This is a genomic window from Streptomyces sp. NPDC005483, assembly GCF_040606035.1.
Classification (GTDB): domain Bacteria; phylum Actinomycetota; class Actinomycetes; order Streptomycetales; family Streptomycetaceae; genus Streptomyces.
Genome location: NZ_JBEXEA010000008.1, coordinates 301561 through 357211, shown reverse-complemented (window position 1 = coordinate 357211; position 55651 = coordinate 301561). Strand labels below are relative to the sequence as shown.

General features: G+C 70.9%; 55 protein-coding genes and 1 riboswitch. Of the genes, 31 read left to right on the top strand and 24 right to left on the bottom strand.

Annotated features, from left to right (window positions below):
* Nucleotides 1-47: 47 nt before the first annotated feature.
* The 6 genes from ABZT06_RS18415 to ABZT06_RS18390 all read left to right on the top strand — a co-directional run bounded on the left by ABZT06_RS18415 (nucleotide 48) and on the right by ABZT06_RS18390 (nucleotide 6325).
* Nucleotides 48-1280 carry an Ig-like domain-containing protein gene (locus ABZT06_RS18415; protein ID WP_355741432.1) on the top strand — a complete coding sequence of 411 codons (1233 nt, stop codon included), beginning with the start codon at nucleotides 48-50 and terminating at the stop codon, nucleotides 1278-1280.
* Between the two features lie 188 nt (nucleotides 1281-1468).
* The gene (locus tag ABZT06_RS18410; protein WP_355741430.1) at nucleotides 1469-2707 is read left to right on the top strand and encodes an Ig-like domain-containing protein; all 1239 of its coding nucleotides are present in this window, start codon (nucleotides 1469-1471) and stop codon (nucleotides 2705-2707) included.
* Nucleotides 2708-2788: 81 nt separating this feature from the next.
* Nucleotides 2789-3556 (top strand): enoyl-CoA hydratase-related protein, encoded by a 768-nt coding sequence (locus ABZT06_RS18405; RefSeq protein ID WP_355741428.1) that lies wholly within the window; start codon nucleotides 2789-2791, stop codon nucleotides 3554-3556.
* Nucleotides 3557-3818: 262 nt separating this feature from the next.
* Nucleotides 3819-4322, top strand: coding sequence for an ATP-binding protein (locus tag ABZT06_RS18400; protein WP_355741426.1), 504 nt, complete (start codon nucleotides 3819-3821; stop codon nucleotides 4320-4322).
* Nucleotides 4323-4379: 57 nt separating this feature from the next.
* On the top strand, nucleotides 4380-5126 hold the full coding sequence (locus tag ABZT06_RS18395) for a polysaccharide deacetylase family protein (RefSeq protein WP_355741424.1): 747 nt from the start codon (nucleotides 4380-4382) through the stop codon (nucleotides 5124-5126).
* Complete coding sequence (locus ABZT06_RS18390) at nucleotides 5126-6325, top strand: hypothetical protein (RefSeq protein ID WP_355741422.1); 1200 nt, start codon at nucleotides 5126-5128, stop codon at nucleotides 6323-6325. Before ABZT06_RS18395 ends, ABZT06_RS18390 begins: the two co-directional genes overlap by 1 nt.
* Here the strand turns inward: ABZT06_RS18390 and ABZT06_RS18385 are convergent.
* Nucleotides 6296-6979 (bottom strand): GNAT family N-acetyltransferase, encoded by a 684-nt coding sequence (locus tag ABZT06_RS18385; RefSeq protein ID WP_355741420.1) that lies wholly within the window; start codon nucleotides 6977-6979, stop codon nucleotides 6296-6298. The genes ABZT06_RS18390 and ABZT06_RS18385 overlap by 30 nt on opposite strands.
* A gap of 46 nt (nucleotides 6980-7025) precedes the next feature.
* Between ABZT06_RS18385 and ABZT06_RS18380 the strand changes: the two genes are divergently transcribed.
* A complete protein-coding gene (locus ABZT06_RS18380) occupies nucleotides 7026-7937 on the top strand; it encodes a MerR family transcriptional regulator (protein WP_355741418.1) in 912 nt (303 codons plus the stop codon).
* A 56-nt stretch (nucleotides 7938-7993) separates the two neighbouring features.
* Entirely contained in the window at nucleotides 7994-8212 is a 219-nt protein-coding gene (locus tag ABZT06_RS18375; protein ID WP_355741416.1) for an EF-hand domain-containing protein, read from the top strand.
* 41 nt (nucleotides 8213-8253) lie between these two features.
* Here ABZT06_RS18375 and ABZT06_RS18370 read toward each other — a convergent pair whose 3' ends face one another.
* Nucleotides 8254-9042, bottom strand: coding sequence for an ATP-binding cassette domain-containing protein (locus ABZT06_RS18370; RefSeq protein WP_355741414.1), 789 nt, complete (start codon nucleotides 9040-9042; stop codon nucleotides 8254-8256).
* Complete coding sequence (locus ABZT06_RS18365) at nucleotides 9039-10661, bottom strand: 2-isopropylmalate synthase (RefSeq protein WP_355741487.1); 1623 nt, start codon at nucleotides 10659-10661, stop codon at nucleotides 9039-9041. Before ABZT06_RS18365 ends, ABZT06_RS18370 begins: the two co-directional genes overlap by 4 nt.
* A gap of 238 nt (nucleotides 10662-10899) precedes the next feature.
* On the opposite strand from ABZT06_RS18365, the gene ABZT06_RS18360 reads away from it, so the two are divergent.
* Complete coding sequence (locus ABZT06_RS18360) at nucleotides 10900-11577, top strand: FCD domain-containing protein (protein ID WP_355741412.1); 678 nt, start codon at nucleotides 10900-10902, stop codon at nucleotides 11575-11577.
* Between the two features lie 28 nt (nucleotides 11578-11605).
* On the opposite strand, the gene ABZT06_RS18355 is transcribed toward ABZT06_RS18360, so the two are convergent.
* The 12 genes from ABZT06_RS18355 to ABZT06_RS18300 all read right to left on the bottom strand — a co-directional run bounded on the left by ABZT06_RS18355 (nucleotide 11606) and on the right by ABZT06_RS18300 (nucleotide 22193).
* Complete coding sequence (locus ABZT06_RS18355; RefSeq protein ID WP_355741410.1) at nucleotides 11606-12148, bottom strand: MOSC domain-containing protein; 543 nt, start codon at nucleotides 12146-12148, stop codon at nucleotides 11606-11608.
* A gap of 29 nt (nucleotides 12149-12177) precedes the next feature.
* Nucleotides 12178-12735, bottom strand: coding sequence for a glycoside hydrolase family 25 protein (locus tag ABZT06_RS18350; protein WP_355741408.1), 558 nt, complete (start codon nucleotides 12733-12735; stop codon nucleotides 12178-12180).
* Nucleotides 12736-12999: 264 nt separating this feature from the next.
* Nucleotides 13000-14118: a 1,2-phenylacetyl-CoA epoxidase subunit PaaE gene (gene paaE, locus ABZT06_RS18345; RefSeq protein ID WP_355741406.1), complete on the bottom strand. Its 1119-nt coding sequence runs from the start codon at nucleotides 14116-14118 to the stop codon at nucleotides 13000-13002.
* Entirely contained in the window at nucleotides 14118-14624 is a 507-nt protein-coding gene (paaD, locus tag ABZT06_RS18340) for a 1,2-phenylacetyl-CoA epoxidase subunit PaaD (RefSeq protein ID WP_355741404.1), read from the bottom strand. Before paaD ends, paaE begins: the two co-directional genes overlap by 1 nt.
* 11 nt (nucleotides 14625-14635) lie before the next feature.
* Nucleotides 14636-15469 carry a 1,2-phenylacetyl-CoA epoxidase subunit PaaC gene (paaC, locus tag ABZT06_RS18335; protein ID WP_355741402.1) on the bottom strand — a complete coding sequence of 278 codons (834 nt, stop codon included), beginning with the start codon at nucleotides 15467-15469 and terminating at the stop codon, nucleotides 14636-14638.
* A gap of 10 nt (nucleotides 15470-15479) precedes the next feature.
* Nucleotides 15480-15782, bottom strand: a complete 303-nt coding sequence (paaB, locus tag ABZT06_RS18330; RefSeq protein ID WP_031052834.1) for a 1,2-phenylacetyl-CoA epoxidase subunit PaaB — start codon at nucleotides 15780-15782, stop codon at nucleotides 15480-15482.
* Nucleotides 15779-16777, bottom strand: a complete 999-nt coding sequence (paaA, locus tag ABZT06_RS18325) for a 1,2-phenylacetyl-CoA epoxidase subunit PaaA (RefSeq protein WP_355741399.1) — start codon at nucleotides 16775-16777, stop codon at nucleotides 15779-15781. The genes paaB and paaA overlap by 4 nt, the downstream gene beginning before the upstream one ends.
* 110 nt (nucleotides 16778-16887) lie before the next feature.
* Nucleotides 16888-17742 (bottom strand): 3-hydroxyacyl-CoA dehydrogenase family protein, encoded by an 855-nt coding sequence (locus ABZT06_RS18320; RefSeq protein WP_355741397.1) that lies wholly within the window; start codon nucleotides 17740-17742, stop codon nucleotides 16888-16890.
* Entirely contained in the window at nucleotides 17739-18491 is a 753-nt protein-coding gene (locus ABZT06_RS18315) for an enoyl-CoA hydratase/isomerase family protein (protein ID WP_355741395.1), read from the bottom strand. The genes ABZT06_RS18320 and ABZT06_RS18315 overlap by 4 nt, the downstream gene beginning before the upstream one ends.
* Nucleotides 18488-19669: a thiolase family protein gene (locus tag ABZT06_RS18310; protein ID WP_355741393.1), complete on the bottom strand. Its 1182-nt coding sequence runs from the start codon at nucleotides 19667-19669 to the stop codon at nucleotides 18488-18490. Before ABZT06_RS18310 ends, ABZT06_RS18315 begins: the two co-directional genes overlap by 4 nt.
* Nucleotides 19662-21374 (bottom strand): phenylacetic acid degradation protein PaaN, encoded by a 1713-nt coding sequence (gene paaN, locus ABZT06_RS18305; protein ID WP_355741391.1) that lies wholly within the window; start codon nucleotides 21372-21374, stop codon nucleotides 19662-19664. Before paaN ends, ABZT06_RS18310 begins: the two co-directional genes overlap by 8 nt.
* Nucleotides 21375-21536: 162 nt before the next feature.
* A complete protein-coding gene (locus tag ABZT06_RS18300; RefSeq protein ID WP_355741389.1) occupies nucleotides 21537-22193 on the bottom strand; it encodes a hypothetical protein in 657 nt (218 codons plus the stop codon).
* A gap of 337 nt (nucleotides 22194-22530) precedes the next feature.
* On the opposite strand from ABZT06_RS18300, the gene hisC reads away from it, so the two are divergent.
* Nucleotides 22531-23577: a histidinol-phosphate transaminase gene (gene hisC / locus ABZT06_RS18295; protein ID WP_355741387.1), complete on the top strand. Its 1047-nt coding sequence runs from the start codon at nucleotides 22531-22533 to the stop codon at nucleotides 23575-23577.
* 4 nt (nucleotides 23578-23581) lie between these two features.
* The gene (locus ABZT06_RS18290) at nucleotides 23582-25261 is read left to right on the top strand and encodes an aldehyde dehydrogenase family protein (RefSeq protein ID WP_355741385.1); all 1680 of its coding nucleotides are present in this window, start codon (nucleotides 23582-23584) and stop codon (nucleotides 25259-25261) included.
* 24 nt (nucleotides 25262-25285) lie between these two features.
* Here the strand turns inward: ABZT06_RS18290 and ABZT06_RS18285 are convergent, their stop codons facing one another.
* Complete coding sequence (locus ABZT06_RS18285; RefSeq protein ID WP_355741383.1) at nucleotides 25286-25786, bottom strand: Lrp/AsnC family transcriptional regulator; 501 nt, start codon at nucleotides 25784-25786, stop codon at nucleotides 25286-25288.
* A gap of 120 nt (nucleotides 25787-25906) precedes the next feature.
* On the opposite strand from ABZT06_RS18285, the gene pdhA reads away from it, so the two are divergent.
* From pdhA to ABZT06_RS18270, 3 genes are read left to right on the top strand one after another with little or no spacing between them, the layout of a single operon-like run.
* Nucleotides 25907-27097: a pyruvate dehydrogenase (acetyl-transferring) E1 component subunit alpha gene (pdhA, locus tag ABZT06_RS18280; protein WP_355741381.1), complete on the top strand. Its 1191-nt coding sequence runs from the start codon at nucleotides 25907-25909 to the stop codon at nucleotides 27095-27097.
* 5 nt (nucleotides 27098-27102) lie between these two features.
* Nucleotides 27103-28122 (top strand): alpha-ketoacid dehydrogenase subunit beta, encoded by a 1020-nt coding sequence (locus ABZT06_RS18275; protein WP_355741379.1) that lies wholly within the window; start codon nucleotides 27103-27105, stop codon nucleotides 28120-28122.
* Complete coding sequence (locus tag ABZT06_RS18270) at nucleotides 28119-29423, top strand: dihydrolipoamide acetyltransferase family protein (RefSeq protein ID WP_355741377.1); 1305 nt, start codon at nucleotides 28119-28121, stop codon at nucleotides 29421-29423. Before ABZT06_RS18275 ends, ABZT06_RS18270 begins: the two co-directional genes overlap by 4 nt.
* 42 nt (nucleotides 29424-29465) lie before the next feature.
* Here the strand turns inward: ABZT06_RS18270 and ABZT06_RS18265 are convergent, their stop codons facing one another.
* From ABZT06_RS18265 to gcvT, 4 genes are all read right to left on the bottom strand, one after another.
* A complete protein-coding gene (locus tag ABZT06_RS18265; protein WP_355741375.1) occupies nucleotides 29466-30833 on the bottom strand; it encodes an L-serine ammonia-lyase in 1368 nt (455 codons plus the stop codon).
* A 56-nt stretch (nucleotides 30834-30889) separates the two neighbouring features.
* Nucleotides 30890-32155 (bottom strand): serine hydroxymethyltransferase, encoded by a 1266-nt coding sequence (gene glyA, locus ABZT06_RS18260; RefSeq protein ID WP_355741373.1) that lies wholly within the window; start codon nucleotides 32153-32155, stop codon nucleotides 30890-30892.
* Nucleotides 32156-32170: 15 nt separating this feature from the next.
* The gene (gene gcvH, locus ABZT06_RS18255) at nucleotides 32171-32548 is read right to left on the bottom strand and encodes a glycine cleavage system protein GcvH (protein ID WP_031058756.1); all 378 of its coding nucleotides are present in this window, start codon (nucleotides 32546-32548) and stop codon (nucleotides 32171-32173) included.
* 98 nt (nucleotides 32549-32646) lie between these two features.
* Nucleotides 32647-33765 carry a glycine cleavage system aminomethyltransferase GcvT gene (gene gcvT / locus ABZT06_RS18250; protein WP_355741370.1) on the bottom strand — a complete coding sequence of 373 codons (1119 nt, stop codon included), beginning with the start codon at nucleotides 33763-33765 and terminating at the stop codon, nucleotides 32647-32649.
* A 155-nt stretch (nucleotides 33766-33920) separates the two neighbouring features.
* Nucleotides 33921-34018: riboswitch (glycine riboswitch) on the bottom strand.
* A gap of 181 nt (nucleotides 34019-34199) precedes the next feature.
* On the opposite strand from gcvT, the gene ABZT06_RS18245 reads away from it, so the two are divergent.
* The 10 genes from ABZT06_RS18245 to ABZT06_RS18200 all read left to right on the top strand — a co-directional run bounded on the left by ABZT06_RS18245 (nucleotide 34200) and on the right by ABZT06_RS18200 (nucleotide 45491).
* Nucleotides 34200-34868 (top strand): AAA family ATPase, encoded by a 669-nt coding sequence (locus tag ABZT06_RS18245; protein WP_355741368.1) that lies wholly within the window; start codon nucleotides 34200-34202, stop codon nucleotides 34866-34868.
* A gap of 90 nt (nucleotides 34869-34958) precedes the next feature.
* Nucleotides 34959-35756 (top strand): enhanced serine sensitivity protein SseB, encoded by a 798-nt coding sequence (locus ABZT06_RS18240; protein WP_355741366.1) that lies wholly within the window; start codon nucleotides 34959-34961, stop codon nucleotides 35754-35756.
* A gap of 166 nt (nucleotides 35757-35922) precedes the next feature.
* Nucleotides 35923-36678 carry an enhanced serine sensitivity protein SseB C-terminal domain-containing protein gene (locus ABZT06_RS18235; RefSeq protein WP_355741485.1) on the top strand — a complete coding sequence of 252 codons (756 nt, stop codon included), beginning with the start codon at nucleotides 35923-35925 and terminating at the stop codon, nucleotides 36676-36678.
* A 334-nt stretch (nucleotides 36679-37012) separates the two neighbouring features.
* Nucleotides 37013-38011, top strand: a complete 999-nt coding sequence (locus ABZT06_RS18230) for an ABC transporter permease (RefSeq protein ID WP_355741364.1) — start codon at nucleotides 37013-37015, stop codon at nucleotides 38009-38011.
* A 60-nt stretch (nucleotides 38012-38071) separates the two neighbouring features.
* Nucleotides 38072-39820 (top strand): ABC transporter substrate-binding protein, encoded by a 1749-nt coding sequence (locus ABZT06_RS18225; RefSeq protein WP_355741362.1) that lies wholly within the window; start codon nucleotides 38072-38074, stop codon nucleotides 39818-39820.
* A gap of 69 nt (nucleotides 39821-39889) precedes the next feature.
* A complete protein-coding gene (locus tag ABZT06_RS18220; RefSeq protein ID WP_355741360.1) occupies nucleotides 39890-40897 on the top strand; it encodes an ABC transporter permease in 1008 nt (335 codons plus the stop codon).
* Nucleotides 40894-41985 (top strand): ABC transporter ATP-binding protein, encoded by a 1092-nt coding sequence (locus ABZT06_RS18215; RefSeq protein WP_355741358.1) that lies wholly within the window; start codon nucleotides 40894-40896, stop codon nucleotides 41983-41985. Before ABZT06_RS18220 ends, ABZT06_RS18215 begins: the two co-directional genes overlap by 4 nt.
* On the top strand, nucleotides 41982-43322 hold the full coding sequence (locus ABZT06_RS18210) for a dipeptide ABC transporter ATP-binding protein (RefSeq protein ID WP_355741356.1): 1341 nt from the start codon (nucleotides 41982-41984) through the stop codon (nucleotides 43320-43322). The genes ABZT06_RS18215 and ABZT06_RS18210 overlap by 4 nt, the downstream gene beginning before the upstream one ends.
* 97 nt (nucleotides 43323-43419) lie before the next feature.
* Nucleotides 43420-44811 (top strand): M1 family metallopeptidase, encoded by a 1392-nt coding sequence (locus ABZT06_RS18205; protein ID WP_355741354.1) that lies wholly within the window; start codon nucleotides 43420-43422, stop codon nucleotides 44809-44811.
* A 23-nt stretch (nucleotides 44812-44834) separates the two neighbouring features.
* The gene (locus ABZT06_RS18200) at nucleotides 44835-45491 is read left to right on the top strand and encodes a trimeric intracellular cation channel family protein (protein ID WP_355741352.1); all 657 of its coding nucleotides are present in this window, start codon (nucleotides 44835-44837) and stop codon (nucleotides 45489-45491) included.
* Here ABZT06_RS18200 and ABZT06_RS18195 read toward each other — a convergent pair.
* On the bottom strand, nucleotides 45400-46620 hold the full coding sequence (locus ABZT06_RS18195) for an alpha/beta hydrolase-fold protein (protein ID WP_355741350.1): 1221 nt from the start codon (nucleotides 46618-46620) through the stop codon (nucleotides 45400-45402). The genes ABZT06_RS18200 and ABZT06_RS18195 overlap by 92 nt on opposite strands.
* A gap of 167 nt (nucleotides 46621-46787) precedes the next feature.
* On the opposite strand from ABZT06_RS18195, the gene ABZT06_RS18190 reads away from it, so the two are divergent.
* The 3 genes from ABZT06_RS18190 (at nucleotide 46788) to ABZT06_RS18180 (ending at nucleotide 49160) form a co-directional block, all read left to right on the top strand.
* A complete protein-coding gene (locus ABZT06_RS18190; protein WP_355741348.1) occupies nucleotides 46788-47642 on the top strand; it encodes a thioesterase family protein in 855 nt (284 codons plus the stop codon).
* Between the two features lie 24 nt (nucleotides 47643-47666).
* Nucleotides 47667-48671, top strand: a complete 1005-nt coding sequence (locus tag ABZT06_RS18185) for a YafY family protein (protein ID WP_355741346.1) — start codon at nucleotides 47667-47669, stop codon at nucleotides 48669-48671.
* A gap of 114 nt (nucleotides 48672-48785) precedes the next feature.
* Entirely contained in the window at nucleotides 48786-49160 is a 375-nt protein-coding gene (locus ABZT06_RS18180) for a hypothetical protein (RefSeq protein ID WP_355741344.1), read from the top strand.
* Between the two features lie 86 nt (nucleotides 49161-49246).
* On the opposite strand, the gene ABZT06_RS18175 is transcribed toward ABZT06_RS18180, so the two are convergent.
* Nucleotides 49247-49873 (bottom strand): TetR family transcriptional regulator, encoded by a 627-nt coding sequence (locus ABZT06_RS18175; protein ID WP_355741342.1) that lies wholly within the window; start codon nucleotides 49871-49873, stop codon nucleotides 49247-49249.
* Nucleotides 49874-50006: 133 nt separating this feature from the next.
* On the opposite strand from ABZT06_RS18175, the gene ABZT06_RS18170 reads away from it, so the two are divergent.
* The 3 genes from ABZT06_RS18170 (at nucleotide 50007) to ABZT06_RS18160 (ending at nucleotide 51709) form a co-directional block, all read left to right on the top strand.
* Nucleotides 50007-50171 (top strand): hypothetical protein, encoded by a 165-nt coding sequence (locus ABZT06_RS18170; protein WP_355741340.1) that lies wholly within the window; start codon nucleotides 50007-50009, stop codon nucleotides 50169-50171.
* A gap of 35 nt (nucleotides 50172-50206) precedes the next feature.
* The gene (locus ABZT06_RS18165) at nucleotides 50207-50473 is read left to right on the top strand and encodes a DUF4190 domain-containing protein (protein WP_355741338.1); all 267 of its coding nucleotides are present in this window, start codon (nucleotides 50207-50209) and stop codon (nucleotides 50471-50473) included.
* A gap of 66 nt (nucleotides 50474-50539) precedes the next feature.
* Complete coding sequence (locus ABZT06_RS18160; RefSeq protein WP_355741336.1) at nucleotides 50540-51709, top strand: cysteine desulfurase family protein; 1170 nt, start codon at nucleotides 50540-50542, stop codon at nucleotides 51707-51709.
* A 72-nt stretch (nucleotides 51710-51781) separates the two neighbouring features.
* On the opposite strand, the gene ABZT06_RS18155 is transcribed toward ABZT06_RS18160, so the two are convergent.
* The gene (locus tag ABZT06_RS18155; protein ID WP_355741334.1) at nucleotides 51782-53305 is read right to left on the bottom strand and encodes a multicopper oxidase domain-containing protein; all 1524 of its coding nucleotides are present in this window, start codon (nucleotides 53303-53305) and stop codon (nucleotides 51782-51784) included.
* 181 nt (nucleotides 53306-53486) lie between these two features.
* Complete coding sequence (locus ABZT06_RS18150) at nucleotides 53487-54152, bottom strand: N-acetylmuramoyl-L-alanine amidase (RefSeq protein WP_355741332.1); 666 nt, start codon at nucleotides 54150-54152, stop codon at nucleotides 53487-53489.
* A gap of 59 nt (nucleotides 54153-54211) precedes the next feature.
* On the opposite strand from ABZT06_RS18150, the gene mnmA reads away from it, so the two are divergent.
* The gene (gene mnmA, locus ABZT06_RS18145) at nucleotides 54212-55336 is read left to right on the top strand and encodes a tRNA 2-thiouridine(34) synthase MnmA (RefSeq protein ID WP_355741330.1); all 1125 of its coding nucleotides are present in this window, start codon (nucleotides 54212-54214) and stop codon (nucleotides 55334-55336) included.
* Nucleotides 55337-55651: the final 315 nt, after the last annotated feature.

The following is a 55651-nucleotide window of genomic DNA, read 5'->3' as shown; positions in this document are numbered from 1 at the left end:
TCCAAAGGTCACGTTTCCCCCTGGTGGGGCGCGTCGTTTAGCTCCTCGTGAGGCATGGACATGGGCGCGCTCGGCGCGTGGGGGCCGCTTTGGCCGCCGTACTGACATGGGCAGGACTGCTGGCCGGAGCCGCCGGCTGCACGGCGGACGGGGGTGGCGGGATCGGCGGCGTCGGCGGGTTCGGGAAACCTCCGGCACCCGAGGACGTCATCCGGGTCGCCCCCGACGACGGCACCAAGGGCGTGCCGCCCGAGGAGAGACTGCGGGTCCGGGTGCCCAGCGGGCGCCTGGAGTCGGTCACCGTCGTCAAGTCCCAGGACGCGCAGGAGTTCCCGGTGCCCGGGCACATCTCCGACGACGGCCTGCGCTGGGAACCCGACGAGGCACGGCTGGCACTGGCCGCCAAGTACACCGTCGACGCGGTCGCGCTCGACGCCAGAGGCCGCCGCTCGGCCCGGCACACCACCTTCACCACCCTTGTCCCCGACGAGCGCTTCATCGGGTACGTCACCCCGGAGAACCGCTCCACCGTCGGCACCGGGATGATCGTCTCCCTGGAGTTCAACCGGGAGATCGAGAACCGCGCCGCCGTCGAACGCGCCGTACACGTCACCTCGAAGCCGCCCGTCGAGATCCGCCCGCACTGGTTCGGCGGCGGGCGCCTCGACTTCCGCCCCGAGCACTACTGGACGCCGGGCACCCGCGTGACGGTCGCTCTCCGACTCCGCGACGTGGAGGGGGCGTCCGGGGTCTACGGCCTCCAGTACAGGACCTTCTCCTTCACCGTCGGCCGCAGCCAGGTCTCCCTCGTCGACGCGGCCCAACACACCATGCAGGTCAGACGGGACGGCGAACTGCTGGCCACCGTGCCGATCACCGCCGGCGCACCCAGGACGACCACGTACAACGGCAAGATGGTCGTCACCGAGATGCTGGAAGTGACCCGCATGAACAGCCGCACGGTCGGTTTCGGCGGCGAGTACGACATCCCGGACGTCCCGCACGCCCTGCGGCTGACCGACTCCGGCACCTTCCTGCATGGCAACTACTGGGCGCCGACCGCCCCCGGGAGGGTCAATGTCAGCCACGGCTGTGTGGGCCTCAGGGACGTGAAGGGCGGCGGTTCGGACACGCCCGCGGGCTGGTTCTTCGACCGCAGCCTCGTCGGGGACGTCGTCGAGGTCGTCCACAGCAATGACAAAAAGGTCGCTCCCGACAATGGCCTCGGGGGATGGAACATGGGCTGGAAGGAGTGGAAGGCGGGCAGCGCGGTGAAGTAATCCGTCAGGGGTGGTGGCAAGGGGGGCGGTGACCGGGGGCGGCTTGGCGCAACGTTCCGTTGAAGTTGGGACGGAATGGTGACCTTGGGCTCACACGATGCTCAAAAGTCTGCGGTTAATATTCGCCGACGCGTGCGGAGAAGGCGCGGGGGAGCGGGCCTGACCTGGCCCTTCGAGGGGAGACACACTTGAACGTGCGACCGATATCGGGGGCGTCGGTTGACGCGCGGGGGCGCGGCGGCAAAGGGCTGCTGGCGCTGATACTCGGCGTTCTGCTGCTGGCCGTCACCGCCTGCGGCGGGGGGAATTCCGGTTCCGGTGACGCCAAGGCGGAGAAGGGCGACTCGTCCGCCACCGAGACCAAGCAGTCCGAGGCGGTCGTCGCCATCACCCCCAAGGACGGCGCGAAGTCCGTCGACACCAGTGGCGCCCTCAAGGTCGGCGCCACCAAGGGCAAGTTGACCGAGGTCCAGGTCAAGGACGCCAAGGGCACCGCGATAGCCGGGAAGATAGCCGCGGACGGCGCCTCCTGGACGCCGTCCACCCACCTCGCCTCCGGCACCAGGTACTCGGTGCACGCGGTCGCCAAGGACTCCGAGGGCCGTACGGCGGCCGAGGACTCCAGCTTCACGACCCTGACCCCGAAGAACACCTTCATCGGAACCTTCACGCCCGAGGACGGCTCGACGGTCGGCGTCGGAATGCCGTTCTCCATCCGCTTCACCCGGGGCATCACGAGCCCCGAGGACGTCGAGAAGGCCATCACCATCAAGACCTCGCCGGCCGTCGACGTCGAGGGTCACTGGTTCGGCAACGACCGCCTGGACTTCCGTCCCGAGCAGTACTGGAAGGAAGGCACCAAGGTCACCGTCGACCTCGACCTGAACGGGGTCGAGGGCCGCGACGGCGTCTACGGCAAGCAGGACAAGACCGTCTCCTTCACCGTCGGCCGCAACCAGGTCTCCGTCGTGGACGCCAAGAAGCACACGATGAAGATCACCCAGGACGGCAAGACCGTCAGGACCCTCAAGGTCACCACCGGCAAGCCCGGCTACGACACCTGGAACGGCCAGATGGTCATCAGCGAGAAGCTCGCCGTGACCCGGATGAACGGCGAAACGGTCGGCTACGGCGGCGAGTACGACATCAAGGACGTCCCGCACGCCTCCCGCCTCACCGACTCCGGCACCTTCCTCCACGGCAACTACTGGGGCGGCGACGCCTTCGGCAACTACAACGCCAGCCACGGCTGCGTGGGCCTGCGTGACGTCAAGGGCGGTTACGACAGCGGGGTCCCGGCCGCCTGGTTCTTCAACCACTCGATGATCGGTGACGTGGTCGTGGTCAAGAACTCCGACGACGCGACGGTCGCACCGGACAACGGCCTCAACGGCTGGAACATGTCGTGGGAGAAGTGGAAGGCGTAGGTCATACGACGTTCGGGCGGCCCCGGTGCTGTGACAAACGGCACCGGGGCCGTCGTCGTTAGTCGCCGTTAACCTGCTGGCATGACCGTGAATCTCGAAGTCGCCGAAGGTGTCGGCACCATCCGTCTCGACCGCCCGCCCATGAACGCGCTGGACGTGGCCACCCAGGACCGGCTGAAGGAGCTCGCCGAGGAGGCGACCCGGCGCGAGGACGTGCGTGCCGTGATCCTGTACGGCGGGGAGAAGGTGTTCGCGGCCGGCGCGGACATCAAGGAGATGCAGAACATGGACCACACCGCGATGGTCCTGCGCGCCCGCGCCCTCCAGGACTCGTTCACGGCGGTGGCCCGCATCCCCAAGCCGGTCGTCGCGGCCGTCACCGGCTACGCACTGGGCGGCGGCTGCGAGCTCGCGCTGTGCGCGGACTTCCGGATCGCCGCGGAGAACGCCAAGCTGGGGCAGCCGGAGATCCTGCTCGGCCTGATCCCCGGCGCGGGCGGCACCCAGCGGCTGGCCCGGCTGGTCGGCCCCTCCAAGGCGAAGGACCTGATCTTCACGGGCCGTATGGTCAAGGCCGACGAGGCGCTGACGCTCGGCCTCGTGGACCGGGTCGTGCCCGCCGGCGAGGTGTACACCGAGGCACACGCCTGGGCCGCGAAGCTCGCGCAGGGACCGGCGATCGCGCTGCGCGCCGCGAAGGAGTCGATCGACACGGGGCTGGAGACCGACATCGAGACGGGCCTCGCGGTGGAACGGAACTGGTTCGCGGGTCTGTTCGCCACGGAGGACCGCGAGCGGGGCATGAAGAGCTTCGTCGAGGAGGGCCCCGGCAAGGCGAAATTCCTCTGAACCCCTTGCAATTGACGCGATGTCTGATCCAGGTCCCTCGATGGGGCGGTTTATGGGAGCCTTAACGCAACCTTAAGTCTGCCTTGTCGAGGGAGTCCGTCGATTGCCTCCCAGTGAGCCTCCGCCGCAGGTCGGAAAGGCTCTTGACGGCACCGAAGTGCCTGTGGCATATGCCGATCGACCCCATCGGAGCGACGCGTTCCGGGGGGCGTATTCGTCAGGAACGGCCCCGGCGGGCGCTTTGGGCGGCCATGATGGGGGCATGGCGGGGCTGGAGGGTTTCGAACAGCCGCGGGGAGACGGCCGTGTCACGGCGGCGCGCTGGTCTCCGGCGGTCGAGGACGAGCACGCACTGAAGGCGCTCGAACTGTTCGGAAATCCCACGGAGGCCGAGGTTCCGTTGCCGTCCCGGCCGGAGTCCGCGGCTGCCGCGCGGCGCTTGACCCAGGTGATCGTTCTGCGTCACTGGGGGCTCACCCCGAAGACGGCGGAGGACGCCGTCCTGCTCGTCTCCGAGCTCGTCGGCAACGCGGTCCGGCACACGGGCGCGCGGGTCTTCGGCCTCCGGATGCGGCGTCGGCGGGGGTGGATCCGGATAGAGGTCCGTGACCCCTCGCGCGGACTGCCCTGTCTGATGCCGGTGCAGGAGATGGACCTCAGCGGACGCGGGCTGTTCCTCGTGGACAAGCTGTCGGACCGCTGGGGCGTCGACCTGCTGCCCCGGGGCAAGACGACGTGGTTCGAGATGCGGGTGACGGACAGGTAGCCGGTGGGCCGATCGCCGGTGGGTCGATCAGCACCAATCTCCGACACACCCCCTTAAATGGGGCGGGTGACCGCTACCGATCGTCGGGCAGTGCTCCTCGCTACCGCTGGGCTGGCGTTGGCCACGGGATGTGCGACCAGGAAGGCCGTCGCTCATCCCGCCCATTCCTCCAGCGGCGCCCCCGCCCTGCGCGCCCTGCCCACGCTGCCTGCCCAGCTCACCCACGGCCCCCGCGACCGCCCCCGGGTCGCCCTCACCTTCCACGGCGGCGGCGATCCCACCACCGCCCGCGCCCTGCTCACCGAGGCCGAGAAGCACGGGGCGCGCGTCACCGTGCTCGCCGTGGGCACCTGGCTGGACGCGCACCCCGACATCGCCCGGCGCGTCCTCGACGGCGGGCACGACCTCGGCAACCACACCCTGAACCACCTCGGCATCAACGCGATGTCCGAGGCCGACGCCAGAGCGGAGATCGCCGGCTGCGCCGAACGGATCCGGCGCCTCACCGGTTCGGTCGGGACCTGGTTCCGCCCCTCCCGTACACCCACCGCCTCACCCCTCGTCACGCGGCTGGCCCAGGAGGCCGGCTACCCCCACGTCCTCTCCTACGACGTCGACTCCCTCGACTTCTCCTCGCCCGGTGCCGCCGCCGTCGCCCGCAAGGTACTCGCCGAGATCCGCGAAGGGTCCGTGGTGAGCCTGCACTTCGGGTACGACGACACGGTCGCCGCCCTCCCCGTCGTACTGGAAGAACTCGACCGGCGCGGCCTGGCCGCGGTGACCACCACGGAGCTGTTCAGCTGATGCCTCCCACTCCCCTGAAGCGCAACCTCGTGAAGAGCACCCTGATCGCGGGCGCCGCGTTCGTCGCCCTCGCCGCCTGCGGCACCGGCGCCAAGGACGGGGCGGACGAGGCCCGCCGCACCAAGGCCGCCGTCCCCGCCCCGGTGAAACCGGTACGCAAGCCGGTCCACGGGCTGCCCGGGATGCCGCCCGTCCTCGACCCGCGGGACGTCTACGCGGCGGACCGGCCGAACAAGCTGTCACCGGTGGTCAAGGACTTCCCCTCGCGGATCTACGTGCCCAACACGGAGTCCGACACCGTCTCCGTCATCGACCCGAAGACGTACGAGGTCCTCGAGACGATCCGGGTCGGACGGCAGCCCCAGCACGTCGTGCCCTCCTGGGACATGAAGACCCTCTGGGTCAACAACGACCGCGGGAACACCCTGACGCCGATCGACCCGAGGACCGGGAAGGCGGGCAAGCCCGTCGAGGTGCACGACCCGTACAACCTCTACTTCACGCCGAACGGCAGGTACGCCGTCGTGATGGCCTCCCTCGACCGTGAACTCGTCTTCCGCGACCCGCACACCATGGAGCGGGTCAAGACCGTGCCGGTCAGCTGCTACGGCGTCAACCACGCCGACTTCTCCCTGGACGGGAGGTACTTCATCGTGTCCTGCGAGTTCAGTGGTGAGCTGCTGAAGGTCGACACCGAGAAGATGAAGGTGATCGGGCAGCAGAAGCTCCCCCACGACGGGGCCATGCCGCAGGACATCAAGGTCTCGCCGGACGGGAAGCGGTTCTACGTCGCGGACATGATGGCCGACGGGGTGTGGGTCCTGGACGGCGACACCTTCGGCAAGCCGACCCTGCTGCCCACCGGCAAGGGCGCCCACGGCCTCTACATCAGCCGCGACTCCCGCGAGATGTACGTCTCCAACCGGGGCGAAGGGACCATCTCCGTCTTCGACTTCACCGAGAACAGGCTCACCAAGAAGTGGCGCCTGCCCGGCGGCGGCAGCCCCGACATGGGCGGCGTCTCCGCCGACGGCAAGATCTTGTGGCTGTCCGGCCGCTACAACGCCGAGGTCTACGCCGTCGACACCCGCACCGGCGCCCAGCTCGCCCGCGTCAAGGTCGGCAGCGGACCGCACGGGCTCGCGGTGTACCCCCAGCCGGGGCGGTACTCACTCGGCCACACCGGCATCTTTCGCTGAGCCGCAGGACACCCGCGGGGCCGGGGCGAGCAGCAGCGCCTCCGCGCCCACCGGACGGTAACCGGCCGCCTGGAACGCCCGCAGGCTACGGGCGTTCCCCGGGGAGACCTGGGCCCACAGCGGCTCCGTGACCAGATGCCTCGCCGCGGTCACGAGCGCACGCCCCAGACCCCGGTGCCGTACGTCCTCGTCCACCTCGACCGAGACCTCGAGCCGGCCGCCGATGCCGCGTCCCGTCACCAGCACCCCGCCCTCCGTGGTCCAGGCGCGAATGTTGTCGCGGCGCCTGCGGGCGTACGAGATACGGGGGTGATCCGCGTCCTCGATCTCCCTCAGCGCGAGCGGCGGTCCGCCAGGCAGGGGGTCGGCGACCAGCATCGCGTCGATGGTCTCGGACCTGCGTCCGGTCCGGTCCAGGAAGGCGGTCAGGAACCGCGGGTTCAGCGTCGCGGCCAGCGCGTCGCAGTCCAGGGCGCGCAGGGTGGCGTGCACCCACGCGGGGTCCTCGTCGGTGAAGACGACCGAGTGCGCCGTGAAGGACAGCACGCCCGCGTCCCGGTGGCACGCCTGCGGTACGACCGTCGTGCCGCCGTCCGCCGGTGGGAAGACACCGCGGGCCGCCGCGTCGAGAATGTCCCGCAAGGTCTCCGTCACCGCGCTCCTTGAGTCTCCACCCACTGGAAGGCCCACACTCACACACATGATCGACGACGGCACCGGACTGTTCACCATCGGCGAGCTGGCCCGGGCCACCGGACTGACCGTGCGGACCATCCGCTACTGGTCCGACGCGGGCGTCCTGCACCCGGTGACGCGGTCGTCCGGCGGCTACCGGCTCTACGACGCCGAGTCCGTCGCCCACCTGGAGCTGATCCGCACGCTGCGGGAACTGGGGCTCTGCCTGGCGGACGTACGGAAGGTGGTCAGCGGCGAGAAGGACGTCGCGTCCGTCGCGGCCGCGCATGTGACGGCCTTGGACGCACAGATCCGGTCGCTGCGGGTGACGCGTGCGGTGCTGTCGACCGTTGCGAGGCGCGGGTCCACCGCGGAGGAGATGACCCTGATGAACAAACTGGCACGACTGTCCGCCGCCGAACGCAGGCGGATCATGGAGGAGTTCGTGGAGGAGATGTTCCACGGGCTCGACCTCGCCGACCCGGACATCCGGGACCGTATGCGTACCAGCGCCCTGAGCCTGCCGGACGACCCGACTCCCGAGCAGGTCGACGCCTGGGTGGAACTGGCCGATCTGGTGCAGGACCCGGAGTTCCGGGCGCTGATGCGCAGGGCGGCCGAGGGCAACACCGCCGACCGGACGTCCGGCACCGCCGCCGGAGCCGCCATGCAGTTCTTCGAACGGCTCTTCCGGCTGGTGGGGCGAGCGCGCGAGGAGGGGATCGCTCCCGAGGCGCCGGAGGCCGAGCGAGTGCTGCGCGAGCTGCTCGGCGGCGCCGACCGGACCGCCGTCCTCGACCGTATGAAGGTGACCCACCATGCCGGTGTGGTCCGCTACCGGGAACTGATGGGAACCCTGAAGGGCATCTCCGTTCCGGCCTACGAGGAGGACTTCGCGTGGGTGGTCGCTGCTCTGGAGGTCAGGTCAGGCGGCTAATCTGACCTGCGGCAGCAAGCCGGCGAGATACGAAGCACGAGAAAAGGGGCGGACCGGTGGCGAACATCGACATCGAGGAAGCACGCAAGCAGTTCGAGCGGATCGATGCGGACGGGGACGGCTTCATCACCGCCGCCGAGTTCAAGTCCGCCCTGGCCCAGGGCGGCGACTGGAACGTGACCGAGTCGGTCGCCGAGGCGATCATCAAGAGCCGCGACCTGAACGGCGACAAGCTCCTGTCGTTCGACGAGTTCTGGGCCTTCCTGAACAAGTAGGGCCGACGGTGAAGGGGGCGCCCCGAGGGGCGCCCCCTTCGTCATGCCCTGCCCCGGATCCGTACCGTCCAGCGGCCGTCGTGGCGCTCCAGGACCAACGGCAGATCGAAGCACTTGCCGACCTGGTCAGCGGTCAGGACGACAGCCGCCGGACCCTGTGCGAGCACGCGGCCCTCACGCAGCAGCATGGCGTGGGTGGTCCCCGGCGGCAGCTCCTCCAGATGGTGGGTGACCAGGACCGTCGCCAGTGCCGGATGTGCCCGGCGCAGGGCGTCCAGCGCGTCGATCAGCCGCTCCCGGCCCGGCAGGTCGAGGCCGGTCGCCGGTTCGTCGAGCAGCAGGAGCCGCGGTTCCGGCATCAGCGCGCGGGCGATGAGCGTACGGCCGCGCTGCCCCTGCGAGAGCGTCGGCCAGCGGGCGTCGCTGAGATCGGCGAGGCCGAGGGTGCCGATGAGCCGGTCGGCCCGATCCCGCTGCCCTTGCGTCGGCCGCCAACGGGGAACCGGGGCGACGGAGTTGGTCAGCCCGGTGAGGACGACGTCCCGGACCCGCAGGGGCGCCGTGAGTGGATGGCGCGGGTCGACATGGCCGACGTGGGCGCGCAGTTCCCGCAGATCGACCCGGCCGAGCCGGCGACCCAGCACCTCGACCGTGCCGCGGGTCGGGTGGACCAGGGCCCCGCACAGGCTGAGCAGGGTGGACTTGCCCGCTCCGTTGGCGCCCAGCAGTGCCCAGTGTTCGCCCGCCCGGACGGTCAGGGAGACCTCCTGGAGGATCGGCCTCCCGTCCCGGACGAGGTGCACGTCCTCGGCGCGCAGGACCTCCCTCACCGCAGCGCCCGGTTCATCGCGGACAGCACGGCCCGCACACCGGCCGCCGGCCCCACGCCCGCACCCCAGGCCGTACGGCCGTCGACGCGGCACTCGGCGTAGGCCGCGGAGCCGTCCTCGGCGAAGTCGACGACCTCGACGGCGTACCCGGCACCGGCGAGCGCGTCCACGAAGGCCGAGAGCGGACCGCTGCCCGTGCCCTCGTGGTCGCCGACGCGGTCGTCGCACTCCAGCGTGCCGACGAAGCGGTGGACACCGGGCGCCTCCTCGTACGCCGTCCCGTCGTGCAGCCGGACCTCGCCCTCCGTGAGATAGCGGGCCCGGAACAGCTCGTACAGCTCCTTCGGGCTCATCTCCCGGCCGCTCGTGTCGGTGGCCTCCTGGACGGTCCGGGAGAAGTCGGGGCGCATGCGGGGCGGCAGGTCGATGCCGTGGTGCGTGCGCAGCAGATACGCCGCCCCGCCCTTGCCCGACTGGGAGTTGACGCGGATGACCGCCTCGTACGTCCGCCCGATGTCGGCGGGGTCGATCGGCAGGTACGGGACCTGCCAGGGCTCGTCCGGGTGTTTTTCCCGGTGGGCGAGCCCCTTGCTGATGGCGTCCTGGTGGGTGCCGGAGAAGGCGGTGTGGACGAGGTCGCCGGCGTAGGGGTGACGGGGGTGCACCGGCAGCCGGTTGCACTGCTCGACCGTGTCCCGGACCGCGTCGATGTCGCCGAAGTCGACCATGGGGTCCACCCCTTGGGCGTACAAGTTCATCGCGAGGGTCACCAGGTCGACGTTGCCGGTGCGTTCGCCGTTGCCGAACAGACAGCCTTCGACACGCTGGGCGCCGGCCAGCACGGCGAGTTCGGCGCAGGCGACGCCGGTGCCGCGGTCGTTGTGCGGGTGGACGGAGAGGATCACCGAGTCGCGGCGGGCCAGGTGGCGGTGGGCGTACTCGACCTGGTCGGCGTAGACGTTCGGGGTGGCGATCTCGACGGTCGCGGGCAGGTTGTGCGTGACCGGGCGGTCCGGGCTCGCGTCCCACAGTTTCGTCAGCCCGTCGCACAGCTCCAGGACGAAGTCGGGCTCGGTGAGGTTGAAGGTCTCGGGGGAGAACTGGAAACGGACGGCTGAGTCCTTGAGCGGGTCGGCCCGCCGCGCCATGTGCTCGGCCGCCTCCCGCACGGTCCGCCACACCTGTTTCCGGTCCCGGCCGAGGACCACGTCCCGCCATACCGGCGAGGTGGCGATGTACAGGTGGACGACGGCACGCGGCAGGCCGGCGATCGCGTCGAAGGTCCGGTCGATCAGGTCGGTGCGGGCCGGGGTGAAGACGACGGGAGTGACGTCGTCGGGGACGGCACCACCGGTCACCAGCTGCCGTACGAAGTCGAAGTCGGTGCGGCTCGCGGAGGGATAGCCCACCTCGATCTCCTTGAAACCGGTGCGCACCAGCAGGTCGAAGAAGCGGCTCTTGCGGGCGGTGTCCATCGGCTCGGCGAGGGCCTGGTTGCCGTCGCGCAGGTCGACGGGGGCCCAGAGAGGGGCGCGGTCGAGGCGGGCGGAGGGCCAGGCGCGGTCGGTTGCGGGGACGTGGACGCGGTCCTGGAAGGGGCGGTAGCGGTGGAACGGCATGGGGCTGGGCCGCTGGGGGTTCCAGACGGTGGTCACGGTGATCCTTCGGCTCGGTCGACGGGGACCGGCAGCACGGCGTCCCGCGGCGGGGTGCCGGTCGCGTCAGGCCCCGCCGCGGCAGCCGAGAAGAAGGAGACCGCGGAAGATCACGGGAGGTAGGCTAGTCACTCCTCAGCTCCTCAGACAAGTGAGAATCGACTGAGTGTCCTTTTGTCCTCGCACGAGTGGGTGACCGCAGATGCCGCTGGGCCCCGTCCGCCCCAGTCCCCTGGTCGAACAGGCCGCCGAGCGCCTGCGCGAGCAGATCGCCACCGGGCACTGGCCCGTCGGCACCAGACTGCCCGGTGAGACCACGCTCGCGAAGGAGTTGGGCGTCGGCCGCTCCACGGTCCGTGAGGCGCTGCGGGCGCTGGCCGGGGCGGGGCTGGTGCGGCCGCGACAGGGGGCGGGGGTCTTCGTCATTGCGAAGGAGGCGGTGCAGGACTGGCCCACGCGTCTGCGCCGGGCCGCGGTCACGGACGTCTACGAGGTCCGCATGGCGGTGGAGGTCCACGCGGCCCGCCTCGCCGCGCGCCGCCGTACCCCCGAGGACGTGGCGGCGATGGAACTCGCGCTGGAGGGCCGGCGGGCCGCTTCCGCCTCCTCCGACGCGGCCTTCGTCGACGCGGACATCACCTTCCACGCGACGGTGGTCGCGGCGGCGCACAACCCCGTACTCGCCGACCTGTTCAGGGAGTTCACGCCCGTCCTGCGCGAGGGCCTGATCGAACTGCTGGCCCTGACCGGCCTGCGCGACGACGACCCCGGCACGGGGGACGCGGCCCACGCGGCACTGGTGCGGGCGGTGGCGGACGGGGACGCGGAGGGGGCGGCGGAGATTCTGCGGGCGGAGCTGGAGGACCCGTTCCGCGGCTGACCGCCGAGGCGCGTCTTCGGCCCGCGGGTCACACGATGTCGAGCGGCCGGTGCGGTCCGGCCGGTGGGGCGATCCCGACCGTGTCGCCGGGGTGTACCGCCCCTCCCGCCACGACGACGCCCATGATCCCGGACCTGAAGCGGACGTCCCCGTCGGGACCCCGCCCGATCACTTCTTTCAGCAGCCCCTTGCGGAAGCCGTCGATCTGCGCACAGGGATTCCGCAGGCCGGTCACCTCGACGACGGCCTCGTCGCCCAGGTGCAGCAGGGTTCCCACCGACAGCCCCAGCAGATCGACGCCGCGAGTCGTCACGTTCTCCCCGAGCTCCCCGGCCCCGACCTCGAACCCGGCCGCCCGGAGCTCCTCGAACAGCTCGGCGTGCATCAGGTGCACCTGCCGGAGGTTCGGCTGCGAGGGGTCCTTCTTCATCCGGAAACGGTGCTTGACCGTCGCCCCGCCATGGACATCCCCCTCCACCCCGAACCCGGCGACCAGGGTGATGCTCTCCCGGTTCGGCTTCGTGAAGGAGTACGTCCCGTTGCTGCTGACCGCAGTGATCTTCCCGCCCATGGGGCAAGCCTAATGAGCAGGGTCGCGGGTCACGCGTCGGCGGCCCATTCGCGCAGCGCCGTCTTGCTCGCGAAGTCGGCGACGTTCTTGTCCACGGGGTCGTCGGTGTACTGGTGGAAGCGCCACTTCGCCTTGATGCGGGGCTTGCCGGCGGTCACGTAGTCGGCGATCCAGAGGCCGTCGCCGGCGTACGACGTGGTGTCGACCGTCAGCCAGTAGTGCCTGTTGGTGTAGAGCACGACCCGGTTGTTCGGGCGCAGCTGCCTCACCTTGCGGATGAAGGAGTCCTTCTCCGCGTTGCTCGCGTGGGTGCCGTCGCCCGTGGTCTCCCAGTCGACCGCGAGGATGTCGCCGCCCTTCTCGGGAGCGTGTTTGACGAAGTACTCGGCCTGGGCGGTGAGGTTGCCGGGCCAGAGGAAGTGGTAGAACCCGACGACCAGCCCGGCGTCACGGGCGTGCTTGGTCTGCGCCGAGAGTTTCGGGTTGGTGTAGGAGCGGCCCTCCGTCGCCTTGATGAAGACGAAGGAGAGACCTGCGGTGCTGAACGTGGAGGACTGGTAGGCGCTGACATCGATGCCGCGGAGCATGTGGGGGCTCCCTGAAGGGTGGGTGGGGGGACGGGAGTTGATGATGCCCCAGATGCCCGCGCAGGAACCTCGGCGCCCTGTCGTCACCGGCCGGGGCTTCGCCTGCCGGTCCGGGGCGAAACCGCTCGCACGCGTCGCCGCCAGCGATGACGTCCTTATCGCGGCGTTCGCGTCCGTGAGGTCGGTGAGGTGATTGTGGGGGACACGCCGTAGGTGTCCCCCACAAGACGTGGATGTGGTGTTTTGTCGCGCTGACGTGCGTGCTCAGCTGTCGTAGTCGACGGTCAGTGTCCCGGACACCGGGAAGGTCTGGCAGGTCAGTACGTAGCCGGCGTCGACCTCGGCGGGTTCGAGGGCGTAGTTGCGGCGCATGTCGGCCTCGCCGTCGCGGACCAGCGCGCGGCAGGTGCCGCACACGCCGCCCTTGCAGGCGAACGGCAGGTCCGGGCGCACGCGTGCGGCCGAGTCGAGGAGGGTGGTGTCCCGGGGGAGGTCGGACGTGGTGGAGCGGCCGTCGAGGACGACGGTGACCTGGCTGACCGGACCCTCGGCCCGCGCCTCGATGTGACGGACGGGGCGGATCGGCTCGTCGTCGGCGTAGAACAGTTCCTGGTGGATCCGGTCGACGGGCACGCCCAGCCCGGCCAGTACCTTCTGGGCGTCGCGGACCATGCCGTGGGGGCCGCACAGCCACCAGTGGTCCGCGCCGTGCACGTCGACGAGGCCGTCGACGAGCGCGCCGAGCCGCTCGCCGTCCAGCCGGCCGCTGAGCAGTTCGGCCTCGCGCGGCTCGCGGGACAGGACGTGCGCGAGCTGGAAGCGAGTGGGGAACAGGTCCTTCAGGTCGGCGAGTTCGTCGGCGAACATCACCGAGTCGGTGCGCCGGTTGCCGTAGAAGAGGGTGACCCGGGAGCGGTCGTCGGTGGCGAGGACCGATTCGGCGATGGACAGCATCGGTGTGATGCCCGACCCGGCGGCGATCAGCACGTGGTGGCCGGGCGTGGTGACATCGGGGGTGAAGGCGCCGGTGGGGGCCATCACCTCGACGGTGTCGCCGGGCCGGACCTCGTGCACGAGCCAGGAGGAGAACAGGCCACCGGGCACCTCGCGGACCCCGATGCGCGGGTTCGTGCCGACGGGGGAGCAGATCGAGTACGAGCGCCGCTCGTCCCGTCCGTCGACCTCGCGGCGCAGGGTGAGCGACTGCCCGGGCGCGAAGGAGAACTCCTCGGCGAGGTCGTCGGGGATCGCGAAACCGACGGCGACCGCGTCCGCGCACAGCCGCTGCACCGAGGCGACGCGCAGGGGGTGGAAGGCGGGGCGCCGACGCGCGCGCGGCGCTCCCGCGGGGGCGCCGCCGGCCGGGGCCATCAGGTCTTCCATCAGATCTCCTTGACGTACTCGAACGGCTCTCGACAGGCCCGGCAGCGCCACAGGGCCTTGCAGGAGGTGGCGGCGAAGCGGGAGGTCTCCTCGGTGTCCGCCGAGCCGCAGCGCGGACAGGCCACCGTGCGCCGGGTGGGGGACAGGACCAGGGGCACCGGGCCGGGCGTGGGCCGGGGTGCCGGGCCCGGAGGTGCGATGCCGTGCTCGGCGAGCTTGCGGCGGCCCGCCGCGGTGATCCAGTCCGTCGTCCACGGCGGATCCAGCACCGTGCGGATCTCCACCCGCTCGAACCCGGCCGCCCGCAGCCGGGCGGCGACGTCGGCGCGCATCTCCGCCATCGCCGGACAGCCCGAGTAGGTCGGGGTGAGGCTCGCGACGACCCTTCCGTCCCCCGTGACCTCGACGCCGCGCAGGACACCGAGGTCGGCCAGGGTCAGCATGGGCAGTTCGGGGTCCGGCACCTGCTCGGCGACGTGCCGGGCGCGCAGAACATCCGTCGGCATGGTCGGCACGGTCACCACACGGCCCCCGGGTGTGCGCGGGCCACACTCTGCAACTCGGCCAGCAGCGGGGCGAGATGCTCGGTGTGCCCGCCCTCGCGTCCCGTTCCCGGGGTGGGCCGCCAGGCCGGCATCGGCAGCCCCGCCGCCTCCGTGACCTGCGCCAGGACGGCGACGACCTCGTCCCGTACGTCGTGCGCCGTGAACAACTCGCCCAGGTACGGTCCGACCTGCTGAAGGGCCGCCCGCATGCGCCGGTGCGACTCCGGCGTGCCGTCGCCGAGCCGTACGGCCCAGTCGGCGGCGTACTGCCGGTGGTAGGTCAGTTCCTTGACGCCCTTGGCGGCGACGGCGCAGAGCACCGGGTCCGGGGACACCGCGAGCCTCTCGAAGTGAGCGAGCCGCCAGCTGGACAGCACCAGCAGCCGCACGACCGAGAACGCGAAGTCGCCGTTGGGGAGTTCGGTCAGGCGGACGTTGCGGAAGTCGTCCGCGTCGCGGAGGTAGGCGTAGGCGTCCTCGTCACGGCCGGTGCCGTCGACCTGGCCGCAGCGCGCGTACAGCAGCCGGGCCTGGCCGAGCAGGTCGAGGCCGATGTTGGCGAGCGCCACCTCCTCCTCCAGCTCCGGGGCGCGGGTGGTCCACTCGGCCAGGCGCTGGGCAGATACCAGGGCGTCGTCGCCGAGCGCCAGGCAGGTCGCGGCGAGTTCGGTGGCGTCCACGCCCGCGGGCACGGCGGTGTCGACACCGTGCAGCGGGTCCTCGAACCCCGTGCCGAAAGCCCAGCGGGCGTCGCCGGCCTCGTCGTGTCCCTCGGCCAGGGACAGGTAGACGTGATCGTCACTCATGTCCTGCTCCTCAGATGTGGGGGACGTCGTCGGGGATGTCGTAGAACGTCGGGTGGCGGTAGACCTTGTCGGCGCTCGGGGCGAAGAAGGGATCCTTCTCGTCGCGCGTGGAGGCGGCGATGTGCTCCGAACGCACCACCCAGATGCTCACGCCCTCGTTGCGCCGCGTGTACAGGTCGCGGGCGTGGGTGAGCGCCATCCGGTCGTCGGCGGCGTGCAGCGAGCCCACGTGCACGTGGTTCAGCCCGCGCTTGCCGCGCACGAACACCTCGTACAGCGGCCAGTTCCCCTTCGTACCCTCGGTGTCGCTCATGCCGCCGAACCTTCCTCGCGCCGCTTGTCCTGTCTGGCCGCGTGCGCGGCCGCCGCCTCCCGCACCCAGGCACCTTCCTCGTGGGCGGTCCTGCGCCGCTCCATCCGCTGGGCGTTGCAGGGGCCGTCGCCGGAGATCACCCGCTTGAGCTCGGACCAGTCGGGGGTGCCGAAGTCGTGGTGCCCGCGCTCCTCGTTCCAGCGCAGTTCGGGATCGGGCAGCGTCACGCCGAGCTTCTCGGCCTGCGGCACGGTCATGTCGACGAAGCGCCGGCGCAGTTCGTCGTTGGTGTGCCGCTTGATCTTCCAGGCCATCGACCGCGCGGAGTTCGGGGAGTCGTCGTCGGGCGGGCCGAACATCATCAGGGACGGCCACCACCAGCGGTCCACCGCGTCCTGGACCATGGCCCGCTGCTCGTCGGTGCCACGCATCATCGTCAGCAGCAGTTCGTAGCCCTGCCGCTGGTGGAACGACTCCTCCTTGCAGACCCGCACCATGGCGCGGGCGTACGGCCCGTACGAACTGCGGCACAGCGGCACCTGGTTGCAGATCGCCGCGCCGTCCACGAACCAGCCGATCACGCCGACGTCCGCGAAGGTCGGCGTCGGGTAGTTGAAGATCGACGAGTACTTCTGGCGCCCCTCGATGAGCCGCTCGGTGAGGTCGGCGCGGTCGGCGCCCAGGGTCTCGGCCGCCGAGTACAGGTACAGCCCGTGCCCGGCCTCGTCCTGGACCTTCGCGAACAGGATGGCCTTGCGGCGCAGGGACGGTGCGCGGGTGATCCACTCGCCCTCGGGCTGCATGCCGATGATCTCCGAGTGCGCGTGCTGCGCGATCTGCCGGATCAGCGTCCTGCGGTACCCCTCGGGCATCCAGTCGCGCGGCTCGATCCGCTGGTTGTGGGCGATCGTGTCGTCGAAGTGCCGCTGGAGCTCCGGCTCGTCGCGGCCGTCGGGCGGCGCCGAGGATGACGTACTGGACTGTGGTGAGGTCATCGAATCCAACTTCCCAACCGACCGTTCGTTCGGCCCATGATATGACGAATCCTGTCCGTTCCGGAAGTGCCGACCCTCGATCGGTCTCCCGTGGTGGCGGAACCCCGCGCTCACGGCCATGCGTAGAAGCCCTGTCCCGTCTTGCGCCCCAGCTCGCCGCGGGCGACCTTGGCCCGCAGCAGGGTCGGCGGTGCGAAGCGCTCACCGAGGGTGGCGTGCAGGTGGTCGGCGATGGCCAGGCGTACGTCGAGTCCGACCAGGTCCGTCAGGCGCAACGGTCCCATCGGATGCCGGTAGCCGAGGCGCATGGCGTCGTCGACGGCCTCCGGCTCGGCGACCCCCTCCTCGACCATGCGGATCGCCTCCAGGCCCAGGGCCAGGCCGAGGCGGCTGCTGGCGAACCCGGGGGAGTCCTTGACGACCACGTCCTTCTTGCCGAGGACATGCGTCCAGCCCAGGGCGGCCCGCACGACCTCGTCGCGGGTGTCCGGCGCGACCACCACCTCGACCAGCTCGGACGCGGGCACGGGGTTGAAGAAGTGCATCCCCAGGAAACGGCCGGGCCGGGTGAGGGCACAGGCGAGCTCGGTCACCGACAGCGAGCTGGTGTTGGTGGCGAGCACGGTCGTCGGCCCCACCGCCCGCTCGGCCGCGGCGAGCAGCCGGGCCTTGAGCGCGGCGTCCTCGGGGACGGCCTCCACGACGAGATCGGCGTCCGAGGGCAGATGCTCCACCGCGGTCACCGTGGTGACGCGGGCGAGCACCCGCTCGGCGGGTTCGTCGAGAACGCCCCGTTCGGCCGCCCGCCGCAGACCGGTGGCGACCCGGTCCCGTGCCGCGACCGCGGCCGGCTCATCGCCCTCCACGAGCGTCACGGCCGAGCCGGCCGTAGCGAAGGACTGTGCGATGCCGGCGCCCATGCGGCCACCACCGATCACTCCGACCACCACGGGTACCGAGGTCATGCGCGGTTCCTCTCCAGGAAGCGGGTCATGCGTTCCTCCTTGTCCTGGCCCTCGAACAGCACGGCCTGCGCCAGGTCGTCGGCGACCGGATGTGCTCCCGGCGAGTCGACGACGAGCTTGGTCAGGCGCAGAGCGGTCGGGGAGAGCCGCGCCATGCGGTCGAGCAGGGCATGTGCCTCGTCCAGGAGCTTCTCCGCCGGTACGACGTCGATGACCAGCCCGGCCGCGAGCGCCGCCGGTGCGTCGAGGTTCCGGCCGGCGAGCAGCACCTGCTTGGCGACCGACTCGCCCACCAGCTGGGGCAGCCGCCAGCAGGCACCTGCGGCGGCGAGGATGCCGAGCCCGGGCTCCGGATTGCCGAACACGGCGTCCGGTCCGGCGATGCGCAGGTCGCAGGCGTACGAGAGTTCCGCGCCGCCGCCCAGCGCCCAGCCGTCGACGGCGGCCAGCGTCGGCATCGGCAGCCGACGCACCCGCTCGAACAGGCGGCTGTTGATGCCCTGGAGCGCCTCCTCGCGACCACGCCGGCGCAGTTCCGCGATGTCGGCCCCGCCGGCGAAGACGCCGCCGTGTCCGGTGAGCAGCAGCAGCCTGGGGTCGCGTTCCAGCAGTGCGCACACCTCGTGCAGTTCGGCGATCATGCCGGCGCTGATGGCGTTGCGCGCCTCGGGGCGGTGCAGGGTGACGACCACCCGGTCCCCGCGCTCCTCGACCAGCAGCGTCTCGTACGTGCCGTAGCCGCCGCTCATACCCGCTCCACCAGCATCGCCACGCCCTGCCCGACGCCGACGCACAGGGTCGCGAGGCCGCGGCGGGCGTCCTCGCGCTCCAGGCGGCCGAGCAGGGTGAGCAGGATGCGGGCGCCGGAGCAGCCCAGGGGGTGGCCGAGGGCGATGCCGCCGCCGTCGGCGTTGACCCGTTCCTCGTCGAGCTTCAGGCGCCGCAGGACCGCCAGGGCCTGGGCGGCGAAGGCCTCGTTCAGCTCCACCGCGCCCAGGTCGCCGACTTGCCAGCCGGCCCGGTCCAGCGTCTTTTCGGTGGCCGGCACGGGGCCGAGTCCCATCAGGCGCGGCTCCACGCCGGCCGAGGCGGCGGTGACGACACGGGCCCGGGGTGTGAGGCCGTACCGCTCCACCGCCGCGCCGCTCGCGACGACCAGGGCCGCGGCGCCGTCGGAGAGCGGCGAGGAGTTGCCCGCGGTGACGATTCCCCCGGACCTGAAGGAGGTGCGCAGCCGGGCCAGCTTCTCCAGGGAGGTGTCCGGACGCGGCCCTTCGTCGCGGGTCACCTCGCCGTCCTGCACCGGCACCGGCACGATCTCGCGGTCGAAGCGGCCCGCCTGCTGGGCGGTCACCGCCCGCCGATGGCTGCGCAGGGCGAAGGCGTCGGCCTCGGCGCGGGTGATCCCGTCGAGGGCGGCCACCTCCTCGGCGGTCTCACCCATGGACAGTGTCCGGTCGGCGGCGAAGCGCGGGTTGGTGAAGCGCCAGCCGAGCGCGGAGTCGTGGACCTCGCCCGGCCTGGCCCAGGGCGTGCCGGGCTTGGCCATCACCCAGGGGGCGCGGGTCATGGACTCCACGCCGCCCGCGACGACCAGGTCGGCCTCGCCTGCCCGGATCGCCTGGGCGGCCGAGGCGACCGCGGTCAGGCCCGAGGCGCACAGCCGGTTGACGGTGTAGCCGGGCACGGTGTCCGGCAGCCCGGCCAGCAGGACGGCCATCCGGGCCACGTCCCGGTTGTCCTCGCCGGCCTGGTTGGCCGCGCCGAGGATCACCTCGTCCACGGCCTCGCCCGGTATCCCCGAGCGGCGGACGGCCTCGCCGACCACGAGGGCGGCCAGGTCGTCGGGGCGTACGGACGCCAGCGCGCCGCCGTAGCGGCCCTGCGGGGTACGGGCTCCGTCGATCAGGTAGATCTCGTCAGACATGCGCGGGCTCCTCGGAGGCGACCGGGCGGCGCGACTGGAGCGTGGCGAAGCGACCGGTGACGAAGGCGGGGTCGGACAGGGTGGCGCCGGCCGCCGGGTTGGCGGCGCTGCCGTGGAAGTCGCTGAACGCGGCGGACTGGTTGACGAACACGCCGCCGGTGAGGTTCTCCGACAGGTGGACTCCGGCCTCCAGGGCCGCCCTCTCCGCTGCCGTGAGCACGTCCTCGTCGGTGGAGTGGACCGCGGCGGTCAGCGCGCCGTGCTCGCGCACGGTCTCCAGGAGGACGCGCAGGCTGTGCTCGGTGGAGTCGGTGCCGATGACGAACGAGACGGGCCCGAACCACTCCCTCGTGTACGTCTCCCGGTCGCCCTGCGCGTCCAGCAGGGCCACCAGCGGTGTTCTGATGTCCGCCCCGGGGTGCTCGGGGTCCTCGACGGACGCCGACGCGCGCACCGTACGGCCCAGGGCCGAGGCCCGCTCCAGGCACTCACGCACCCCGTCGCCGACGATCGCTCCGAGCGTGCCGACGGCGCGGCCGGGGTCGGCGAGCAGCTCGTCGAGCGCGGCGCCGAGGTCGGCGGCGAACTCGGCGGCGGCGCGTACGCCCTGGTCCGTGGTGAAGCCCTCGCGGGGGATCAGCAGGTTCTGCGGGGTGGTGCACATCTGCCCGCTGTAGAGGGAGAGCGAGAAGGCCAGATTGCGCAGCAGGCCGCGGTAGTCGTCCGTGGAGTCCAGGACGACGGTGTTCAGCCCGGCCTTCTCGGTGTGGACGACGGCTTGGCGCGCGGTGGCCTCCAGCCAGTCGCCGAACTCGGTCGAGCCGGTGAAGTCGATGATCCGCACGTCCGGGTGCAGGGCGAGGGCACCCGCGGTGCGGTCGCCTGCCTCCTCGGCGGCGAGCACCACGACATTCCGGTCGAAGCCCGCTTCGGCCAGGACCTCGCGGGCGATGCGCACGGTGACCGCGAGGGGCAGGACGGCGCCCGGGTGCGGCTTGACGACGACGGGGTTGCCGGTGACCAGGCTGGCGAACAGGCCCGGGTAGCCGTTCCAGGTGGGGAAGGTGTTGCAGGCGATCAGCAAAGAGGCCCCGCGCCCGACCGGCGTGAACTTCTTGTCCATGGCCAGCGGGGCGCCCTTGCGCTGCGGCTTGCTCCAGCGGGCCTCGGCCGGGTGCCGCTTCTGCTCCGCCCAGGCGTACGCGACCGCCTCCAGACCGCGGTCCTGGGCGTGCGGGCCGCCGGCCTGGAACGCCATGACGAACGCCTGCCCGGTGGTGTGCTGCACGGCGTGCGCGATCTCGAAGCTCGCCGCGTTCAGCCGGGCCAGGATCTCGGCGGCGACCCCGGCGCGGACGTCGGGGCCCGCGTCACGCCAGGGCCCGGTGGCGGCCTTCGCGGCTGCCACCGCCTCGTCCGGTGCGACGCGCGGGTAGGAGATGTCGAGCGGGAAGCCGTAGGGGGAGGTCTCGGTGGGCGGCACATACGTCGTGCCGGGGTGGCCGGGCAGCTGGAACCGCCTGCCGAGCCGGTCCCGGAAGGCCGCCTCCCCGTCCCTGGGGGCGTCCTCGCCGTAGACCTTCGTGCTGGGCGACTCCGGATACGGCGTCCAGTGGTCCCGAGCCGCGGTGGCTGCCACCGCCCGGTCCAGCAGCGTGCGATGACGTTCGAAGAAGTCGGGGCGCTCGGGGGTCTCGTGGGGCATGTGGTCCACCTCTTGACGGGCAGTGGTGATGCGGGATCGCTTGGCCGCGCCGCACGCTAACCGAATGTTCGGTCGGGCCACAACGGTGGAAACAGTGACGCAGGCCACTGCCGCGACACCGGGCCCGGCCAGACGGCTCGGCCTGAGCAAGCCGGCGGCAACTCACGGGTGATGGAGGCCCCACGGGTTGGCCGTGGCGGGAGGGGGCGGTGGGGCGGGCGTGGACTGTCCGGCGGTACGGCACGGGTGCGGGGCCGACGGCGGGAGCAGTCGATAGGCGGCGATCCGGTCCGTCCTGAACCTCACCTCCGAGGTGCCGGACCCGAGACGGCCGGTGTCGTCGGGCAGTTCGCTCCAGTCCAGGGGCGCGCCCGTGTACGCCGCCATGAGGACGCCGGTGCAGCTGTCGCGTTCCCCCGTGGACAGGCCCGCGGGGAAGCCGATGGTCCGCTCGCGGCTTCCGAGGCGGGCCAGCCGGATACGCAGCGCGGGTGTCATGTCGGTCCCCGTCGCCGTGGCGGTGAGCTTCCAGAACTGGACCTGCACGGGGATCGGCTCGCACAGCGGCCCGCCGTCGGCCGGCAGGTGCGGGCGTATCACGACGACCGCCTCGTCGGCGGCGGCGGCCTGCGGGAACGACACCGCGGGGCGCAGCCACTGCGCCTGCCGCGCGGGTGACCAGGTGCCGTCCTCGCGGCAGCCGCCGGCGTGCGCGCTGCCGGTGATTCCCGCGCAGCCCGCGGTCAGCAGGGTGGCGGCCAGTGGCAACGCCACCGCCAGTGACGTCGACGACCGGCGGGTGCGATCGGTCCTGGACATGGTCTCCCTCGGTCGGCGCGGACGGAGCCGCGAAGACCTCGCGGCGTGAGGAGCAGTCTTCGCGGGCCGTTCCGACCGCCCGGGGACCGAAAGGGGGCATGTGGCCGACTTGTGATCAGCGGACGCGGTCCGGGTCCGGGGCGACCCCGGCCGTCCGTCTCGTGGGAGCGGTCCTGAGGGGCCTCCGCTCGGACTACTTGCTGGTAGAAGCGGGGTGAATCGGCTGTCTGTCGCCCGATTTCCCATGTGGTTGAACGTTTGTCATCCGTTGTCCACGCTTCTCCTGTCCAGTGCCCGGAGGCACGGCCTCGGGCCCCGCTGAAGAAGCGAGTCGAGCATGGTGCGTGTCCGTTCGTCCCTGGCCCAGTTGCCCGCCTATGTGCCGGGCCGCAAACTGCCCGGTGCGGCAGCCCTGGCCAGCAACGAGTCCCCGTACGGGATGCTGCCCGGGGTGGTGGCGAGGCTCGCTGAGCTGGCCGGTGGGGTGTCGCGGTATCCCGACATGAGCGCCGCCTCCCTGGTGGGCGCCCTGGCCCGGCATCACGGCGTCGGCCCGGAGCGGATCGCGGTGGGCGCCGGTTCCTCGGAGGTCTGCGGACAGCTGCTGCACTCGGTGGTGCACCCGGGCGACGAGGTCGTTTTCGGCTGGCGGTCCTTCGAGGCGTATCCGATCCTCACGGCGGTGGCGGGCGGCAGGGCGGTGCGGGTCCCGCTGCACGAGCACGGGCTTGACCTCGACGCCATGGCCTCGGCGGTCACCGGCCGGACCCGGCTGGTCTTCGTCTGCAACCCCAACAACCCCACCTCCACCGCGGTCGGGGAACGGGCGCTGCGCGACTTCGCGGACCGGGTCCCGGACGACGTACTGATCGTCGTGGACGAGGCCTACCGGGAGTACGCCGATCCGGCGCTGGTCCCCGACGCGCTCGGCCTGCTCGGCGACCGGCCGAACGTGGTGGTGCTGCGGACCTTCTCCAAGGCGTACGGCCTGGCGGGCCTCCGGGTCGGCTACTGCGTGGCGCCGGCGGAGATCGCCGCCGCGGTACGCAAGACGCAGGTGCCGTTCAGCGTCAGCGCACTCGCCCAGGAGGCCGCCGTCATCGCGCTCGGCGAGCGCGCGGAGGTCGCCCGCCGCGCCGCGCTCACCGTCGCCGAACGGCAGCGGGTGACAGAGCGGCTGCGGGCGCTCGGCCTCGAAGTGCCCGACTCCCAGGCCAACTTCGTCTGGCTGTCGCTCGCCGGCCGCAGCGCTGACTTCGCCCTGCACTGCCTCGACGGGAAGGTGGTCGTCCGCCCCTTCCCCGGCGAGGGCGTCCGGGTGACGATCGGCCTGCCGGAGGAGAACGACACCCTCCTCGCGCTCGCCGCGGCCTGGAGAGGCTGAGGCCGTGCGCCCCGGCCCCTACGAGCGCCACCGCGAACTGCTCCACCACGCGGTGCGGGCAATCGCCGCAGGCGAACGCTGTGCGCCCTTCACGGAGACCACCTGGCGCGGCGCCGCCGACGCCGGCATGCGGTCGACCCGGACGGCGGCGAAGGTCTTCGGATCCCTGCTGGGCCGCGCCTTCGACCTCGACCAGCCCGGTGAGCTCGGCCGGGTGGCAACCGAGTCCTCCCCGTACGGCAGGGCGATGGGCATCGGCTACCCGCGCTGCGACCCCGCGGTCCTGGTGGCGGCGGCGGGGCGGGCGACGGCCGGGTGGCGGGTCGCCGGGCTGCACCACCGGACGGGGCTGGTGCTGGAGATGCTCCGGCGGCTGAACACCCGCAGCCATGAGCTGGCCCTGGCCGTGCACCACACCACCGGTCAGCCGCTTCCGGTGGCGTACCGGGCCGCCGGACCACGTGCCCAGGACCGGGCTCTGGAGGCGATCGCCCAGGCCTTCGCCGAGTCCGAGCGCGTCCCGGCCGGCCTGCGCCGGGAGCAGACCCGCCGGCGTGGGCAGCCGCTGCCGGTGTGCGGCACCAGCACCCTGGTTCCGCGCGGGGTGTCGCTTCTCATCGGCTGTCCCGACTACCCCCTGTGGAACGGGTATCCCGGCCTGGTCACCAGCCTGGTGACCGGGAACCCCGTGATCGTGGCGCCGCATCCCCGCTCGGTGCTGCCCCTGGCGATCACCGTGCGCATCGCCCGCGAGGTGCTGGCGGAGGCCGGACAGGACCCCGACGTCGTGACCCTGGCGGTCGCGGAACCCGGGGAGCGTCTGCACCAGCGGCTGGCCACGGACCCCGCGGTGCGGATCGTCGACTTCACCGGATCGGGGCGCTTCGCCGACTGGCTGCGCCAACACGCCTGCCAGGCCTCCGTGTTCGCGACCCGGACCGGGCTGAACACCGTGATCGTGGACTCCACCGACGACTACCGGGGACTGCTGGCCGGGCTCGCCCTCGCCCTGTGCCGGTGCAGCGGCACGGTCCGGACCACGCCGCAGAACATCCTGGTGCCGCAGTCGGGCTTCGACACGGACGAGGGCCCCAAGAGCCTCAGGGAGTTCGGCGCCGACCTCGCCGAGGCCGTGGACCGGCTCCTCGCCCATCCGGCGCGGGTGGCACGGCTGGTGGGCGCGCTCACCGGCGACGAGGTGCGGGCGGCACTGGAGGAGGCCGGGCGCTACGGCCCGGTGGTGCACGCGTCGCAGCCGATGAGCCTTCCCGGCCATCCCGTCGTCGATGTGCGCAGCCCGCTCGTCGTCCGGCTCGGGGCACACAACGAACGCGTCTACACCCGGGAGTGGCCGGGGCCGGTCGCCTTCCTGGTGAGCACCGAGTCGACCGCGCACAGCCTCGACCTGTTCCGCCGTACCGTCGGCCGGCACGGTGCGCTGTTCGCCGCGGTGCACTCGACCGATCCCCTGGTGCTGGCGGCCGTCGAGACGGCCGCCCTCGACGCCGGGGTCCATCTGGTGCAGAACGTCGCCGACGACCTCCCCGCCGACCCGTCCTCGGCCATCGCCGACCTCCCCGGCGCGGGCGCCCACTTCGTCACCGGGCGGTTTTGGGTGCTGCGGTCCCGGCACGCCGCCGTGTCCTCGGTCCGGGAGCCCGCCGATGCGCTGCTCGACGTCTGAGCGGCGCGGCCGAGGGGGGCCCGGTCAGATAGTCCAGTCGGCGCCGGGGCCGCGCACCTCGTCGAAGACCAGCCAGGTCCGGCTGGAGCGCACCCCGGCGATGGCCTGGACGCGTTCCAGCACGACATGGCGCAGCGCCTCGTTGTCCGGGGTCCGCACCAGCACCAGCACGTCGAAGTCACCTCCGACGAGGGCGACATGCTCGACGTACGGGATCTCGCGCAGCGCACGCGAGATGTCCCGCCAGGCGTTCTGCTCGATGGTCACCGTGATGTACGCGCTGGTGCCGAGGCCCGCCCGCTTCGGGTTCAGACGGGCGGTGAAGCCGCTGATGACGTCCTCGGCGACCAGTCGGCCGATCCGGGTGTAGGCGTTGGCGCGCGAGATGTGCACCTGCTCGGCCAGTGCGCGGACCGACACCCGGCCGTCCTCGAGGAGCCGGCCCACGATCTGCCGGTCGATGTCGTCGAGTGAGGCGGCAGTTCGTCCGGACGCGGAGCCGGACGGCGAGTCCTTCTCAGACATATTGCGCTCCCAGGCCAGCCGGTTCGGCAGTTCATCGCCGGTTCGGCGGAAGTATTGAACACATATTCCGTAGTAGTGACCATTCTCCTGTCAAGTGTCCAGAGAAAGCGAGTGCCCTCCATGTCCGTGAAGAGCCTGCGACAGACGGTCCAGGGCCTGCTGCCGTCCCTCACCCCGGTGCGGTTCGTGGCCGAGAACGGCACTCCGGTCAAACCGCCCGCCGACTACACCGAGCCCCCGGCCGACGTGCTGCGCGAGGCGTACCGGCGGATGGTCCTGGGACGCCGGTTCGACACGCAGGCCACCGCGCTCACCAAGCAGGGGCGGCTCGCCGTCTACCCGTCCAGCCGGGGCCAGGAGGCCTGCCAGGTCGCCGCCGCGCTGGCACTGCGCCCGGACGACTGGCTCTTCCCGACCTACCGGGACTCCGTCGCCCTGGTCACCCGGGGCATCGACCCCCTGGAGGTGCTGACGCTGCTGCGCGGCGACTGGCACTGCGGATACGACCCGGCCGCCACCCGCACCGCACCGCAGTGCACCCCGCTGGCCACCCAGGTGCTGCACGCGACCGGCATGGCGGAGTCGATGCGCCGCAAGGGCGAGGACGGGGTGGCGATGGCACTCGTCGGCGACGGCGCCACCAGCGAGGGCGACTTCCACGAGGCGCTGAACTTCGCGGCCGTCTTCCGCGCGCCGGTCGTCTTCCTCGTCCAGAACAACAAGTACGCGATCTCCGTGCCGCTGGCCCGGCAGACCGCGGCGCCCGCTCTCGCCTACAAGGGCATCGGTCACGGGGTGCGCTGCGAGCAGGTCGACGGCAACGACCTGGTCGCCGTCCTGGCCGTGCTGACCGAGGCCGTCGCCCACGCCCGCGCCGGGCAGGGCCCCTTCCTGGTGGAGGCCCACACCTACCGCATGGACGCGCACACCAACGCCGACGACGCGACCCGCTACCGGGAAGCCGGCGAGGTCGAACGATGGCTCGCCGCCGACCCGCTCAGCCGGCTGGAGGCGTACCTGCGAGCGCGCGGGACGCTCACCGAGGAGGACGTCGCGGAGGCAGCGGAGCAGGCGGAGCTCCGGGCCGCGGAGCTGCGCGCGGGCATGAACGCGGAGTCCGCGCACGACCCGCTGGAGCTCTTCGAACACGTCTACGCCGAGCCGACCCCGCAACTGCGAGAACAGCGCGCCCTGCTGGCGGCCGAGCTGGCGGAGGCCGCGGAACCCACCACGCAGCAGCCCCGGTCGCAGACGCCGTTGCAGTCCCAGCAGACAGAGATGCAGACCCGGCTTCAGACTCAGGAGCGTTGACAGCCATGGCGAAGGTCACGATGGCGCAGGCGCTGAACACCGCCCTGCGTGACGCGCTGCGCGAGGACGAGCGCGTGCTCGTCTTCGGCGAGGACGTCGGTCCGCTGGGCGGCGTCTTCAGGATCACCGACGGACTGACCCGCGACTTCGGCGAGGAGCGGTGCTTCGACACCCCGCTGGCCGAGGCCGGCATCGTGGGACTGGCCGTCGGCATGGCGATGGGCGGCTTCCGGCCCGTGGTGGAGATGCAGTTCGACGCCTTCGCGTACCCGGCGTTCGAGCAGATCGCCTCGCACGTCGCCAAGCTGCGCAACCGGACCCGGGGGCGGCTCGCGCTGCCGATGGTGATCCGCATCCCCTACGCGGGCGGGATCGGCGGGGTCGAGCACCACTGCGACTCCAGCGAGGCGTACTACGCGCACACGCCCGGCCTGAAGGTCGTGACCCCGGCCACGGCCGAGGACGCCTACTGGCTGCTGCGGGACGCCGTGGCCGACCCCGATCCGGTGATCTTCCTGGAGCCGAAGAAGCTGTACTGGTCGAGGGAGGACGCCGACCTGGAGCGGCGCGGTGCGCTGCCGTTCGGGCGGGCCGCGATCCGGCGGGCGGGCCGCCACGCCACGATCGTCGCGTACGGACCGTCGGTGCCCGTCGCCCTCGCGGCCGCGGACGCCGCGGCGTCCGAGGGCGTCGAACTGGAAGTGGTGGACCTGCGGACCGTGGTGCCCTTCGACGACGAGACGGTGAGCGCCTCGGTACGCCGGACCGGGCGCTGTCTGGTCGTGCAGGAGGCCCAGGGCTTCGCCGGAGTCGGAGCGGAGATCGCCGCACGCGTCCAGGAGCGCTGCTTCCACTCGCTGGCCGCACCGGTGCTGAGGGTCGCCGGGTTCGACATCCCGTATCCGCCGCCCAAGCTCGAACACGCCCATCTGCCCGGTGTCGACCGGATCCTCGACACCGTCGACCGGCTCCAGCTCGACGACGCGCCGGACACTCGGCATCTTCTGAAGGGAGCGGTCGCATGACCACTGCGGCGCTGCGGGAGCAGTTGTTCCGGCTGCCCGACCTCGGGGAAGGGCTGACCGAGGCCGAGATCATCGAATGGAAGGTCGCGGTCGGCGACACGGTGACCGTCGACCAGATCGTCATCGAGGTCGAGACCGCCAAGGCCGCCGTCGAGGTACCGGTCCCGTACGCGGGCACGGTGCTGCGACTGCACGCGGAGGCGGGTTCGGCGCTGGGGGTGGGGGAGCCCCTGATCACGGTGGGCGAGGCGGGCACGGCACTCTCCGCCGACCCGGTCGCCCCGGCCGACGCGGCCGCGGAGCGGTACCGGGAGGAGGAACAGGCCGGCTCGGGCAACGTCCTGATCGGGTACGGGACAGGACACGGCCCGGCCCCCAGCCGTCGCCGTCGGCGGATCTCATCGCCTGTCCCCCTGCCGCACGCACCCCGGGTGATCTCGCCCCTCGTGCGCAGGATGGCTCAGGAGCACGGGATCGATGTGGCCGAGCTGTCGCCGTCCGGCCCGGCCGGTGTCGTCCTGAGACGTGACGTGGAGCAGGCCGTCGAGCGAGCCGGGCGGACGGCCTCCCCCGACCCGGTGCCGCAGTCGCAGTCCGCCCCGGAAGCCGGTGGTCAGCGCATCCCGCTGCGCGGAGTCCGCCGTGCCGTCGCGGACAAGCTCTCCCGCAGCCGCACCGAGATTCCCGACGCCACCACCTGGGTCGACGTGGACGCGACCGGCTTGCTCCAGGCCAAGAAGGCGCTGGAGGCCGCCGAACCCGGCCGCCGCATCGGGCTGCTGGCCCTGCTGGCCCGTATCTGCGTCGCCGCACTGACCCGTTACCCGGAGCTGAACTCCACGGTCGACACCGAGCGCCGGGAGATCGTCCGCTTCGGTGAGGTCCATCTGGGGTTCGCCGCCCAGACCGAGCGTGGCCTGGTCGTCCCCGTGGTCCGCGACGCCCACCGCATGACGACCGTGCAACTGGCCGCGGAACTGGCCCGGTTGACCGAGCTGGCCCGCGGCGGTGGCCTGCCGCCCGACCGTCTGACGGGTGGGACCTTCACCCTCAACAACTATGGGGTGTTCGGCGTGGACGGGTCGACGCCCATCATCAACCACCCGGAGGCAGCCCTCCTCGGGGCGGGCCGCATCGTCGACAAGCCCTGGGTGGTCGACGGCTCCCTGGCCGTCCGCAAGGTCATGCAGCTCTCCCTCAGCTTCGACCACCGGGTCTGCGACGGGGGAGTGGCCGGCGGCTTCCTGCGCCACGTGGCCGACTGCGTGGAACACCCGGCAGTCCTGCTCGCGGACGTCTGAACCGACCGAAGGACACGGAGACGCCGGCGCGGGCCTGACGCCCTAGCACTCGATGATGTTCACAGCCAGCCCGCCCCGCGCAGTCTCCTTGTACTTCACGCTCATGTCCGCCCCCGTGTCCTTCATCGTCTTGATGACCTTGTCCAGGGACACCTTGTGCGAGCCGTCCCCCCGCAGCGCCATCTTCGCCGCCGTGACCGCCTTCACCGCGGCCATGCCGTTGCGCTCGATGCAGGGGATCTGGACCAGGCCGCCGACCGGGTCGCAGGTCAGGCCCAGGTTGTGCTCCATGCCGATCTCGGCCGCGTTCTCCACCTGTTCGGGGGAGCCGCCGAGGACCTCGGCGAGGGCGCCCGCGGCCATCGAGCAGGCCGAGCCGACCTCGCCCTGGCAGCCGACCTCGGCGCCGGAGATGGAGGCGTTCTCCTTGAAGAGCATGCCGATGGCACCGGCGGCGAGCATGAACCGCACGACGCCGTCGTCATCGGCGCCGGGCACGAAGTTCATGTAGTAGTGGAGCACCGCGGGGATGATGCCGGCGGCCCCGTTGGTCGGGGCGGTCACCACCCGTCCGCCCGCCGCGTTCTCCTCGTTCACCGCCATCGCGTAGAGCGTGATCCACTCCATCGCGTGGGCCAACGGGTCGCCCTCGGCGCGGAGTTGGCGCGCGGTGACGGCCGCGCGCCGACGTACGCGAAGGCCGCCCGGCAGGATGCCTTCACGGGACATCCCGTGCGACACACACGCCCGCATCACCTGCCAGATCTCCAGCAGGCCGGCCCGGATCTCGTCCTCCGTGCGCCAGGCCCGCTCGTTCTCCAGCATCAGCGAGGAGATCGACAGACCGGTCTCCTTCGCCAGCCGCAGCAGCTCGTCGCCGGTGCGGAAGGGGTATTTCAGCACCGTGTCGTCGAGCTTGATCCGGTCCGCGCCCATGGCGTCCTCGTCGACGACGAACCCGCCGCCCACCGAGTAGTACGTCTTCGACATGAGCTCGGCGCCCGAGGCGTCGTAGGCCCACACCGTCATGCCGTTCGCGTGGTACGGAAGCGCCTTGCGGCGGTGCAGCACCAGGTCGTCGTCGAAGGAGAACGGGATCTCGCGCTCACCGAGCAGCTTCAGGACCCCCGTGGCCTTGATGTCCGCCACCCGGTCGTCCGCGTTCTCCACGTCCACCGTGCGCGGGGACGCCCCCTCCAGGCCGAGCAGCACCGCCTTCGGGGTGCCGTGGCCGTGGCCGGTCGCGCCCAGGGAGCCGTAGAGCTCGCAGCGGACCGAGGCGACGGCCGGCAGCAGGTCCTCCTTGCGCAGGCGGCGGGCGAACATGCGGGCCGCGCGCATCGGGCCGACCGTGTGGGAGCTCGACGGGCCGATGCCGATCGAGAACAGGTCGAAGACCGAGATGGCCACGGGAACTCCTTCACAAAGGGTGGGGGCACACGTCGTCGGGTGCCCCCACCGGGGAACTACTTGTTCAGACCGGCGTACAGCGGGTGCTTGTCGGCGAGGGCCTTGACCCGGGCCTTCAGTGCGTCCACGTCGTACGACGGCTTCAGTGTCTCGGCGATGACGTCCGCGACCTCGGTGAAGTCCTCGGCCGTGAAGCCGCGGGTCGCCAGGGCGGGCGTGCCGATCCGCAGGCCCGACGTGACCATCGGCGGGCGCGGGTCGTTCGGGACGGCGTTGCGGTTGACCGTGATGCCGACCTCGTGGAGACGGTCCTCGGCCTGCCGCCCGTCCAGCTCGGACTCGCGCAGGTCGACGAGGATGAGGTGCACGTCGGTGCCGCCGGAGAGCACGTCGACCCCGGCCTCCCGGGCGTCGTCGGCCGTCAGACGCTCGGCGAGGATGCGCGCACCGTCCACCGTACGCCGCTGGCGCTCCTTGAACTCCTCGCCCGCCGCGACCTTGAAGGACACCGCCTTCGCCGCGATCACGTGCTCCAGGGGACCGCCCTGGAAGCCCGGGAACACGGAGGAGTTCAGCTTCTTCGCGAACTCCTGCTTGGCGAGGATGATCCCGCCGCGCGGGCCGCCCAGCGTCTTGTGGGTGGTGGAGGTGACCACGTCCGCGTGCTCGACGGGGTTGGGGTGCAGCCCGGCCGCGACCAGACCCGCGAAGTGGGCCATGTCGACCCACAGGTACGCCTCGACCTCGTCGGCGATCCGGCGGAACTCCGCGAAGTCCAGCTGGCGCGGGTACGCCGACCAGCCCGCGATGATCACCTTGGGCCGGTGTTCGCGCGCGAGCTTCTCCAGCTCGGCCATGTCGACCAGACCGGTCGCCGGGTCCACGTGGTACGCGACGACGTCGAACTGCTTGCCGGAGAAGTTCAGCCGCATCCCGTGGGTCAGGTGACCGCCGTGGGCGAGGTCGAGCCCGAGGATGGTGTCGCCGGGCTGCGCCAGCGCGAACAGCGCGGCCTGGTTGGCCGAGGCGCCGGAGTGGGGCTGCACGTTGGCGTACTCGGCGCCGAACAGCTCCTTGACCCGGTCGATCGCGATCTGCTCGGCCACGTCGACGTGCTCGCAGCCGCCGTAGTAGCGGCGGCCGGGGTAGCCCTCGGCGTACTTGTTGGTGAGGACCGAGCCCTGCGCCTCCATGACCGCGAGCGGAGCGAAGTTCTCCGAGGCGATCATCTCGAGGGTGGACTGCTGCCTGACCAGCTCGGCGTCGACCGCGGCGGCGATCTCCGGGTCGAGCTCGTGCAGGGGCGTGTTCAGTGCGGACATCAGGTGTACGACTCCTCAGCCGGCGGAAAAGGCGGTGTACTCGTCGGCGGAGAGCAGGTCGGCCGGCTCCTCCGAGACGCGTACCTTGAACAGCCAGCCGCCCTCGAAGGGGGCGGAGTTCACCAGTGCCGGGTCGCTGACGACGTCCTCGTTGACCTCCGTGACCTCACCGGAGACGGGGGAGTACAGGTCGCTGACCGACTTGGTCGACTCCAGCTCGCCGCAGGTCTCGCCCGCGGTCACCGTGTCACCGACCTCCGGGAGCTGCACGAAGACGACATCGCCGAGCGCGTTGGCCGCGTGCTCCGTGATGCCGACCGTCGAGACGCCGTCCTCGGCGCCCGACAGCCACTCGTGCTCCTTGCTGTAGCGCAGCTGCTGGGGGTTGCTCATGGCCTGAATTCTCCTGTACGCGGGGGAGTGCTGATGAAGGGGGGACTGCGAAAGGCGTGCGTGAGCAGCGACTCTGTGCTCAGCATCACCTACGGCGGCTACTTCTGGCGCTTGTAGAACGGCAGCGCCACGACCTCGTACGGCTCGTGGCTGCCCCGGATGTCCACACCGACACCGGCCGTGCCCGGCGTCGCGTGCGCGGCGTCGACGTACGCCATCGCGATCGGCCTGCCCAGCGTGGGGGAGGGGGCGCCGGAGGTGACCTCGCCGATCACCTCGCCGTCCGCGACGACCGCGTACCCGGCACGCGGGACGCGACGCCCCTCGGCGACGAGCCCGACCAGGACACGCGGCGTTGCGGCGGCGGCGCGCTCAGCGGCCTGCTCGAGCGCCTCCCGTCCGACGAAGTCGCCGTCCTTCTCGAACTTCACGACCCGCCCGAGCCCGGCGTCGAAGGGGGTCAGCTCCCGCGAGAGCTCGTGCCCGTACAGCGGCATGCCCGCTTCCAGGCGCAGCGTGTCCCGGCAGGACAGGCCGCAGGGGATCAGGCCGACGCCCTCGCCCGCCTTCGTCAGGGCCTGCCACAGCGTCTCCGCGTCGGAAGGCGCCACGAACAGCTCGAAGCCGTCCTCCCCGGTGTACCCGGTGCGGGCGATCAGCGCGGGCACGCCGGCTACCGTGCCCGGCAGACCGGCGTAGTACTTCAGGCCGTCGAGGTCGGCGTCGGTCAGGGACGCGAGGATTCCGGGGGACTCCGGTCCCTGTACGGCGATCAGCGCGTAGGCGTCCCGGTCGTCGCGCACCTCGGCGTCGAAGCCGGCCGCGCGCTCGGTCAGCGCGTCCAGCACGACCTGGGCGTTGGATGCGTTGGCGACCACCATGAACTCGGTTGCCCCGAGCCGGTAGACGATCAGGTCGTCCAGGATGCCGCCGTCGGCCTGGCAGATCATGGTGTAGCGGGCCCGGCCGACACCGACCGAGGCGATGTTGCCGACAAGGGCGAAGTTCAGCAGCGCGGCCGCCTGCGGTCCGGTCACGGTGATCTCGCCCATGTGGGAGAGGTCGAAGAGCCCGGCTTTCGTGCGTACCGCGTTGTGCTCGTCGCGCTCGGAGCCGTAGCGCAGGGGCATGTCCCAGCCGGCGAAGTCGGTCATCGTCGCGCCCAGCGACCGATGCAGGGCATCGAGCGCGGTGCGACGGGGTTCAGAACTGCTCATCGGACGTCGTCTCCAAGGATCCCAGGACAGGGGTGTGACGGGCGAGGTGGTTCCTCCCCATCTGTCATCGGAACCTGAGAGGTTCGCCATGAAGAACATGGCTTGCACCTTGGGTGGAGCCGCCTTCAGGTCGGCGGCCCGCTTTTCAGATGTGCCTCGCCCGCGCGGTAACGGGGGCCTGAGAGATTCAAGGGAGGGACTTGCTCCTTCGGCGCCCGGGTACACGTACCCGGGACTCTCCCGCGCGGATTCAAGCGGCCGGTATGCAGTTGGCGCGGACATCATTGCACGCCCCGGACGCCGACGGCAGGGCCGCATCTGCTCCTCCCTTTGTGACTGCCCTGTGGCGGTACGCGTACAGAAACGCGAGAGATCATCCATTACCTTCTCTTTACGCTCGGTGGGGAGGGAAACCCCGATCCCGGAGGAGGACGATGACGGTGAACAGGACCACGGTGTACGCGACGACCTCGGCGATCGCGCTGCCCGAGCAGCCCGCGGCCCACGCCGTCGAGGCCCGCGGCACCCGCCCGGTCGTCCGTGACCTGCGCGACCGCGCGGGCCGCAGCCCGCACGCCCTGCTCTTCGGCCCGGGGGACGTCGTCGTCATCACCGGCCTGCCCGGCAGCGGCAAGTCCACGCTGATGAAGCGTGCGGTCAACGGGATCAGGATCGACTCCCAGGACACCCGCGACCGCTGGGACGGCCGGCTGTCCCGCTTACTGCCGTACGCCGTCTACCGCCCCCTGGTCCGGCTCGCGCACTACGCCGGGCTGCGCCGCGCCCTGCGCTCCGGCGAGGGAGTCGTCGTGCACGACTGCGGCACGCAGACCTGGGTGCGGGGCTGGCTGGCCCGCGAGGCTCGGCGCCGGGGCGGCACCCTGCGTCTGCTGCTGCTCGACGTCTCGGCGGAGACCGCGCTGGAGGGCCAGCGCGAGCGCGGCCGGGGCGTCTCGCGGTACGCCTTCCTGCGGCACCGCGGTGCCGCCGCCCGGCTGATCCGCTCCGTGGAGCGCGGTGACCTGCCCCAGGGCTGCGGTTCGGCGGTGCTGATCGACCGAGACGCGGCGGCCGTGCTGCGGCGGATCGGGTTCACGGGCTGAGGCGCTGGGTTTCCCGGGCTGAGCCACCTTGCGCCGCACCCGCTAGCCTTCAGCCACATCAACAGCGGTTCACAGCAGGCGGTCAGACAGATGGACTTCCCGGCGGATCTTCCCGCGGACTTTCCAGGGCAAGCGCACCCGCACCCCCATCCGCACGGCGGATGGCCCGGCAACGAGCTGGAGGAGGTGCTCTCGGCCTCCCTCGGCATGCCCTCGGCGGGCGGCCGGATCATCGAGGTGCTCGGACGCAGCTTCGTCTGGATCCCGCTGCCGAACGGCGGCGGTCCGCACAGCGGCCCCCTCGACCTGCCCACTCTGGAGATCGGGGGCCAGGCCTTCGTCCCGGTCTTCAGCTCCGAGGAGCAGTTCCGCCAGGTCGTCGGCAGCCATCTGTCGTACACCATCGCCCCGGCGGTCGAGTTCGCCCGCGGTCTGCCCCCGCACGTGGGCATCGCGGTGAACCCCGACGGTGTGGTCGGCGTGCCCCTCCCGCCCGCCGCCGTCGCCGACCTGTGCCGGGTGGGCCGCACCCCGCTGGACGGGCCCAACACCGGTGGCCGGGTCAAGCTCTACGAGCCGGACTGGCAGGACGACCCGGTCGACTTCCTGGCGGCCGCGTCCGCCGAGTTCGCGGCCACCGGAGTGGTCCTCACGGCCCGCCGCTGCCTGGCCGCCATCGAGACGGCCGACCCGGTCATGTTCGTGGGCGTGGAACTCTCCCAGTGGGAGGGCGACCTGCGCACCCTGCCGATGGACGCCCTCGGCCGGGCGCTGGGGCACACCCCGGTGCCATGGCCGGTCAACCTGGTCCTGCTGGACGTGGCGGACGACCCGGTGGGCCACTGGATGCGCGAGCAGGTACGGCCCTTCTACCTGCACGGTCACTAGACCTGTTGTCAGGGGTGCCACACGTGCCCCGTACCGCCGACGGTCAACCAGCCCCGACCCGGTAGGCGCTTAAGCTGTTCCCATACCTGGGGCAACCTTCAAGAAGGGGCGGCACAACGTGAGCGGCGCCAGCGGAACCGGCACCACGACCGGCCAGGTCGAGCACATGCTGCGCCAGGTGACGCCCGGGCGCTACGACGCCTACGAGGCATTGCTCAAGGCACTCGCGAGCCCCGGCTCCGGCCAGATCTGGATGCTCCTGTGGCACGGCCAGTCCGGCTCCCCGGACGCCCAGTACGGGAACATGGAGGTCGGCGGCTACGGCTACGCCCCCTGTGTGACCTCGGCCCAGGAACTGAGCGCCAGTGGCTGGAACCGTTCGTACGAAGTGGTCGACGGCATCGACGTGGCCCGCACGCTCTATCCCGACCACTACGGCCTCTGGCTCAACCCGCACGCCCCCGGCGGCGGCGTCGGCATCCCCTGGCTCGACCTGCGCCGCATCGCGACCGGCCTGGAGCGCCAGCCCGCCGGGCCGCTGCGGCTGTCGGAACCCGGCATCGAGATCCCCCAGTTCTACGCCCTGCTCGTGCAGAACGCCCACCGCACCCCGGCGGTCCGCTCGCTGCGCCGCGCCTGGGTGCAGCCGGCGCTCGGGGCGCCGTATCTCGCCATCGGCCTGGACGTGTACGACACCAGTCCCTCGGCCGTGGACTCGGTGCGCGCGATGATGCAGCAGTCCATCGGCGCCGTCCCGGACGGGCTGCCGGTGTCGACCGTGGCGATGTCCGACGAGTACGACCCGGTGGCGCTGTGGATGCGTGCCGGCGCCCGTCCGTTCTACGACCGCGAGGCCCATGGATCGCCCGCGCAGTCACCGGCGGCAGGGTACGGCTACCCACCGGCCCGCGGTGGCTACTGAGAGCAATGACAAGCGTTCGCCTCGTTTACATAACGGCCACATTTCTTCGCGCGTAGATAGCGGCGGATCGTCACGAAGGTCATTTAATGTGCCGTTCTGTCCCAACTGGCATGCGTCCGGGGTGTGTTACCCGCTGTTCGGATAACGGAATCCCTCGTACTGCATCACGGTTACGCATACTTTCCTCGCCAGGCCTGGCGGGTGATCGCAGCGAAGCTGAAGACTCCCCAGGCAGACGCAGGATCAGACGTTCCTGCGCGCTGAGCAAGTCGACAAAGCCGTAATCCACGGCAGGTGTAGGCCGGTCACCACCGGCGAGAGGGGTCGGGTCACTGTGACCGCACCGATCGAGACCACCGGGGCGCAGGCCGAGGCGCAGCCGGAGGCTGTCCTCGTCGGCGCCGCAAAGGGGCAGATCGAAGGCCGTTCCCTGGGGCAGATCGCCTGGTCCCGGTTCAAGAAGGACAAGGTGGCGGTCGCCGGTGGCGTGATCGTCATCCTGCTGATCCTGCTCGCGGTGCTCTCCCGGCCCATCCAGGCCATGTTCGGGCTGGACCCGAACGCCCTGCACCAGGATCTGATCGACCCGAACACCTCGCTGCCCAAGGGTGACTTCGGCGGCATGAGCTGGTCGCACCCGCTCGGTGTGGAGCCGAAGTTCGGCCGCGACATCGCGACCCGCATCCTCGAGGGCTCCTGGGTCTCCCTGGTCGTCGCCTTCGGCGCCACGATCCTGTCCAACACGATCGGCGCCGTGCTCGGCGTGGTCGCCGGCTACTACGGCGGCCGCGTCGACACGATCATCAGCCGGCTGATGGACACCTTCCTGGCGTTCCCCCTCCTGCTGTTCGCCATCGCCATCTCGGCCACGCTCCAGGGCGGCGCCTTCGGCCTCGAGGGGCTGCCGCTGCACATCAGCGTGCTGATCTTCGTCATCGGCTTCTTCAACTGGCCCTACCTCGGCCGCATCGTGCGAGGCCAGACGCTGGCCCTCCGCGAGCGGGAGTTCGTCGACGCCTCGCGCGGGATGGGGGCCAAGGGGCCGTACATCCTCTTCCGGGAGCTGCTGCCGAACCTCGTCGGCCCGATCATCGTCTACTCGACGCTGCTCATCCCGACCAACATCCTCTTCGAGGCGTCGCTGAGCTTCCTCGGCGTCGGTATCCAGCCCCCGCAGGCGTCCTGGGGCGGCATGATCAACCAGGCGGTCACCTACTACCAGGTCGACCCGCAGTTCATGATCGTGCCTGGTCTGGCCATCTTCGTGACCGTCCTGGCATTCAACCTGCTCGGCGACGGTCTCCGCGACGCTCTCGACCCGCGCAGCCGCTGACCCGCGACCCGCGGTGAGAGTCCACAAGATTTCCGACAATTGAAGGGGAAGCAGACCATCATGCGAAGGTCAGCGCTGGCCGCAGTGGCGGCCATCGGCAGTGCGAGCCTGTTGCTCTCGGCTTGCAGCAAGGCCGATGACAACGGTGGAGACGGGAACAAGTCGGCTGGGGCCAACGCAGCGACCAAGGGCGTCGTCAATGCCTCCACCCAGAAGGGTGGGACGGTCACGTACGAGTACTCCGACGTCCCGGACTCCTTCGATCCCGGCAACACGTACTACGCCTACATGTACAACCTCAGCCGGCTGTACGCCCGCCCGCTGATGACCTTCAAGCCCGGTCCGGGCGAGGAGGGCAACACGCTGGTCCCGGACCTCGCCGAGAAGGCGGGCGAGCCGAGCGACGGCGGCAAGACCTGGACGTACAAGATCCGCTCCGGTCTGAAGTACCAGGACGGCACGCCGATCACCTCGAAGGACGTCAAGTACGCCGTCGAGCGCTCCAACTTCGCGCGTGACGTGCTCTCCCTCGGCCCGAACTACTTCCAGCAGTTCATGGAGGGCGGCAAGGCGTACAAGGGCCCCTACAAGGACAAGAGCGCCGAGGGCCTGAAGTCCATCGAGACGCCGGACGACACCACGATCGTCTTCAAGCTCAACCGTCCCTTCCAGGAGTTCGACTACCTGGTCGCGACGCCGCAGACGGCTCCGGTGCCGAAGGCCAAGGACACCGGCATCGACTACGTCAAGAGCATCGTGTCCTCGGGCTCGTACAAGTTCCAGAGCTACGACGAGGGCAAGCAGGCCGTCCTCGTCAAGAACGAGAACTGGGACCCGAAGAGCGACCCGCTGCGCAAGCAGTACCCGGACAAGATCGTCGTCAAGCTGAAGGTCAACGCCGAGACGATCGACCAGGACGTCCAGGCCGGTGACGCGATCGACCTCGGTGGTACCGGTGTCCAGGCCGCGACCCAGGCGAAGGTCGTCAACAGCGCCGACCTGAAGGCCAACACGGACAACACCTACGGTGGCCGTCTGGTCTACATGGCGATCAACAACCAGGTCGCCCCGTTCGACAAGGTCGAGTGCCGCAAGGCCGTCGAGTACGCCGTCGACAAGGTCTCCGTGCAGACCGCCGAGGGCGGCCCGATCCGCGGTGACGTCGCCACCACCGTCCTGCCCCCGGACATCAAGGGCTACTCGAAGGCCGACGTCTACGCGACCACCGGCAACAAGGGTGACGTCGCCAAGGCCAAGGAGCAGCTGAAGGCCTGCGGCAAGACGGCGATCAACACCAACATCTCGGCGCGCAGCGACCGCCCGCAGGAGATCGACGCGGCCACCGCGATCATCGCCTCGCTGAAGAAGGTCGGCATCAACGCCAGCCTGAAGCAGTACCCGTCGGGCAAGTACTTCACCGACTACGCGGGTGTGCCGACGTTCGACAAGAAGCAGAACATCGGCCTGCACATGATGCAGTGGGGTGCCGACTGGAACTCCGGTTACGGCTTCCTCCAGCAGATCCTGCACGGTGACGCGATCGGCGCGTCCGGCAACACCAACCTCTCGTATCTGAACGACAAGCAGATCAACGAGATGCTGGAGAAGGCCATCGCCACCGAGGACGACACCGGGCGCAACGCCCTGTACGGGCAGATCGACAAGCGTGCGATGGACCTGGCGGCGCTCGTCCCGCTGACCTACTTCAAGGTCCTGCTGTACCGTCCCGCGGGCTTCACCAACCTGGTGTCCACGGCGGCCTTCAGCGGTCAGTACGACTACCTCAACATCGGCACGACCAAGAAGTAGCCCCGGAAGGCAGGTGAAGGCATTGGTGCCCGTGGGCCTCACGGCCCGCGGGCACCAGCGCCGGTCCCCGTGATCTCGTACATCCTCCGTCGGACGTTCGCGGCAGTGATCCTGCTGCTCGTCGTCACCGCGGTCACCTTCGCGATCTTCTTCCTGCTGCCGCGGATGGCCGGCCAGACCGCCGACCAGCTCGCGCAGCAGTACATCGGAAAGAGTCCGACGAAGGCCGACATCGCCGCGGTCAAGCAGAACCTCGGTCTGGACGAGCCCCTTTATGCCCAGTACTGGCACTTCATCAAGGGGATCGTGTCCGGCGCCACCTACAACCTGGGCCCCACGACGGCGCACTGTGACGCGCCGTGCTTCGGCTACTCCTTCAAGAACCACGTGGCGGTCTGGCCGCAGCTCACCTCGCGCCTCCCGGTGACCATCTCGCTGGCGGCCGGTGCCGCCGTGATGTGGCTGGTCTCCGGTGTCGTGATCGGTGTGATCTCCGCCCTCAAGCCCCGCAGCTTCTTCGACCGCACCTTCATGGGCGTCGCGCTCGCCGGTGTCTCGCTGCCCATGTTCTTCACGGGCAACCTGGCGCTGCTGCTCTTCACCTACCAGTGGCCGATCTTCGGGCGGACCTATGTGCCGTTCACCGAGAATCCGGCCCAGTGGGCCAACACGCTCTTCCCGGCCTGGTGCTCGCTCGCCCTGCTGTACTCCGCCATCTACGCGCGGCTGACCCGCTCGGGCATGATGGAGACGATGAACGAGGACTTCATCCGCACGGCCCGCGCCAAGGGCCTGCGGGAGCGCAACGTCGTCGCCCGGCACGGACTGCGGGCCGCGCTGACCCCGATCATCACCGTCTTCGGTATGGACCTTGGCCTGCTGCTCGGCGGCGCCGTGATCACCGAGACCGTGTTCTCGCTGCCGGGCATCGGCCAGTACGCGGTGCAGGGCATCACCGACAACGACCTGCCCCCGATCCTCGGCGTCACCCTGCTCGCCGCCGTCTTCGTCGTGATCGCAAATCTCCTGGTGGACCTCTTGTACGCCGCCGCCGACCCGCGCGTGAGGCTCTCGTGACCGAACTCTCCAAGACCGGTGCCGCCCTGGGCGAGCCGGCTCCGGGGAACGCCCCCGACGCCTTCCTCGCGGTCCGCGACCTCAAGGTGCACTTCCCGACCGACGACGGACTGGTCAAGTCCGTGGACGGGCTCAGCTTCCAGGTGGAGAAGGGCAAGACCCTCTGCATCGTGGGCGAGTCGGGCTCCGGCAAGTCCGTCACCTCGCTGGCCATCATGGGTCTGCACCGGCTCGGCGCACGCGGCAAGAACGTGCAGATGTCCGGCGAGATCTGGCTGGACGGCAAGGAACTGGTCTCCGCCGACCCGGACGAGGTGCGCCGGCTGCGCGGCCGCGAGATGGCGATGATCTTCCAGGACCCGCTGTCCGCGATGCACCCGTACTACACGATCGGCAACCAGATCGTGGAGGCGTACCGGGTCCACAACAACGTCAGCAAGAAGGTCGCGCGCAAGCGGGCGATCGAGATGCTCGACCGGGTCGGCATCCCCGAGCCGGACAAGCGCGTGGACGGCTACGCGCACGAGTTCTCCGGCGGTATGCGCCAGCGCGCGATGATCGCCATGGCGCTGGTCAACAACCCCGAACTGCTCATCGCGGACGAGCCGACGACCGCCCTCGACGTCACCGTCCAGGCGCAGATCCTCGACCTCATCCGGGACCTGCAGAAGGAGTTCGGCTCCGCGGTCGTCCTCATCACCCACGACCTGGGTGTGGTCGCCGAGATCGCCGACGACGTGCTCGTGATGTACGGCGGCCGGTGCGTGGAGCGGGGCAGCGTCGACGACGTCTTCGAGCGGCCGCAGCACCCGTACACCTGGGGTCTGCTCGGCTCGATGCCGCGCATCGACCGGGAGACCTCCGAGCGGCTCATCCCCGTCAAGGGCCAGCCGCCGAGCCTCATCAACGTCCCCTCGGGCTGCGCCTTCCACCCCCGCTGCCCGTACGCGGACATCCCCAAGGGCGATGTCACCCGTACCGTGCGCCCGGAGCTCCAGCAGGTCGGCGGCGGGCACTTCTCCGCCTGCCACCTCTCGCCGGAGGACCGCACGCGGATCTGGACCGAAGAGATTGCGCCGAAGCTGTGAGTGAGACGAAGAAGACGGATGCGGACGTGACGGCCGCCCCCGACGAGCGCGAGGTGCTGCTCAAGGTCGAGGGCCTCCAGAAGCACTTCCCGATCCGCAAGGGCGTCCTCCAGCGCCAGGTCGGCGCCGTCAAGGCGGTCGACGGCATCGACTTCGAGGTGCGCAAGGGCGAGACCCTCGGCGTGGTCGGTGAGTCGGGCTGCGGCAAGTCGACCATGGGCCGGGTCATCACCCGTCTCCAGGAACCGACCGGCGGCTCGATCCACTTCGAGGGCCAGGACATCACGCGGCTGAACTCGGCCGGCATGCGTCCGCTGCGGCGGGACATACAGATGATCTTCCAGGACCCGTACGGCTCGCTGAACCCGCGCCACACGATCGGCGGCATCGTCTCGGCGCCGTTCCGTCTCCAGGGCGTGGAGCCCGAGGGCGGGGTGAAGAAGGAGGTCCAGCGCCTCCTGGAGCTGGTGGGCCTGAGCCCCGAGCACTTCAACCGCTACCCGCACGAGTTCTCCGGCGGTCAGCGGCAGCGCATCGGCATCGCCCGCGCGCTCGCCCTGAAGCCGAAGCTGGTGGTCGCGGACGAGCCGGTCTCGGCCCTGGACGTGTCGATCCAGGCGCAGGTCGTGAACCTGATGGACGACCTCCAGGAGGAGCTCGGCCTCACGTACGTGATCATCGCGCACGACCTGTCCGTCGTACGGCACGTCTCGGACCGCATCGCGGTGATGTACCTCGGCAAGATCGTCGAACTCGCCGACCGCACCTCGCTGTACGAGGCGCCGATGCACCCGTACACCAAGGCCCTGATGTCGGCGGTCCCGGTGCCGGACCCCAAGCGCCGGGGCGCCAAGTCCGAGCGCATCCTGTTGCGCGGCGACGTCCCGTCCCCGATCTCCCCGCCCTCCGGCTGCCGCTTCCACACCCGGTGCTGGAAGGCGACGGAGATCTGCAGGACGACCGAGCCGCAGCTGGTCGAGCTGCGTCCCGGCCAGCGGGTGGCCTGCCACCACCCGGAGAACTTCGCGGACCAGGCCCCGCAGGACACCGTGCTCCTGTCGGTCGCCAAGGAGGCGGCCGCGCTGGTCGCCGAGGAGGTCCCGGCGGAGAAGCCGGAGGCAGTGGTCGCGGCGGATACCGAGGCAGTGGCCGCAAAGACGGGTCCAGGCGCCAAGACCACACCCACCGCACCTCTCGAGACGGGCGAGTCGGCCGACTCAGGGGCGCGGGGCGGTGTTGAATCTGCGGCTACCGCCGCGGGGGCGCGACCGGCCCCCACCGACCCGCAGCCGACCGACGAACCGGAAGACCCCAGTCAGGAGTCAACCGACAAGTAACGCATGACGAGTTGGCAAAGTCATGCACATGTCCGAACGGGAGAGTGAAGAGTCGTCCGTGTCCGACTGATCGGCACACGCTCGAAAGGGACGGCCCATGACACTCTCCCGTTCGACACGCTTAGGAGCCACCGTCACCGCGGTGGCTTCCTTCTTTGTCATCGCCGCCGCCCCGGCCCCGAAACCCGGCGCCCCCGGCATCGGCGACCCCTACTTCCCGACCCTCGGCAACGGCGGCTTCGACGCCCGCCACTACACCCTCGACATGGCGTACAACCCGGACACCGACCGTCTGGACGGCCGTACGACACTCACCGCCCGCGCCACCCAGAACCTCTCGTCCTTCGACCTGGACCTCCAGAAACTCGAGGTCACCGGAGTCGAAGTGGACGGAAGACGCGCCCAGTTCACGCGCGACGGCGACGAGATACGCATCACGCCACGCCAATCCCTGCGCAAGGGCCACGACTTCACGGTCGCCGTCACCTACGGCGGCGTCCCCGAACCCCTCAACGGGCCCATCGTCTTCGGCTCCGACTACGGCTGGATGAAGACCCCCGACGGCGTCTTCGTCGCCTGTGAACCCAACGCCGCCTCCACCTGGTTCCCGTCCAGCGACCACCCCGCCGACAAGGCCACCTACGACATCCGCATCAGGACGCCGAAGGGCCTGACCGCGGTCTCCAACGGCCGGCTCGTGTCGACGTACGACAAGGGCGGCTCGACGTACACCCACTGGCGCGAGAAGAAGCCGATGGCGACCTATCTCGCGACCGCCACCATCGGGAAGTTCGACGTCCGCACCGGGAAGACCCCCGGCGGCATCCCCATCTACACGGCCATCGACCCGGTGCTGCAGAACAGCAACAACGTCGACGTGTACGGCGTGACGGCCGAGGCCACCGACTACTGGTCGCAGGTCTTCGGGCCGTACCCCTTCGAGGAGACCGGCGCGATCGTCGACGACATGCCGCAGGCGGGGTTCTCGCTGGAGGTGCAGTCGAAGCCGGTCTACTCGGCGGTGCGCAGCGAGACGACGATCGTGCACGAGCTGGCCCACCAGTGGTTCGGGGACAGCGTCTCCGTCGCGCACTGGAAGGACATCTGGCTCAACGAGGGCTTCGCCACCTACAGCCAGTGGCTGTGGGCCGAGCACAAGGGCACCCGCTCCGCCCACGACTCCTTCATCGCGGGCTACGACGCCCGGCCCGCCGACAGTGCCTTCTGGCAGACCGTCGTCGGTGACCCGCAGCGCGACACGATGTTCGCCTCCGCCGTCTACCAGCGCGGCGCGATGACCCTCCAGGTGCTGCGCGAACGCATCGGCGACAAGGCCTTCTTCAAGCTGCTGCCGGCCTGGACGAAGCTCCACCGCTACGGCAACGCGAACACCGCCGACTTCATCCGGCTCGCCGAGAAGGTCAGCGGACAGCAGCTGGACGACCTGTTCCGCACCTGGCTCTTCACGACGGGCAAACCGGCCCGGTAGCAGCCCCTGCGCAAGAATGCGGTGTGCTCCAGCAACTGTTCAGTCCCTCCGTCCAGCACACGCTCGACCTCGTCGGCATCTTCGTGTTCGCCATCTCCGGCGCGCTGCTGGCCGTCCGCAAGAACTTCGACGTCTTCGGCATAGCCGTGCTCGCCGAGGTCACCGCGCTGGGCGGAGGGCTGTTCCGGGACCTGATCATCGGCGCGGTACCGCCCGCCGCCTTCACGGACCTCGGCTACTTCGTCACCCCGCTGCTCGCCGCCCTCCTGGTCTTCTTCCTGCACCCGCACGTGGAGCGCATCCAGGTCGGCGTGAACGTCTTCGACGCGGCAGGGCTCGGCCTGTTCTGCGTAGCCGGGACGACGAAGGCGTACGAGTACGGGCTCGGCCTCACCCAGTCCGCGACCCTGGGCCTGGCCACCGCCGTCGGCGGCGGTGTCCTCAGGGACGTGCTCGCCAACGAGGTGCCCTCGCTGCTGCGCTGGGACCGCGACCTGTACGCGGTCCCCGCGATCGTCGGTGCCACCATGGCCGCCCTGTGCATTCGCTACGGCGCCCTCAACCCGATCACGAGCGGGCTGGCGGCTCTCACGGCTTTCGTACTGCGGCTGCTCGCGATGCGGTTCCACTGGCGAGCTCCGCGGGCGTGGAACCGACGGTCGACCGTGCGTGAGGAGTAGCGCCCGCCCGGCCGTGCAGCAGCCCCATCTCCTCGGTCAGCCAGCGGAACGCCGGGACCACCTGCGGCTTCCACAGCGCCATGTTGTGGCCGCCCGCGCTCTTCGGGACGTAGACGACGTGCACGGTCGTCGGCGCTTTCGCGATCTGTTCGAGGCCCACGGCCGCCTCGTAGCCGTCGCCCGGCTGACCGGACTGGTACAGCGCGATCGCGGGCGGGGTGCGGGCCTCGCGCAGTAGCAGGTAGGGGTTGTTGGCGCGGCGCAGGGCGGGGGTCTCGGCGGCCAGTGAATTGCGTTCGCCGATCGGGTCGTTGTAGCCGGACATGCTGACCGCGGCCCGGTAGCGGTCGGGGTGGGCGACGGCGAGCTTCGTCGCGCAGTGCCCGCCCGCCGAGTACCCGGCCGCGGCCCAGCCCGCCGGCCCGGACCGGGCACGGAAGTTGTCCGTGACCATCTTCGGCACGTCGACGCTGAGCCAGGTGTCGGCGTCGACCGTGCCGGTGATGTTGGCGCATCCGGTGTCGACCCCGGCCAGCAGGTTCATGCGCGGGGCGACCAGGATGAACGGCGCCACCTTGCCGTCCCGCATCAGCGGCCGGAGCTGGTTCACCGCGTGCAGTGACCCGAACCAGGCCTTCGCCGAGCCCGGATAGCCCGACAGCAGCTCCACCACGGGGAACTTGCGGTGCCGGTAGCCGGGCTCGCCGTACTGCGGCGGCAGCCAGACGTAGACCTCGGCGTCGACCCCCGAGACCCGGCCCTTGAGCTGGGTCACCCGCACGCCCTTCATGCCGGGCCCCGAGGCCTTCGTGAAGTGCTGCTTCACCTTGGGCAACCGTTTCAGCGAGATGCCGCCGGTGCCGTCGGCGCCCAGGTCGGCGGCCTGCTGGACGTGGTTGCCGGTGCCGAGCAGGTCGGCCCAGTTGTCGTACAGGTTGTTCTGGTTGTTGACCAGCACGAAGACGAGGGCGACGGCCGTGCCCTGGGCGAACAGCACCATCAGTACGCGGGCGACGGCGCGGGCGATCCGGGGCCCCCGCACCCGCGACCACAGGGCGAGCGGCAGTACGAGGGCGACGACGGACAGCACGATCAACGTGTACAGGAACGTGGTCCCGGTGAGGCTCATGTCCCTGTAGAGGGGGTTGCCGGGGCCCGGGTTTGCGGACGAGTAGGGACACTTACCGAGAAATTGCCCGGGTCTCACCTGGGTGATCGGGTAAGAAGAGGGGGTAAGGAGCGGAGGTAGGGGTGGGAAAGCTACCGCTTAGTAGTTAGCTGTTGTACCGTTCAGGCATGCCAGAAGCAGCCTCCGCCACGCGCGCCACGATCGGCGACAGCGAGTTCGACCGGGACACCGCGGTCACCCGCCGCGCGCCCGGCGTCTACGACATCGACCTCTCCGCGGGCTGGACGATCATCAGCGCGGTCAACGGCGGCTATCTCCTGGCCGTCCTGGGCCGCGCCCTCGCGGACGCCCTGCCGCACGCCGACCCGTTCACGATCTCCGCGCACTACCTGACCGCGTCCCAGCCCGGACCGGCGGTGATCCGCACGGACGTGGTCCGCACCGGCCGCACCCTCTCCACCGGCCAGGCCTCGCTCTTCCAGTACGACGACCAGGGCAGGGAGGTCGAGCGCATCCGCGTCCTCGCCTCCTACGGCGACCTCGACACCCTCCCCGACGACGTCCGCACGACGGCGAAGCCGCCCGCGTTCCCGCCCATGGACCAGTGCTTCGGCCCCGAGGACGGACCGGCCCCCGTCGAGGGCAGCTCCGCCATCACCGACCGGCTGATGCTCAAGCTGGACCCGTCGACCCTGGGCTGGGCCCTCGGCGCGCCTTCCGGCAAGGGCGAGATGCGGTCCTGGTTCGGGCTCGCCGACGGCCGGGACGCCGACCCCTTCTCCCTGCTCCTCGCGGTGGACGCGCTGCCCCCCACGGCCTTCGAGATCGGCCTCAAGGGCTGGGTGCCGACGGTCGAGCTGACGGTGCACGTGAGGAGCCGCCCCGCCCCGGGCCCCCTCCGCGTCTCCATCACCACCCGCAACCTCGCCGGCGGCTTCCTGGAGGAGGACGCCGAGGTCTGGGACAGCAAGGACCGACTGGTCGCCCAGTCACGGCAGCTGGCGCGGGTCCGACTGGGCTGAGCGCCGCCCTGGGATCCTGGTGAGGTGAAGTCCGACCGCCTCCTGTCGATCCTCCTGCTCCTGCAGACCCGCGGCCGTACCCCCGCCCCCGAACTCGCCGAGCGGCTGGAGGTCTCCGTCCGCACGATCTACCGGGACATCGAAGCCCTCTCCGCCTCAGGTGTCCCGGTCTACGCCGAGCGCGGGCGACATGGCGGCATCGAACTCCTCGCCGGCTTCCGCACGGACGTCACCGGCCTGACCACCGACGAGTCCCGCGCCCTGTTCATCCTGGCCGCCCAGGGCGCCCACGCGGCCCTCGGCCTGGACCGGGCCCTCGGCTCGGCGCTGCGCAAGGTGATGGCCGCGCTGCCCGCCCCGCACCGCCCGGCGGCCGAGGCCACCTCCCGCCGCATTCTGGTCGACGCCACCCGCTGGAAGGGCGGACCACAGCGGTCCGTGGACCTGGCGGCCCTGCAGGACGCCGTCTTCGCCGACCGCCGGCTGCGGCTGCGCTACCGGCACAGCGGGGAGCGCGCGACCCGGACGTACACCGTCGACCCGTACGGTCTCGTCGCCAAGGCGGGTGTCTGGTACCTGGTCGCCGACCGGCGGGGCCTGCCGCGGCTGTTCCGCGCCGACCGGGTGCACCGTGCGGCGGTGCTGGACGCCCCCGTCAGGCGTCGGCCCGGTGTCGAACTCGCCGACGTCTGGGAGGCGTTGCGCCGTCAGGTCGAGGAGCGCCCCGGCGGCATCGACGTCACCGTCCGGATCCGCCGCGACCGACTCGACCTGTTCTCGCGGCTGATGGCCCCGTATCTGTCCGAACTCCCGGAGGACGACGGCGAGAGCGTGTGGGTGACGGCCCGGCTCTCCCTCGCCGTGGTCGGCGAGGCCCGACAACTCCTGCAGTTCTCCGACCGGTTGGAGGTTCTCTCGCCGCCCGAGGTGCGCGAGGAGGTGGCCCGCGCGGCCGCTTCTGTCACGGACCTGTACCAGCCGGCGGGACGGCGATCCGTGCAGAACCCCAGCTCGGAGGAGCCGCTTTAGCCGCGCTTTGCCTTTCGCACAGGCGAGGGACAGTCCGGGCCCAACGAAGCCTCAGGGGCCGTTGCGAGAGTTCCCGGCCTCAGGACTTCCTCATCCTCCCTGGAGCGGTCTCTCATGAAGCGTGTGCGTGTCCTCCCCGCCGTGGCCCTGCTGGCGCTCTCGCCCCTCGCCCTGGTGGCCTGCGGCTCGGGCGACTCGTCGTCGACCTCCAACAGCGGCACCTCGGGGCAGAACTGTCAGGCGCCCACCGGCAAGGCCTCCGGGATGCCGAGCGGTGCCCCCTCGGGCGCGCCCACCGGCAACGCGAGCGCGCGGCCGTCCGGCGCCCCCAGCGGCAAGCCCTCCGGCATGCCGAGCGGTGGTCCCGGCGGCGGGCGGGGCGGTCAGGGCGGCCCCGGCGGCGGCATGGGCGGCTGTGGCGGTCCGGGGGGCGGGACGGGCGGCGCGGTCCCGAGCGGCGCGCCGAGTGCGGCAGCCACGAAAAGCTGACATGGCGTAGGACGCCGTACGGCAGGGGCGGTGCTCCCGGTGAACGGGGGTGCCGCCCCTGTGTGTCGCCCTTGCCTCGACGGGCCCTAATCCAGCCAATGTTGGCGGCCGATGCTGATCAGTCGCATCTGGCGCTCCGCCACCTGGCAGACGCGCTCCCGTTCCTCCGGGGGCGCCTCCAGAGCCTCCAGGAACAGCGAGGCCGTGATCAGCATCTGGTCGACGTAGAGGTTGGCCAGCATCAGCAGGTCGTCGTCGCTCCAGCCCCGGGCCACCGGGTCCTTGGCCAGCTCGTCCTTCACCTCCTGCCCGAACCGGGCCAGTTGGTCCCGGATGGCCTCCCGGACCGGCTGGACACCGCCATGTCGCTCGCGGGCGATAAAGCGGACGTGGGCGGGGTACGCGTCAACATGGCCGGCGATCAACTCGATGGCGCGCTTGATGCGTTGGCCGTGGTCGTCGGCCGTGGACACCGTCGTCCGGATCATCGGGTGCAGGCTGCCCAACGCCTCCTCGACCAGGGCCACACCGAGGTCGGCGGTGGAGCGGAAGTGCCGGTAGAAGGCGGTCGGCGCGACGCCCACGGCACGCGTGACCTCGCGCAGGCCGAGGCTGCTGAGGCTCTGCTCCTCCAGCAGGGCCAACGCCGCGTCCAGGAGCGCCTGCCGGGTCTTCTGCTTCTGTACCTGCCGGATGCCGAGGGTGTGACTCATGTCATCCAGTTAACAACTGTTCTCCGTAATTGGAAAGCCGTATGACGCGCTAGACTCTGGAGTCAGTGAACAACTGTAACTACAACTGTTCACCCAAACGTAACGACAGCCGTATCGGAGGGGGATCCGTCCCATGCTGTTCCTCGTCGCCGCACTCATGCTGCTCGGCGTCGTCCTGGGCACCGTCGCCCACGCGCCGCTCACCTTCACCGCCGTCGCCGCCGTCGTGATCGCCGTCTGGCTGGGCGTCTTCGCGCTCCGCGAGCGCCACGGACGCCGCCGCACCCCGTCCCACTGACCGCTGCCCCACCGTCCCCAGGAGCACTGATCACCATGCAGCTCACCGCGCAGGCCGGCCCCCGCACCGGCGCCCGCGACGCCGACGGCATGGCCGTGGCGTCCTTCATTCTCGGCCTCGTCGGCCTTCTCGTCCTCAACGTCTTCCTCGGCCCGATCGCCATCGTCCTGGCCTCGGTCGCCCTGTGGCGCGGCACCGCCCGCCGCGGACGCGCCTACCTGGGCCTCGGCCTCGGAGTGGCCGACCTCCTGGTCCTGGTGGCCTTCATGCAGCTGGACAGCACGCCGTCCTGGAGCTTCTGAGACCCCCGGCAGCGGCCGGTCCTGGCCTGAGGCCGCTCACCCGTGACCCGTAGAATCGGCGTCACCATGGCATACCTCGACCACGCCGCGACCACCCCGATGCTTCCCGAGGCAGTCGAGGCACTCACCGCGCACCTCGGCGTCACCGGCAACGCCTCCTCCCTCCACGCCTCCGGCCGCAAGGCCCGCCGCACGGTCGAGGAATCCCGCGAGACCCTCGCGGAGGCGCTCGGTGCCCGGCCCAGCGAGATCGTCCTCACCTCCGGCGGCACGGAGGCCGACAACCTCGCCGTGAAGGGCCTGTACTGGTCCCGGCGCGACGCGGACCCCGCAAGGACGCGGGTCCTCGCCAGCCCCGTCGAACACCACGCCGTCCTCGACGCCGTCCACTGGCTCGGCGAACACGAGGGCGCCACCGTCGAGTACCTCCCCGTCGACAAGCACGGCCGGGTCCACCCCGAGGCCCTGCGCGAGGCCCTCTCCCAGAGCCCCGACGACGTCGCCCTGGCCACCGTCATGTGGGCCAACAACGAGATCGGCACCCTCATGCCGGTCCGCGAACTCGCCGACGTGGCCGCCGAGTTCGGCGTCCCGCTGCACGCCGACGCGGTCCAGGCGTTCGGCCAGGTCCCCGTGGACTTCACCGCCTCCGGCCTCGCCGCGATGACGGTGTCGGGCCACAAGATCGGCGGTCCGTACGGCATCGGCGCGCTCGTCCTCGGCCGCGAGTGGACCCCCGTCCCCGTCCTGCACGGCGGCGGCCAGGAGCGGCACGTCCGCTCCGGCACCCTCGACGTCCCCGCCATCGCCTCCTTCGCGGTGGCCGGCCGCCTCGCCGCCGAGCAGCGCGAGTGGTTCGAGGTCGAGATCGGCGCCCTGCGCGACGCCCTGGTCGAGGCGGTCCGTGCGCAGGTCCCGGACGCGATCCTCGGCGGCGACCCGGCGCCGGGAGGACGGCTCCCGGCCAACGCCCACTTCACCTTCCCCGGCTGCGAGGGCGACTCCCTGCTCCTGCTCCTGGACGCCCAGGGCATCGAGTGCTCCACCGGCTCCGCCTGCACCGCGGGCGTCGCCCAGCCCAGCCACGTCCTGCTGGCCACCGGCACCGACCCCGACCTGGCCCGCGGTACCCTGCGCTTCTCCCTCGGCCACACCTCCACCGAGACCGACGTCGAGGCGGTCGCCCAGGCCATCGGCCCGGCGGTGGAGCGGGCCCGGGCGGCGGGGCTCACGTAACGGCCCCGGCGCAGGACACTCCGGGCGTGCACCTCGCGTCCCAGGTGTGTCCCGCGCCGACGCCCCAGGGGCTCAGCTCTCCGTGACCATGAGGGAGGCCATCATTCCCTCGTCCTCGTGCTGCAGCAGATGGCAATGCAGCATGTACATGTACGTGTCGTCCGCGAAGTCCGTGAACTCCATCGCGATCACGATCTTCCCGCCGCCGACGACCTCGTACGTGTCGTACCAGCCGAGCTCGACCCCCGTCGGCTCCACACCGTTGACGGACACGAGCTGGTAGGGCACGTCGTGCAGATGGAACGAGTGCTCCAGCTGGCTGGCGTTGGTGATCGTCCAGATCTCCTTCGCGCCCAGCGTGGTGCTGATCATCGTCATGCCGGCCATGGTGAGTCCGGCCGAACCGTTGATCTTCATCGTAGCGCCCGTGTTGCTGAGCGTGATGGTGCGCGCCGTGAAGTCGGAGGTGTCGTACCGCTCGATGGTGTTGAGGGTGCTCGGCAGGTCGTCCGGGGTGTCGGTGCCGCCGGCCGTGACGGTGAGGAAGTCGTAGGTGCCGGAGCCGCCGCGGATCCAGCCGGTGGTGATGACCACCTGGAGGGTGACGTCCTCGGTGACGTCCATGACGAACTCGGCGCGCGCCCCGGCCACCAGCCGGATGGTGGTCACCTCGGCCGCCTCCGCCAGATAGCCCTGGTCGGTGGCGATCTGGGTCAGCGTGCCTCCGTCGCTGCGCTGGATGGTGATGATGTCGGAGGGGGAGGCGTTGAGCGCCCGGAAGCGGTTGCGGGTCTTGGTGGCCGCGAAGGCGAGGGTGGTGTCGTCGACGTTCTCGCCGTTCACCAGCACCGGGAAGCTCAGGCCGGAACTGAGATAGCCGCTCTGGTCGTACTTGATGTCACCGGCGCTGTCCACGGCCAGGCACTGGAAGATCAGCGGGATGTCGTCCACGCCGTAGTCGCCGGGCAGCGCGGCGGAGGTGTCGGAGTCGTCCTCCACGATGATCATCCCGGCGAGGCCGTGCGTGGCCTGCTTGGCCGTGGTGCCCAGGGCGTGCGGGTGGTACCAGAGTGTCTTGGCCTCGTCGAGGACCGTGAAGGTGGGGGACCAGGTCGTGCCGGCGGAGAAGGCGTTCTGCGGTCCGCCGTCCATCGTGGGCGGGACGTGGGCGCCGTGGAAGTGGACGGTGGTGTCCTCGGAGAGGTTGTTGGTGATGTCCAGCAGCACGGTGTCGCCCTTGGTCCACTTCAGGGTGGGGCCGAGGAACGACTGGTTGTAGCCCGCGGTGCTGCTGGTGACACCGCTGAGCACCTCCGCGCTGCCGGTCTGCGCCGCCAGGGTGAAGGTGGTGGTGCCGTCGGACGTGGTGCCCTCCAGCAGCTCCGGGATGGTGAGGGTGCCGTCCGTCGCGGCGGCCGCCTTGCTGCGGGTGCCCTCGGTCAGCAGGGAGAAGGCGGCTCCCGCCGCTCCCACGGCTCCGAGGCCCACCCCGGCCATTCCGCCGAGGAACTTCCGCCGGTGCAGACCCTTCTTGTGGCCCCTGCTCTCCTTGGAGTGCTCGGGCTTGGCCTCCAGGCCGTCTGTGGTGTGTGTCATGGCCGGGGAGCCTCGACGTAAGGGCTGTGTGAGGACTGGGGCGAAGCTGGGCGCGGGCTCGGGAAGCTGTGAGGGCGGGGCCGGATTCAACTCCCTTGAAGAAAAGCCAAGTTGACCCTATGCAGGTCGCGATCGGGGTGCGGGACATGTCGGGCGTGCGCTCCGGGCCGGAAGTTCATACCTACGCGGAGGCGCTCCGCGCCCTGCGCACCAGTCTCATGTACCGGTCCCAGTCCCAGTGTTCGCCCGGGTCGGTGTGGTCCGTCCCCGGCACCTCCACATGGCCGATGACGTGCTCGCGGTCGACGGGGATGGCGTACCGCGCGCATATTCGGGCCGTGAGCCGCGCGGAGGCCGCGTACATCTCGTCCGTGAAGTCCTCGGGCCGGTCGACGAATCCCTCGTGCTCGATGCCCACACTGCGTTCGTTGTAGGCGCGGTTGCCCGCGTGGTACGCCACGTCCAGCTCGCGGATCATCTGCGTGATGTGCCCGTCCTTGCGGACGATGTAATGCGCGGCCGCCCCGTGCCCCGGGTCCTGGAACACCTTCACCGCGCTGTCGAAACTGCCCTGGGTGACATGGATGATCACCATGTCTATGCCGTAGTCGTCGGGCCGGTCCGCGCGCCGCCAGTTCGCGTCGGAGGCCGCCACCCACTGCGCGCCGCTGAAGTCGACCGCGCCCTCGACCCGTGGCTTCTCCACTCCCGGTGCCCGCCACCACAGCCGCGCCAGCTCGTCACGGGCCAGCACCGCCGAGCCCACGGCGGCCGCCGTCCCGCCGATGATCAGGGCTCGCCGCCCGATGCGCCGGTCGGCGTCCTTGGAACCCTCTGTCGCCCCCATGTGGTCGTCAACGGATACCCGGCGGCCCCGGTTCCCGCGACCCGTACCCTGGAAGGGTTATGACTGACACCACGCAGCGCCCCCTTCGCGTTCTCGCCGCCATGTCCGGAGGAGTGGACTCCGCCGTCGCCGCCGCCCGCGCCGCCGAAGCCGGCCATGAGGTGACCGGCGTCCACCTCGCGCTCTCCGCGAACCCTCAATCGTTCCGCACGGGCGCGCGTGGCTGTTGCACCATCGAGGACTCACGCGACGCCCGCCGCGCCGCCGACGTCATCGGCATCCCGTTCTACGTCTGGGACCTCGCCGACCGCTTCCGCGAGGACGTGGTCGAGGACTTCGTCGCCGAGTACGAGGCGGGCCGCACCCCCAACCCCTGCCTGCGCTGCAACGAGAAGATCAAGTTCGCCGCGCTCCTCGACAAGGCGCTCGCGCTGGGCTTCGACGCGGTGTGTACGGGCCACTACGCGAAGGTTCTGGTGGGTGAGGACGGCTCCCGCGAGCTGCACCGCGCCTCCGACATGGCGAAGGACCAGTCCTACGTCCTCGGCGTGCTGGACGAGAAGCAGCTGGCGCACGCCCTGTTCCCGCTCGGTGACACGGTCACCACGAAGGACGAGATCCGCGCCGAGGCCGAGCGCCGGGGCCTCGCCGTCGCCAAGAAGCCCGACTCGCACGACATCTGCTTCATCGCCGACGGCGACACCCAGGGCTTCCTCGCCTCGCGCCTCGGCAAGGCGGAGGGCGACATCGTCGACGAGTCGGGCGCGAAGGTCGGCACCCACGAGGGCGCGTACGGCTTCACGATCGGCCAGCGCAAGGGGCTGCGCATCGGTACCCCGGCCGCCGACGGCAAGCCGCGCTACGTCCTCGACATCTCCCCGGTGAACAACACGGTGACGGTCGGCCCGGCCGCCGCCCTGGACGTGACCGCCCTGAGCGCGATCAGGCCCCGCTGGTGCGGCGCGGCCCCGGTCGGCCCCGGCACGTACACCGCCCAGCTCCGCGCCCACGGCGGCGAGACCGAGGTCACCGCCGAGCTGATCGACGGCTCCCTGGAGGTCTCCTTCACCGAGCCGGTCCGCGGGGTGGCCCCCGGCCAGGCGATCGTGCTGTACGACGGCACGCGCGTGGTGGGCTCGGCGACGATCGCGTCCACGGTGCGGGTGCCGGCGGGCGTGGCCTGACGGTTGGCTGGTGGGGTGGCGGCACGCGCGGGCGGCTGCGGAACGTTGGTCTTGCCCGGCGAGGTCCCGCGCGGGCGCGCTGCCTGACGCCACCACACGCGCGTAGGGCACAAGGCCCTCCCGCGTATGCCGTGGGGGTCGACGTGCGCGTCGAGCCCGGCAGGCGCCTGGGGGCTACGGCGTGCCCGTCGACCGCCCCGTGCCCGCGCGTACGTCCAGGCCCCGGCACGCGCTCGTGCGTGTATGGCTGCCCGTGTGTGCCGTGGGGGTCGACGTGCGCGACGAGCCCGGCATGCGCGCTTGGGCGCACGGCCC

Coding starts and splice junctions, on each gene's coding strand:
- ABZT06_RS18395 (WP_355741424.1), top strand. CDS start 4,380: ATGGGGCGGGTGACCGCTACCGATCGTCGGGCAGTGCTCCTCGCTACC.
- paaC (WP_355741402.1), bottom strand. CDS start 15,469: ATGAGTGACGATCACGTCTACCTGTCCCTGGCCGAGGGACACGACGAG.
- ABZT06_RS18195 (WP_355741350.1), bottom strand. CDS start 46,620: ATGAGCCTCACCGGGACCACGTTCCTGTACACGTTGATCGTGCTGTCC.
- ABZT06_RS18205 (WP_355741354.1), top strand. CDS start 43,420: ATGACACTCTCCCGTTCGACACGCTTAGGAGCCACCGTCACCGCGGTG.
- ABZT06_RS18165 (WP_355741338.1), top strand. CDS start 50,207: ATGCAGCTCACCGCGCAGGCCGGCCCCCGCACCGGCGCCCGCGACGCC.
- ABZT06_RS18365 (WP_355741487.1), bottom strand. CDS start 10,661: ATGCCGTTCCACCGCTACCGCCCCTTCCAGGACCGCGTCCACGTCCCC.
- ABZT06_RS18300 (WP_355741389.1), bottom strand. CDS start 22,193: ATGTCCAGGACCGATCGCACCCGCCGGTCGTCGACGTCACTGGCGGTG.
- ABZT06_RS18170 (WP_355741340.1), top strand. CDS start 50,007: ATGCTGTTCCTCGTCGCCGCACTCATGCTGCTCGGCGTCGTCCTGGGC.
- gcvT (WP_355741370.1), bottom strand. CDS start 33,765: ATGAGCAGTTCTGAACCCCGTCGCACCGCGCTCGATGCCCTGCATCGG.
- ABZT06_RS18390 (WP_355741422.1), top strand. CDS start 5,126: ATGCCTCCCACTCCCCTGAAGCGCAACCTCGTGAAGAGCACCCTGATC.
- ABZT06_RS18245 (WP_355741368.1), top strand. CDS start 34,200: ATGACGGTGAACAGGACCACGGTGTACGCGACGACCTCGGCGATCGCG.
- pdhA (WP_355741381.1), top strand. CDS start 25,907: ATGTCCGTGAAGAGCCTGCGACAGACGGTCCAGGGCCTGCTGCCGTCC.
- glyA (WP_355741373.1), bottom strand. CDS start 32,155: ATGTCCGCACTGAACACGCCCCTGCACGAGCTCGACCCGGAGATCGCC.
- paaB (WP_031052834.1), bottom strand. CDS start 15,782: ATGAGCGACACCGAGGGTACGAAGGGGAACTGGCCGCTGTACGAGGTG.
- ABZT06_RS18175 (WP_355741342.1), bottom strand. CDS start 49,873: ATGAGTCACACCCTCGGCATCCGGCAGGTACAGAAGCAGAAGACCCGG.
- ABZT06_RS18320 (WP_355741397.1), bottom strand. CDS start 17,742: ATGACCTCGGTACCCGTGGTGGTCGGAGTGATCGGTGGTGGCCGCATG.
- ABZT06_RS18190 (WP_355741348.1), top strand. CDS start 46,788: ATGCCAGAAGCAGCCTCCGCCACGCGCGCCACGATCGGCGACAGCGAG.
- ABZT06_RS18405 (WP_355741428.1), top strand. CDS start 2,789: ATGACCGTGAATCTCGAAGTCGCCGAAGGTGTCGGCACCATCCGTCTC.
- paaD (WP_355741404.1), bottom strand. CDS start 14,624: ATGCCGACGGATGTTCTGCGCGCCCGGCACGTCGCCGAGCAGGTGCCG.
- mnmA (WP_355741330.1), top strand. CDS start 54,212: ATGACTGACACCACGCAGCGCCCCCTTCGCGTTCTCGCCGCCATGTCC.
- hisC (WP_355741387.1), top strand. CDS start 22,531: ATGGTGCGTGTCCGTTCGTCCCTGGCCCAGTTGCCCGCCTATGTGCCG.
- ABZT06_RS18285 (WP_355741383.1), bottom strand. CDS start 25,786: ATGTCTGAGAAGGACTCGCCGTCCGGCTCCGCGTCCGGACGAACTGCC.
- ABZT06_RS18160 (WP_355741336.1), top strand. CDS start 50,540: ATGGCATACCTCGACCACGCCGCGACCACCCCGATGCTTCCCGAGGCA.
- ABZT06_RS18310 (WP_355741393.1), bottom strand. CDS start 19,669: ATGTCTGACGAGATCTACCTGATCGACGGAGCCCGTACCCCGCAGGGC.
- ABZT06_RS18315 (WP_355741395.1), bottom strand. CDS start 18,491: ATGAGCGGCGGCTACGGCACGTACGAGACGCTGCTGGTCGAGGAGCGC.
- ABZT06_RS18275 (WP_355741379.1), top strand. CDS start 27,103: ATGGCGAAGGTCACGATGGCGCAGGCGCTGAACACCGCCCTGCGTGAC.
- ABZT06_RS18155 (WP_355741334.1), bottom strand. CDS start 53,305: ATGACACACACCACAGACGGCCTGGAGGCCAAGCCCGAGCACTCCAAG.
- ABZT06_RS18150 (WP_355741332.1), bottom strand. CDS start 54,152: ATGGGGGCGACAGAGGGTTCCAAGGACGCCGACCGGCGCATCGGGCGG.
- ABZT06_RS18360 (WP_355741412.1), top strand. CDS start 10,900: ATGCCGCTGGGCCCCGTCCGCCCCAGTCCCCTGGTCGAACAGGCCGCC.
- ABZT06_RS18180 (WP_355741344.1), top strand. CDS start 48,786: ATGAAGCGTGTGCGTGTCCTCCCCGCCGTGGCCCTGCTGGCGCTCTCG.
- ABZT06_RS18380 (WP_355741418.1), top strand. CDS start 7,026: ATGATCGACGACGGCACCGGACTGTTCACCATCGGCGAGCTGGCCCGG.
- paaA (WP_355741399.1), bottom strand. CDS start 16,777: ATGACCTCACCACAGTCCAGTACGTCATCCTCGGCGCCGCCCGACGGC.
- gcvH (WP_031058756.1), bottom strand. CDS start 32,548: ATGAGCAACCCCCAGCAGCTGCGCTACAGCAAGGAGCACGAGTGGCTG.
- paaE (WP_355741406.1), bottom strand. CDS start 14,118: ATGGAAGACCTGATGGCCCCGGCCGGCGGCGCCCCCGCGGGAGCGCCG.
- ABZT06_RS18225 (WP_355741362.1), top strand. CDS start 38,072: ATGCGAAGGTCAGCGCTGGCCGCAGTGGCGGCCATCGGCAGTGCGAGC.
- ABZT06_RS18240 (WP_355741366.1), top strand. CDS start 34,959: ATGGACTTCCCGGCGGATCTTCCCGCGGACTTTCCAGGGCAAGCGCAC.
- ABZT06_RS18400 (WP_355741426.1), top strand. CDS start 3,819: ATGGCGGGGCTGGAGGGTTTCGAACAGCCGCGGGGAGACGGCCGTGTC.
- ABZT06_RS18355 (WP_355741410.1), bottom strand. CDS start 12,148: ATGGGCGGGAAGATCACTGCGGTCAGCAGCAACGGGACGTACTCCTTC.
- ABZT06_RS18235 (WP_355741485.1), top strand. CDS start 35,923: ATGCTGCGCCAGGTGACGCCCGGGCGCTACGACGCCTACGAGGCATTG.
- ABZT06_RS18270 (WP_355741377.1), top strand. CDS start 28,119: ATGACCACTGCGGCGCTGCGGGAGCAGTTGTTCCGGCTGCCCGACCTC.
- ABZT06_RS18350 (WP_355741408.1), bottom strand. CDS start 12,735: ATGCTCCGCGGCATCGATGTCAGCGCCTACCAGTCCTCCACGTTCAGC.
- paaN (WP_355741391.1), bottom strand. CDS start 21,374: ATGCCCCACGAGACCCCCGAGCGCCCCGACTTCTTCGAACGTCATCGC.